This window comes from Microtetraspora malaysiensis (assembly GCF_001528665.1).
In the GTDB taxonomy this organism is placed as follows: Bacteria; Actinomycetota; Actinomycetes; order Streptosporangiales; family Streptosporangiaceae; genus Microtetraspora_A; species Microtetraspora_A malaysiensis.
Genome location: NZ_BBYJ01000017.1, coordinates 96,499 through 151,257 on the forward strand (window position 1 = coordinate 96,499; position 54,759 = coordinate 151,257).

The 54,759-nt window shown below is 69.7% G+C and carries 57 protein-coding genes and 1 pseudogene (2 of these 58 cut by a window edge); 30 read left to right on the forward strand and 28 right to left on the reverse strand.

Annotated elements, in window-relative coordinates:
* The 5 genes from AWQ71_RS43030 to AWQ71_RS21995 form a co-directional block, all read left to right on the forward strand.
* Positions 1-680 carry the 3' portion of an MFS transporter gene (locus tag AWQ71_RS43030; protein WP_067136793.1) on the forward strand. The gene continues 553 nt to the left of window position 1, outside the view, so only the last 680 of its 1,233 coding nucleotides appear in the window; its start codon lies off the left edge, out of view; the stop codon is at positions 678-680.
* 399 nt (positions 681-1,079) lie between these two features.
* Entirely contained in the window at positions 1,080-1,610 is a 531-nt protein-coding gene (locus tag AWQ71_RS21980) for an EF-hand domain-containing protein (RefSeq protein ID WP_067136115.1), read from the forward strand.
* A gap of 47 nt (positions 1,611-1,657) precedes the next feature.
* Positions 1,658-2,728 (forward strand): isocitrate/isopropylmalate family dehydrogenase, encoded by a 1,071-nt coding sequence (locus AWQ71_RS21985; RefSeq protein ID WP_067136117.1) that lies wholly within the window; start codon positions 1,658-1,660, stop codon positions 2,726-2,728.
* Positions 2,729-2,771: 43 nt separating this feature from the next.
* Entirely contained in the window at positions 2,772-3,665 is an 894-nt protein-coding gene (locus tag AWQ71_RS21990; RefSeq protein WP_067136119.1) for an SAM-dependent methyltransferase, read from the forward strand.
* A gap of 127 nt (positions 3,666-3,792) precedes the next feature.
* Positions 3,793-4,707 carry a carbohydrate binding domain-containing protein gene (locus AWQ71_RS21995; RefSeq protein ID WP_067136121.1) on the forward strand — a complete coding sequence of 305 codons (915 nt, stop codon included), beginning with the start codon at positions 3,793-3,795 and terminating at the stop codon, positions 4,705-4,707.
* A gap of 182 nt (positions 4,708-4,889) precedes the next feature.
* On the opposite strand, the gene AWQ71_RS22000 is transcribed toward AWQ71_RS21995, so the two are convergent.
* The gene (locus tag AWQ71_RS22000) at positions 4,890-5,681 is read right to left on the reverse strand and encodes a hypothetical protein (RefSeq protein ID WP_067136123.1); all 792 of its coding nucleotides are present in this window, start codon (positions 5,679-5,681) and stop codon (positions 4,890-4,892) included.
* Between the two features lie 99 nt (positions 5,682-5,780).
* A complete protein-coding gene (locus AWQ71_RS22005) occupies positions 5,781-6,344 on the reverse strand; it encodes a helix-turn-helix domain-containing protein (RefSeq protein ID WP_067136125.1) in 564 nt (187 codons plus the stop codon).
* A 64-nt stretch (positions 6,345-6,408) separates the two neighbouring features.
* Here AWQ71_RS22005 and AWQ71_RS22010 point away from each other — a divergent pair, with 64 nt between their 5' ends.
* The gene (locus AWQ71_RS22010) at positions 6,409-7,746 is read left to right on the forward strand and encodes an erythromycin esterase family protein (RefSeq protein ID WP_067136126.1); all 1,338 of its coding nucleotides are present in this window, start codon (positions 6,409-6,411) and stop codon (positions 7,744-7,746) included.
* A 160-nt stretch (positions 7,747-7,906) separates the two neighbouring features.
* On the opposite strand, the gene AWQ71_RS22015 is transcribed toward AWQ71_RS22010, so the two are convergent.
* Genes AWQ71_RS22015 through AWQ71_RS22025 form a run of 3 tightly spaced genes read right to left on the reverse strand, consistent with a single transcriptional unit; the run spans position 7,907 to position 9,859 of the window.
* Positions 7,907-9,151 (reverse strand): serine hydrolase domain-containing protein, encoded by a 1,245-nt coding sequence (locus tag AWQ71_RS22015; RefSeq protein ID WP_245658409.1) that lies wholly within the window; start codon positions 9,149-9,151, stop codon positions 7,907-7,909.
* Positions 9,144-9,440, reverse strand: a complete 297-nt coding sequence (locus tag AWQ71_RS22020; protein ID WP_067136128.1) for a winged helix-turn-helix domain-containing protein — start codon at positions 9,438-9,440, stop codon at positions 9,144-9,146. Before AWQ71_RS22020 ends, AWQ71_RS22015 begins: the two co-directional genes overlap by 8 nt.
* Positions 9,437-9,859, reverse strand: coding sequence for a hypothetical protein (locus tag AWQ71_RS22025; RefSeq protein WP_067136130.1), 423 nt, complete (start codon positions 9,857-9,859; stop codon positions 9,437-9,439). Before AWQ71_RS22025 ends, AWQ71_RS22020 begins: the two co-directional genes overlap by 4 nt.
* 205 nt (positions 9,860-10,064) lie before the next feature.
* Here AWQ71_RS22025 and AWQ71_RS22030 point away from each other — a divergent pair, with 205 nt between their 5' ends.
* Positions 10,065-10,577: a SigE family RNA polymerase sigma factor gene (locus AWQ71_RS22030; RefSeq protein WP_067136132.1), complete on the forward strand. Its 513-nt coding sequence runs from the start codon at positions 10,065-10,067 to the stop codon at positions 10,575-10,577.
* On the forward strand, positions 10,574-11,524 hold the full coding sequence (mltG, locus tag AWQ71_RS22035) for an endolytic transglycosylase MltG (protein WP_067136134.1): 951 nt from the start codon (positions 10,574-10,576) through the stop codon (positions 11,522-11,524). Before AWQ71_RS22030 ends, mltG begins: the two co-directional genes overlap by 4 nt.
* Before the next feature lie 246 nt (positions 11,525-11,770).
* Here mltG and AWQ71_RS22040 read toward each other — a convergent pair whose 3' ends face one another.
* Complete coding sequence (locus AWQ71_RS22040) at positions 11,771-12,784, reverse strand: P1 family peptidase (protein ID WP_067136136.1); 1,014 nt, start codon at positions 12,782-12,784, stop codon at positions 11,771-11,773.
* A 156-nt stretch (positions 12,785-12,940) separates the two neighbouring features.
* Complete coding sequence (locus tag AWQ71_RS22045; protein WP_067136138.1) at positions 12,941-13,567, reverse strand: TetR/AcrR family transcriptional regulator; 627 nt, start codon at positions 13,565-13,567, stop codon at positions 12,941-12,943.
* Between the two features lie 113 nt (positions 13,568-13,680).
* On the opposite strand from AWQ71_RS22045, the gene AWQ71_RS22050 reads away from it, so the two are divergent.
* The gene (locus tag AWQ71_RS22050) at positions 13,681-14,652 is read left to right on the forward strand and encodes a quinone oxidoreductase family protein (protein ID WP_067136140.1); all 972 of its coding nucleotides are present in this window, start codon (positions 13,681-13,683) and stop codon (positions 14,650-14,652) included.
* Between the two features lie 33 nt (positions 14,653-14,685).
* On the opposite strand, the gene AWQ71_RS22055 is transcribed toward AWQ71_RS22050, so the two are convergent.
* Complete coding sequence (locus AWQ71_RS22055) at positions 14,686-17,031, reverse strand: M20/M25/M40 family metallo-hydrolase (protein ID WP_067136142.1); 2,346 nt, start codon at positions 17,029-17,031, stop codon at positions 14,686-14,688.
* Between the two features lie 134 nt (positions 17,032-17,165).
* Here AWQ71_RS22055 and AWQ71_RS22060 point away from each other — a divergent pair, with 134 nt between their 5' ends.
* From AWQ71_RS22060 to AWQ71_RS22070, 3 genes are read left to right on the forward strand one after another with little or no spacing between them, the layout of a single operon-like run.
* Positions 17,166-17,783: a DedA family protein gene (locus AWQ71_RS22060; protein WP_067136144.1), complete on the forward strand. Its 618-nt coding sequence runs from the start codon at positions 17,166-17,168 to the stop codon at positions 17,781-17,783.
* Complete coding sequence (locus AWQ71_RS22065) at positions 17,767-18,870, forward strand: sensor histidine kinase (protein ID WP_067136146.1); 1,104 nt, start codon at positions 17,767-17,769, stop codon at positions 18,868-18,870. Before AWQ71_RS22060 ends, AWQ71_RS22065 begins: the two co-directional genes overlap by 17 nt.
* Complete coding sequence (locus AWQ71_RS22070; protein ID WP_067136148.1) at positions 18,861-19,505, forward strand: response regulator; 645 nt, start codon at positions 18,861-18,863, stop codon at positions 19,503-19,505. The genes AWQ71_RS22065 and AWQ71_RS22070 overlap by 10 nt, the downstream gene beginning before the upstream one ends.
* Positions 19,506-19,541: 36 nt before the next feature.
* On the opposite strand, the gene AWQ71_RS22075 is transcribed toward AWQ71_RS22070, so the two are convergent.
* Positions 19,542-22,358 (reverse strand): AfsR/SARP family transcriptional regulator, encoded by a 2,817-nt coding sequence (locus AWQ71_RS22075; protein WP_067136150.1) that lies wholly within the window; start codon positions 22,356-22,358, stop codon positions 19,542-19,544.
* A gap of 95 nt (positions 22,359-22,453) precedes the next feature.
* Between AWQ71_RS22075 and AWQ71_RS22080 the strand changes: the two genes are divergently transcribed.
* The 4 genes from AWQ71_RS22080 (at position 22,454) to AWQ71_RS40385 (ending at position 24,608) form a co-directional block, all read left to right on the forward strand.
* Entirely contained in the window at positions 22,454-22,906 is a 453-nt protein-coding gene (locus AWQ71_RS22080; RefSeq protein WP_067136152.1) for a carboxymuconolactone decarboxylase family protein, read from the forward strand.
* 32 nt (positions 22,907-22,938) lie between these two features.
* Positions 22,939-23,229, forward strand: a complete 291-nt coding sequence (locus AWQ71_RS22085) for a hypothetical protein (RefSeq protein WP_067136154.1) — start codon at positions 22,939-22,941, stop codon at positions 23,227-23,229.
* A 97-nt stretch (positions 23,230-23,326) separates the two neighbouring features.
* Positions 23,327-24,160 (forward strand): isocitrate lyase/PEP mutase family protein, encoded by an 834-nt coding sequence (locus tag AWQ71_RS22090; RefSeq protein ID WP_084259201.1) that lies wholly within the window; start codon positions 23,327-23,329, stop codon positions 24,158-24,160.
* Between the two features lie 61 nt (positions 24,161-24,221).
* Entirely contained in the window at positions 24,222-24,608 is a 387-nt protein-coding gene (locus AWQ71_RS40385) for a thiol-disulfide oxidoreductase DCC family protein (RefSeq protein ID WP_245658410.1), read from the forward strand.
* A 69-nt stretch (positions 24,609-24,677) separates the two neighbouring features.
* On the opposite strand, the pseudogene AWQ71_RS43945 reads toward AWQ71_RS40385, so the two are convergent.
* From AWQ71_RS43945 to AWQ71_RS22120, 6 genes and pseudogenes are all read right to left on the reverse strand, one after another.
* Positions 24,678-25,445, reverse strand: a pseudogene (locus tag AWQ71_RS43945) (HTTM domain-containing protein); the annotation flags it as partial.
* Entirely contained in the window at positions 25,433-25,939 is a 507-nt protein-coding gene (locus AWQ71_RS22100; protein ID WP_084259150.1) for a hypothetical protein, read from the reverse strand. The gene AWQ71_RS22100 and the pseudogene AWQ71_RS43945, both read right to left, overlap by 13 nt.
* Positions 25,940-26,048: 109 nt before the next feature.
* Complete coding sequence (locus AWQ71_RS22105) at positions 26,049-27,056, reverse strand: lysylphosphatidylglycerol synthase transmembrane domain-containing protein (RefSeq protein WP_067136799.1); 1,008 nt, start codon at positions 27,054-27,056, stop codon at positions 26,049-26,051.
* Positions 27,057-27,303: 247 nt separating this feature from the next.
* Positions 27,304-28,089, reverse strand: a complete 786-nt coding sequence (locus AWQ71_RS22110) for an SDR family NAD(P)-dependent oxidoreductase (protein WP_067136160.1) — start codon at positions 28,087-28,089, stop codon at positions 27,304-27,306.
* 101 nt (positions 28,090-28,190) lie between these two features.
* Positions 28,191-28,781, reverse strand: a complete 591-nt coding sequence (locus tag AWQ71_RS22115; RefSeq protein ID WP_067136162.1) for a dihydrofolate reductase family protein — start codon at positions 28,779-28,781, stop codon at positions 28,191-28,193.
* Positions 28,782-28,906: 125 nt separating this feature from the next.
* On the reverse strand, positions 28,907-30,331 hold the full coding sequence (locus tag AWQ71_RS22120; RefSeq protein ID WP_067136164.1) for a sigma-70 family RNA polymerase sigma factor: 1,425 nt from the start codon (positions 30,329-30,331) through the stop codon (positions 28,907-28,909).
* Between the two features lie 578 nt (positions 30,332-30,909).
* On the opposite strand from AWQ71_RS22120, the gene AWQ71_RS22125 reads away from it, so the two are divergent.
* Positions 30,910-31,482 carry a copper chaperone PCu(A)C gene (locus AWQ71_RS22125; protein WP_084259152.1) on the forward strand — a complete coding sequence of 191 codons (573 nt, stop codon included), beginning with the start codon at positions 30,910-30,912 and terminating at the stop codon, positions 31,480-31,482.
* Between the two features lie 56 nt (positions 31,483-31,538).
* Here AWQ71_RS22125 and AWQ71_RS22130 read toward each other — a convergent pair whose 3' ends face one another.
* Positions 31,539-32,411, reverse strand: coding sequence for a LysR family transcriptional regulator (locus AWQ71_RS22130; protein WP_067136168.1), 873 nt, complete (start codon positions 32,409-32,411; stop codon positions 31,539-31,541).
* A gap of 96 nt (positions 32,412-32,507) precedes the next feature.
* On the opposite strand from AWQ71_RS22130, the gene AWQ71_RS22135 reads away from it, so the two are divergent.
* Positions 32,508-33,449: a quinone oxidoreductase family protein gene (locus AWQ71_RS22135; RefSeq protein WP_067136171.1), complete on the forward strand. Its 942-nt coding sequence runs from the start codon at positions 32,508-32,510 to the stop codon at positions 33,447-33,449.
* 91 nt (positions 33,450-33,540) lie between these two features.
* On the opposite strand, the gene AWQ71_RS22140 is transcribed toward AWQ71_RS22135, so the two are convergent.
* From AWQ71_RS22140 to AWQ71_RS22160, 5 genes are all read right to left on the reverse strand, one after another.
* Positions 33,541-33,960: a DUF6463 family protein gene (locus AWQ71_RS22140; RefSeq protein ID WP_157570483.1), complete on the reverse strand. Its 420-nt coding sequence runs from the start codon at positions 33,958-33,960 to the stop codon at positions 33,541-33,543.
* 150 nt (positions 33,961-34,110) lie between these two features.
* Positions 34,111-34,818 (reverse strand): ubiquinone/menaquinone biosynthesis methyltransferase, encoded by a 708-nt coding sequence (locus AWQ71_RS22145; RefSeq protein WP_067136172.1) that lies wholly within the window; start codon positions 34,816-34,818, stop codon positions 34,111-34,113.
* Between the two features lie 292 nt (positions 34,819-35,110).
* Positions 35,111-35,566, reverse strand: coding sequence for a DUF6463 family protein (locus AWQ71_RS22150; protein WP_218001905.1), 456 nt, complete (start codon positions 35,564-35,566; stop codon positions 35,111-35,113).
* Positions 35,563-36,186: a DUF2867 domain-containing protein gene (locus AWQ71_RS22155; protein WP_067136176.1), complete on the reverse strand. Its 624-nt coding sequence runs from the start codon at positions 36,184-36,186 to the stop codon at positions 35,563-35,565. Before AWQ71_RS22155 ends, AWQ71_RS22150 begins: the two co-directional genes overlap by 4 nt.
* Positions 36,183-38,114 carry a fumarylacetoacetate hydrolase family protein gene (locus AWQ71_RS22160; RefSeq protein ID WP_067136178.1) on the reverse strand — a complete coding sequence of 644 codons (1,932 nt, stop codon included), beginning with the start codon at positions 38,112-38,114 and terminating at the stop codon, positions 36,183-36,185. Before AWQ71_RS22160 ends, AWQ71_RS22155 begins: the two co-directional genes overlap by 4 nt.
* A 93-nt stretch (positions 38,115-38,207) precedes the next feature.
* On the opposite strand from AWQ71_RS22160, the gene AWQ71_RS22165 reads away from it, so the two are divergent.
* Positions 38,208-38,774 carry a TetR family transcriptional regulator gene (locus tag AWQ71_RS22165; RefSeq protein ID WP_067136180.1) on the forward strand — a complete coding sequence of 189 codons (567 nt, stop codon included), beginning with the start codon at positions 38,208-38,210 and terminating at the stop codon, positions 38,772-38,774.
* A 548-nt stretch (positions 38,775-39,322) separates the two neighbouring features.
* On the forward strand, positions 39,323-39,649 hold the full coding sequence (locus AWQ71_RS22170; protein WP_067136182.1) for a hypothetical protein: 327 nt from the start codon (positions 39,323-39,325) through the stop codon (positions 39,647-39,649).
* A 568-nt stretch (positions 39,650-40,217) separates the two neighbouring features.
* Here the strand turns inward: AWQ71_RS22170 and AWQ71_RS22175 are convergent.
* The gene (locus AWQ71_RS22175) at positions 40,218-40,670 is read right to left on the reverse strand and encodes a MarR family winged helix-turn-helix transcriptional regulator (RefSeq protein WP_067136184.1); all 453 of its coding nucleotides are present in this window, start codon (positions 40,668-40,670) and stop codon (positions 40,218-40,220) included.
* Positions 40,671-40,762: 92 nt separating this feature from the next.
* Here AWQ71_RS22175 and AWQ71_RS22180 point away from each other — a divergent pair, with 92 nt between their 5' ends.
* Positions 40,763-41,212, forward strand: coding sequence for an SgcJ/EcaC family oxidoreductase (locus AWQ71_RS22180; protein WP_067136186.1), 450 nt, complete (start codon positions 40,763-40,765; stop codon positions 41,210-41,212).
* A gap of 54 nt (positions 41,213-41,266) precedes the next feature.
* Here the strand turns inward: AWQ71_RS22180 and AWQ71_RS22185 are convergent, their stop codons facing one another.
* Positions 41,267-42,190, reverse strand: a complete 924-nt coding sequence (locus AWQ71_RS22185; protein ID WP_067136187.1) for an RNA polymerase sigma-70 factor — start codon at positions 42,188-42,190, stop codon at positions 41,267-41,269.
* A gap of 107 nt (positions 42,191-42,297) precedes the next feature.
* Here AWQ71_RS22185 and AWQ71_RS22190 point away from each other — a divergent pair, with 107 nt between their 5' ends.
* Positions 42,298-43,041: an SDR family NAD(P)-dependent oxidoreductase gene (locus AWQ71_RS22190; RefSeq protein ID WP_067136189.1), complete on the forward strand. Its 744-nt coding sequence runs from the start codon at positions 42,298-42,300 to the stop codon at positions 43,039-43,041.
* A gap of 60 nt (positions 43,042-43,101) precedes the next feature.
* Here the strand turns inward: AWQ71_RS22190 and AWQ71_RS22195 are convergent, their stop codons facing one another.
* Together AWQ71_RS22195 and AWQ71_RS22200 are read right to left on the reverse strand one after the other, a co-directional pair.
* A complete protein-coding gene (locus tag AWQ71_RS22195; protein ID WP_067136191.1) occupies positions 43,102-43,464 on the reverse strand; it encodes a YybH family protein in 363 nt (120 codons plus the stop codon).
* Positions 43,465-43,734: 270 nt separating this feature from the next.
* Entirely contained in the window at positions 43,735-44,316 is a 582-nt protein-coding gene (locus AWQ71_RS22200) for a TetR/AcrR family transcriptional regulator (protein WP_067136193.1), read from the reverse strand.
* A gap of 146 nt (positions 44,317-44,462) precedes the next feature.
* Here AWQ71_RS22200 and AWQ71_RS22205 point away from each other — a divergent pair, with 146 nt between their 5' ends.
* Entirely contained in the window at positions 44,463-45,236 is a 774-nt protein-coding gene (locus AWQ71_RS22205; protein WP_067136195.1) for an ABC transporter ATP-binding protein, read from the forward strand.
* Positions 45,218-46,966 carry a hypothetical protein gene (locus AWQ71_RS22210; RefSeq protein WP_067136197.1) on the forward strand — a complete coding sequence of 583 codons (1,749 nt, stop codon included), beginning with the start codon at positions 45,218-45,220 and terminating at the stop codon, positions 46,964-46,966. The genes AWQ71_RS22205 and AWQ71_RS22210 overlap by 19 nt, the downstream gene beginning before the upstream one ends.
* Positions 46,967-47,077: 111 nt before the next feature.
* On the opposite strand, the gene AWQ71_RS22215 is transcribed toward AWQ71_RS22210, so the two are convergent.
* Both AWQ71_RS22215 and AWQ71_RS22220 read right to left on the reverse strand, forming a co-directional pair.
* Positions 47,078-47,698: a DJ-1/PfpI family protein gene (locus tag AWQ71_RS22215; protein WP_067136199.1), complete on the reverse strand. Its 621-nt coding sequence runs from the start codon at positions 47,696-47,698 to the stop codon at positions 47,078-47,080.
* Between the two features lie 408 nt (positions 47,699-48,106).
* Positions 48,107-48,898 (reverse strand): SDR family NAD(P)-dependent oxidoreductase, encoded by a 792-nt coding sequence (locus tag AWQ71_RS22220; RefSeq protein WP_067136201.1) that lies wholly within the window; start codon positions 48,896-48,898, stop codon positions 48,107-48,109.
* A gap of 85 nt (positions 48,899-48,983) precedes the next feature.
* On the opposite strand from AWQ71_RS22220, the gene AWQ71_RS22225 reads away from it, so the two are divergent.
* Positions 48,984-49,835: a helix-turn-helix transcriptional regulator gene (locus AWQ71_RS22225; protein WP_067136203.1), complete on the forward strand. Its 852-nt coding sequence runs from the start codon at positions 48,984-48,986 to the stop codon at positions 49,833-49,835.
* Between the two features lie 237 nt (positions 49,836-50,072).
* Here the strand turns inward: AWQ71_RS22225 and AWQ71_RS22230 are convergent, their stop codons facing one another.
* Entirely contained in the window at positions 50,073-50,693 is a 621-nt protein-coding gene (locus tag AWQ71_RS22230) for a TetR/AcrR family transcriptional regulator (protein WP_067136205.1), read from the reverse strand.
* Positions 50,694-50,801: 108 nt separating this feature from the next.
* Between AWQ71_RS22230 and AWQ71_RS22235 the strand changes: the two genes are divergently transcribed.
* From AWQ71_RS22235 to AWQ71_RS22255, 5 genes are all read left to right on the forward strand, one after another.
* Positions 50,802-51,233, forward strand: coding sequence for an organic hydroperoxide resistance protein (locus AWQ71_RS22235; protein ID WP_067136803.1), 432 nt, complete (start codon positions 50,802-50,804; stop codon positions 51,231-51,233).
* A gap of 29 nt (positions 51,234-51,262) precedes the next feature.
* The gene (locus AWQ71_RS22240; protein ID WP_067136207.1) at positions 51,263-51,844 is read left to right on the forward strand and encodes a hypothetical protein; all 582 of its coding nucleotides are present in this window, start codon (positions 51,263-51,265) and stop codon (positions 51,842-51,844) included.
* A 268-nt stretch (positions 51,845-52,112) separates the two neighbouring features.
* Positions 52,113-52,619, forward strand: coding sequence for a TetR/AcrR family transcriptional regulator (locus AWQ71_RS22245; protein ID WP_067136209.1), 507 nt, complete (start codon positions 52,113-52,115; stop codon positions 52,617-52,619).
* A complete protein-coding gene (locus AWQ71_RS22250) occupies positions 52,607-53,764 on the forward strand; it encodes an FAD-dependent oxidoreductase (RefSeq protein ID WP_067136211.1) in 1,158 nt (385 codons plus the stop codon). Before AWQ71_RS22245 ends, AWQ71_RS22250 begins: the two co-directional genes overlap by 13 nt.
* A 213-nt stretch (positions 53,765-53,977) precedes the next feature.
* Positions 53,978-54,759, forward strand: partial view of a transglycosylase domain-containing protein gene (locus tag AWQ71_RS22255; RefSeq protein WP_245658411.1) — the 5' end (the start) only. Its footprint extends 1,363 nt past the window's final position; the window shows 782 of its 2,145 coding nt (coding positions 1-782); it begins with the start codon at positions 53,978-53,980; its stop codon lies off the right edge, out of view.

The following is a 54,759-nucleotide window of genomic DNA, read 5'->3' on the forward strand; positions in this document are numbered from 1 at the left end:
CCGAGGAGACCCCCTCCGGGGGGCGCGTGAGCCTCATGGAGGGCCTGCGCTACGTGCTCGGCCACCCCATCCTGCGCCTGATCGGCCTCGTCGGCGCCATGAACATGTTCATCAACGGCATCTGGGCCATCGTCCAGCCGTTGTACCTGGTCGACGAGCTGGGCGTGAGCGCGACGGCCTACGGCCTGATGATCTCGGGCGCGGGGGCCGGCGGCCTGCTCGGCGCGCTCCTCGCGCCACGCGTGATCGCCCGCTACGGTCACGGCCCCACGATGTACGGCACAGCCGTCCTCATCATCCCGCTCAACGTGCTCGTCGCCTTCACCGGACCAGGCTGGCGGCTCGCCCTCTACCCGATCGGCATGGCGCTCATCTTCCTGGTCGCGGTCATGTACAACGTCGCTCAGGGCAGCTACCGCCAGGCGATCTGCCCAGAAGCCCTGCGCGGCAGGATGAACGCCAGCCTCCGCTTCCTCATGTGGGGTTCGCTGCCGCTCGGCGGTGTCGTCGGCGGGCTGCTGGGCGAGGCCGTCACCGTTCACCAGCTCCTGTGGATCGCCTGCCTCGGCACCGCGGCGGCCAACCTACCCTTCGTGCTGGCTCCCGCCGTACGAAAGCTCAAGATCACGGACGACGGCGGCCGTGTGGACGCCGACGCCAAGGAGGACAGCCGCGCGTAGGTCGTCGGGGGTGTCGACGTCGCGCCTGACCCGCCACAGGAAGGTGGCCCTCCCGTTGACTGCGTACGTCGCGGGACATGGACGTCTGGCTGCTCGCGTCCAGACGCTCACGGGGCCGGCCGGTGCGCACGAGACCGGGATATAAATCCATAAATATCGCGAAATTTGCCGCATTTCGCATCACTATCGGGGCAGCGCTGGGCTGCGCTGGGACGCGAATCGCCGGGATATTTCAGACTTTATGGCATCTATTCTGTTCGCCTGGCATTGGTGGCATTTTGGGATGTAAAGGGGAATCGTGCTACGAACGCGCGGGTAATTTTTTGGCATGGTATTTTCCAGTCGGAATCCCGATCGCGGGTTCCATTTCTGCTGGCGACCAAAGAAAGGCGACAAGAGATGCGGCAGGCGGCTCTCGATCGAGTAAAGCTCATCTTCACCCTGCTCGACGCCGACGGCACCGGCAGCCTCGAAGCCGAGGACTTCGAGCTCATGGCCACCCGCGTGGTGGCCGCGTCCCCCAACTCCGGCGAAGCAGCCAAGGCGGCCATGCTCGCCGCCTTCCGGCGCTACTGGACAACCCTGGCCGCCGAACTCGACGCCAACCGCGACGGCCGGATCACGTTCGAGGAGTACACCGCGTGTGTGCTCTCCCCGGAGCGTTTCGACGCGGCGCTCACCGACTTCGCCGAGGCGCTGGCCGCGCTGGGCGACCCGAACGGTGACGGCCTCATCAGGCGGGGCCTCTTCGTGGCGCTCATGGTGGCCATCGGCTTCGAGCGGGCGAACATCGACGCGCTCTTCGACGCGTTCCAGCCGTCCGACGACGACCAGATCGAGGTCTCGGTCTGGGCCGCGGGCATCAAGGACTACTACAGCCCGGACAAGGCGGGCATCCCGGGCGACCACCTGGTCGAGGTCCGGGGCTGATCGCCGGCCGCCGCCCCGACGCATCGGCTTTCAACAAAGGAGTACAGGTGGAACCAGTCATCGGACTCGCCGTCGGCGGGGGAACGGGCCCCGAACTCGCGGCCGTCTTCGAGCGCGCTCTGGGCCGGATCGCCGACGTGTATTCGGTGGAGATCGGCATCACGCGGTCGGAAAGGGTTTACCACTCGTATTCGTCGTTGAAGGCCGACGCGGGGATCGAGCAGATCCGCGAGCTCACCCGCGAGGACGCCGACCACTACGCGGAGTTCTGCCGCGCGCAGGCCGCTCTCGGCGTCCCGGCCATATTCCGTACGGCGATCAACGCCCAGTCGCTCTACCTGGTGCGCCGGCGCTTGCAGGCGGTGAAAGTCGACGCCATCACCGCCCCGAACGCGTCGCTGCTGCTGGTCCGCGACGAGGCCCAGGGCTTCTACACCGGGGAGAACACCCACGTTCCCGGCGCGCTCATCCGCACCATGTCGTTCAGCCGGGAGATCACCGAGAAGGTCATCGCCTTCGCGATACGGCGCGCCCGGCAGCAGTGGCCGGACGGCGAAATCGACGAGATCGTCATGGCCTACAAGTTCCACCTGCTCGACGGCGCTCTGGACGAGTGGGTGGCCGAGAGCGCCGCGCGGCACGGCGTCGAGATCCGCCTGTCCCAGCCGGACACGGTGAACCGCAACCTGATCGAGCGCGGTCCGCGCCCCCGCACGGTGATCATCGCGGGCAACGAATGGGCCGACATCATGCACGTGGTCCTGCTGGACCGCTTCGGCGCCGAGCGCCAGGAGAACCGCTGCACCGAGAACGTCTACCTGCACTTCGAGGTGGCCGGTCTGGTCGAGTACCAGACCGTGCACGGCTCGGCCGACGACCTGGAGGGGAAGGACACCGTCAACCCGGTGGCGACCGTACGGGCGGCGGCGATGATCGCCGAGCGGCACGCGGGCTGCGCCGGGGCGGTGCGGTTGGTGGAGGGCGGCCTCGAAACACTCCGCCGTCGCGGCATCGGCACCCCGGACCTCGGCGGACGGCACTCGACCACCGACGTGGTGGACGCGCTGCTCGACGTGCTGGAGCCGGAGGGGCAGCGGATCCTGGTGACGGAGCCGTGACATCCGTGGAGAGCACGGCGCCGCCCGCGGAAGAGGAGGACGCGTGCCGGCCGCACAGCACACCGGTGTCGAAGACGGCGTCGGCCTGACCGCCCTCATGGTCGCCGCCGCGCGGGCGATCGAGACCCACCGGCCCGACGCCCTGGCCCGCGACACCTACGCCGAGCACTTCGTCCGCGCGGCCGAGGCGTCCGCGGCCTGGCCGGTCCGCCCGGCGGAGGTGCCGGACGGCGACGCGAACCCCTTGTGGGGCAGGCTGGGGCGGTACTTCGGGCTGCGTACCCGGGTCCTCGACGACTTTCTCGTCCGCTCGGCTCACGCGGGCGTCCGGCAGGTCGTTCTGCTCGGCGCGGGCCTCGACACGCGGGCGTTCCGGCTCGACTGGTCGCCGGACCACACCGTCTACGAGATCGACCGCGACGGCGTCCTGGCGTTCAAACACGACGTGCTCGACGGCCTCGCCGCCGTCCCGACGGCCATGCGCCGTCCGATCGCGGCCGATCTGTGCGGGGACTGGGCCGCCTCGCTGGTGAGCGCGGGCTTCGACCCGGCCGCGCCGGCCGCCTGGCTGGCCGAGGGCCTGCTGCTCTATCTCCCGTCGGCCGCCGAGCGGCGGCTCATCGACACCGTGGACCACCTGAGCGCCGCCGGCAGCTCGCTGGCCTTCGAGGTCAAGCTCGGGACGGAGTCCCCGGAGGTCCGCGCCAGCCCCGTCTACGCGGCGACCCGGCGGCAGATCGGCGTCGACCTGCTCGCCCTGTTCGACGGGGAGCCGCGCCCCGACTCCGTCGCCTCGCTGAAGGCGCGGGGCTGGTCCACCGCCGTCGCCACCCCCTTCGACTTCACCCGCCACCTCGGTCGCGGTCCACTCCCCGAGCCGGACGACGCCCTGGCAAGCAACCGCTGGGTGTTCGCGTACAAACCCGGCGACCGCTGAATCGCCCTGCGCGGTGCAGGCTGAGATGGCCGCCTGCAGCAGGTTGGCCCAACTACGCGACTACGAAATGGCTCTGTCCTGATGGTGACGTCCTGGTCTTAGATCATTTTTCATGAATTCTCTTTCGATGCGTCTCATCGCCGTCGGTGCCTTCGTGGCGATGGCCGCGGCGGCGACTCCCGCGTACGCCGCTGCGCCCGCCGGCGACCTCGTGGTCAACGGCTCGCTGGACAACGGGGTCAAGGGCTGGTGGGCCTCCAAGAACACCCCGATCAACGTGACGGGCGGGCGATTGTGCGCCCAGGTCCCCGCGGGGGGTGACAACGTGTGGGCCGCGATGATCGGGCAGAGCGACATCGCCGTGGAGGCCGGGAAGACCTACCAGTTGAGCTTCGAGGCGACCGCTACGAAGACGACGAGGATCAGGTCGGTGGTCCAGGGCAGCGGCGAGAAGCCCGCCGCGATCGTGGACGGCTACCCAGAGGTCGGCGGAAGCCCGAAGAAGTTCACCTACGCGGCCACGGCCAAGGTGTCGGACTCGAAGGCCCAGGTGTTGTTCCAGGTGGGCGGTGCGGACGCGCCGTACACGCTGTGCCTGGACAATGTCTCCCTCGTGCCCCTGCACCAGAGCGTGGTGAACGGCTCGTTGGACAACGGGGTCAAGGGCTGGTGGGCCTCCAAGAACACCCCGATCAAGGTGACGGGCGGGCGGTTGTGCGCCCAGGTCCCCGCGGGGGGTGACAACGTGTGGGCCGCGATGGTCGGGCAGAGCGGCATCGCCGTGGCGGCCGGGAAGACGTACCGGCTGAGCTTCAAGGCGTCGGCGACTCGGACGGCGAAGATCAGGTCGGTGGTCCAGGGCAGCGGTGAGACGCACACTGCGATCGTGGACGGCTACCCCGAGGTCGGCACCGGGTCCAGGACCTACGCCTACCAGAACACCGCCAAGACCTCGGACCGGGAGGCCCAGGTGTTGTTCCAGTTGGGCGGTGCGGACGCGCCGTACACGCTGTGCCTGGACGACATCCTGCTCACCGACTAGAACGCCGGGCGCAGCGGTCCGGCCGTCCTGGCGCAAGCCCCGGCGGACCGCTGCGTCATCCACGTTCCCCGTTCGGCTTCCAGGGACTCGTGCCGAGTGGCCTGCCGGAAGTTGTCGCGCAGAACGGTTCCTTCGGCGCGGGTACGTCGTCCGTAGAGCATGCGGTTCGAAGTCGGGCTTTCTTATATCGCGGGTGCGGGGTCGTCGGTCCAGCCCAGCCGTTTGACCACGTATGCCGTGAATGTCGCGCCCGTGCCAGACAGCTCCTTCTGGATGGCGAGGAGTTCGCCGCTGTCCCGGTCGATGATGATCTGCTCGCGGGTGGGCGCCTTGCCGTATGTCAGTGCGATCCCGGTGCGGCCGTCGATGTCGATGACGTTGTCCTCTACACGTACGCCTGGCAGGCCGGCGAGGACCCGGTAGAGCGCCGCCCTGGTGGCCGGGGTGGTCTCGGCGTGGAGGAGGAGCCATGGGCTGGCGCCCCAGATCCACGTCTCCGGGGTGTCCTTTAGGCTGGCGCCCCAGACCGCCTCCGGGAGGTCCTTGTCGTTTTGGGGGACGTAGACGCTCAGCAGCTTGGCCTTGAGCGCCTTCGGTTCGGCGGGCAGCTCCACCGCGGGACTCACCGTCAGCTTGAGCGGGGTGAAGTACCCGCCGACCATCTCGCAGCGGTCGCACAGATCGGGCGAGCCCGCGTTCCTCCACGCCTGTTCATCGGCGGACGTGCGCGGTTTGGCGGAGATTTTTGCTTGCTGCGTCCGCGCCCCATGCTCTCGGCTCAACCAGAGCACATCCCTGCGCCGGCGCTCGACGGTATAGGCCGGGGTTCTGGTCCACTCCACCTGCGTCATGTCCCGCCGCCACCAAGCACCGGTACCCGGGGGTTGTGCGGCCAGCCGGTCCGCCGCCGCGGCGTCGAAGAGGGCGGAGAATCGCTCGGGATCGGCGACCGCTCCGTCGAGGAACGTGGTCATGCAGGGTCACTCTCGCCGGGAACGTCTGAACACCAGTGATTGCCCGCTCCCGGCCGACCCTTCCATCCGGGGATCACAGGAGTCTGAGATGCCCGTTCCTCAGGAGCGGGGGGACGCCGGGTCGCGGCCTTCCTGCCGGTCCTCGGCGGGAAACACGATCGCGCTGGCCAGGTGAGGGGTGCGGCCCGGCGCGGGCGCGTTGCCCCACCTGGCCGCGAGGACCTCGCGCAGGTCGGCCATCATCTCCGCGAGTTCGTCGTGGCTGAGCCAGAGCACGAGCTGCCGGTAGCCCACCAGATCGGCGGTCGGGTCGGCTCCGTCCCGGTCCAGGTAGGCGTTGAACTCGGCGTGCAACGCGGCCATGGCGGAGGTGAACCCCTGGCGGTGGTCGTCCAGGGACATCGACGCGGCTGTTTCGGCGTCGATCGTCGTCCGTTTCTGGCGGAGCCGGTAGTGGCGTTCGACGGCGCCGTGCACGCGCTGCTCGTCGACGACCTCCAGAACTCCCGCGTCGGCCAGGAGGCCGACGTGCCGGTACACGGAGGTTTTCGGGATGTCGGACATGCGGGCGCACAGGTCGGCGGTGGTGCGGACGCGCCCGCCGGACATGGCGTGCACGATACGCAGCCGGACCGGGTGGAGAAGCAGGTCGAGAGTGTCCACCGTCGTACGTTCCCATATCTGGTACCGTTCCCAAAATTGAGAATGCAGGCGAAAGGGCTCAGGGATGACCGCGAAAACTTCCACCACGACGGTGGCGGCTCGGCTCAGTGGCGAGGCGGTGATTCCGCTGCACACCCTCGATCCGGCCGACCCGCTGGACGACCTCGAATGGCTGGACGAAACCATCGGTGACGCGCGGGTGGTGGCGATCGGCGAGAGCGCGCACTACAACCGCGAGTTCTACGAGCTCCGGCACCGCCTGCTGCGCTACCTGGCCGAACGGCACGGGTTCAGCGCCTACGCGATGGAGACCGGATTCGTCGAAGGACGGCTGGTCGACGACTGGGTTCGGGGCGGTGACAACCAGCTCGGCGAGGTCATGGCGAACGGTATGACATCGCTGATGGGGTTATGGACGCAGATGGGCGCCCATCTGGAGTGGATGCGGCGGCACAATCGCACGGCCGCGCGCCCCGTCGGCTTCTACGGGATCGACCTGCCGGGCTCGATGGTGTCCCTGCTGCCCGGCCTGGACGCTGTGCTCGCCTACCTTGAGCAGGCCGATCCAGGGTTCCAGCCCGACCCGGCCATCCGGGAGACGGCCGCCGCCTCCCCGGCACCGTCCGCGTTCTCCGCGCCTGCGGCAATCGCCGCCTATGGCGCGCTCGCAGCCGAGACCAAAGACGCGCTTACGGCGGGCCTTGCCGACCTCGCCGCGCGCATGACGAGCCGGCGCCTGGACTACATCCGGAGGTCCACCCTCGACGCGTACGAGCGCGCGCTCCGTTCGCTGCGCGTCACGGTCACCCTCGACACCGTCGCCCGCGCGCTCGACCGCGGCGACCAGCGGGCGGCGATGTGCGACCGCGACGCCGCGATCGCGGACACCGTCGAGTGGATCCTGCGCAGAGAGGACCGCGTCGTCCTCGCCGCCCACAACGGCCACGTCCAACGCCGGCCGCTGACACTTCCCGGCATGCCGCCGATGACCCCGATGGGCATGCACCTCGCCGACCGGCTGGGCGCCGACTATCTCGTCATCGGCACGACCTCGGGCAGCGGCCAGATCCTCAACACAGGGGCCGACTTCTACACCGGCACGCTCTTCGCCGACATGGAGGCGCCCCAGCCCGGCAGCCTCGACGCGCTCATGGCCGCGAGCCACGACGGCCCGTTCGCGACCGACCTGCGACGGCTGTCGCCGGCCGACACCGACGCCGTCCGTGCCGCCTCCCGGCAGCGCGCCGGCGTCGGCACCTTCTACTCCGACCAGAGCCCGCTGGACGCCTTCGACCTCGTCGTCCACCTTCCGCACGTCACGGCGGCCGAGCCCGATCACGCCGCGCTCGGCTACGCCCCGCACGACGTACGGCAGGCGTTCTCCCAATGGAAGCCGAACTGACACCGGACCTGATCTCCCCATGGGGGTCGATGCCCTGGAAAGGCCGGGCATGGCCTCCACAGAGGTCGACGCCCGATCACGTCACAACGGTGGGCTCCCCTCCTCGATACGGGGAGCCCACCGCCCACCTATGGCCGGAGCAGGCGGCCTCGGGTGAAGGTCAGCGCTTCGCCGGGGGCGCGCCGGCGTCGATCAGCGGCATCGGGGCGTCGGAGGCCGCGATCCGGTTGGTCCCGCACATGGCGCCGACGGCGTGTACGATCCAGGCCTGCTCGCCTGCTTCGGCCCCCAAATGCCAGGTCATGTTGATGCCGGAGGAGGCCTGCTTGCCCCCGTCTTCGGTGCTGAGCGACAGTGCGCCCATGCCGACGACGCCGCCGTCGTGCCCCCACAGCCTCCCGCAGGGCGAGTCGTAGGCGATGAGGCCGAGTCCGTAGTTCATGGTCTCGGTGCTGCCCGGTCCCAGCGCGACCGGGACGGTCTTGCGCATCTCGGCCAACTGGGCCTGGCCGATCAGCCGGCCGGTGAACAGCGCGCGGTAGAAACGGTTGAGGTCCTCCATCGTTGAGACCATCGCTCCGGCCGTGCCGAGGGACGACGGGCTGAAGGTGCTGAAGTCTCTGAGCGGGAAGGAGCCGAAAAAGGACGTGTATGCCTTGGCGTGCGGACGCGGGAGATCGGATGTGCGCGGGAAGAACGTGTGTTCAAGGTCCGCCCGCTGGATGACGTGGCGGGTGATGTAGCGTTCGGCGGGCATTCCGCTGACCTTGTCGAGTAGCAGGCCGAGCACGATGTAGTTGGTGTTGGAGTAGCTTCCCGGGGACTCGCCGGGCTCGCCCGAGGCGCCGATGCCGAGACCGAGCTTGACGAGTTCCTCCTTGGTGTACTGCGCTACGCGCATCTCTTCGAGGCTGTCAGGGCTGGTGATGAGCGCGCTGTCGTAGTCACCGATGTGGCTGGTGTGGTTGAGCAGCATCCTGACCGTGATGCGCCGATCGGGCAGCAGCCCGGGCAGGTACTGCTCGACGGGGGCGTCCAGCTGGAGCCTGCCCCGCTCCACCAGCTGCAGGACGGCGGTGGCGACGAAGGTTTTGGTGATGCTGCCGACCCGGTGGTACATGCCCGGCTGCATGGGGCGCCTGGCCTCCAGGTCGGCCAGTCCCGTGGCACCGCGCCAGCTCTGCCGTCCGTCCTGGACGGCGGAGTAGGCCCCGGGGAGGCCGCCCTTGGGCACCTCGTCGAGTGTGCGCTGCAGTTCCCGCCGGTCGAGTCCCGGCGCGGCGGCGTGCGCCGCCGGAGTGAGAGCCGCCGTGGCGAGCAGCGTCCCGAGGCCCAAGGCGGCGATCTTCCTGACGGCTTGCTTCAGGAGGGTGGGGGCGGGGCGGTCGGCAGTGGGATCAAGCACCGGTGATCCTCCTCAGGACGGCTGTGTAGGTGGCGAACGCGGCCTTGCCCTCGTCGGTGAGGGACAGCGAGGTGCGGGGCCGTTTTCCGACGAAGCCCTTGGACACCTTCACGTAGCCGGCCTTCTCGAGGATGAGCACGTGCTTGGACAGCAGTGAGTCGCTGACCTCGAGCGTCTCCTTGAGGAAGCGAAAGTCGACCCGGTCGGCGGCGGCGAGCGCCGCCATGATCGACAGTCGGACGGGCGCATGGATGATCTCGTCGAGATCGTGCCGTGGGTGTGTGCTCATCGTGTCTTCATCAGCCGCCAGGCGGCGTAGAGCATCGGCAGCCCGCTGGCCACACAGAGCGCGGCGCCGGGCACCGTCCACGATGAGGGAAGGGGTGCGGGCCCGTACACGAAGGACAGCGCCGCAGGGGCGAGGAACAGGACGAGGTCGCCGCCCGCCACCCAGTACATGATCTGGGTGAGGCGCCGCCCCTTGGCGCCGATGCGCATCATGAGGCCGCACAACACCAGGGTGAAGAGCATCCAAGCGAGTGTGACCGGAGTGCGAAGCGTCGGGGCGAAGAGCATCGCCGCCCAGTAGAGCGGTGCGCCGATGCCGGTGGCGAGGCAGATCGCGCCGAAACGGCGCTCGGCGGCGCGGATGTGGCCCTCGACGCGCTGGATCTCCTGCAGGGCTTGAGCTGGTGAAGGGGTGTTCATTATTCCTCCTTACTTCAAGTACTCGTCAAGCTAGCATCTACTCAACTCTCATTCAAGTACATGCTTTGTGGTTGATAGAAGCTGTGCCGTTGTCGATCAAGCCCCTGGACCGGGGGCGCGGCGCTGATTCGGATCAGTTCGGCGATGTCGGCATAGGTCGGCGCGCTGTCCGCGTCCTTGCTTGGTGACACTCCGAGGAGGACAGGTGGATCCAGGATTTGCGGCGGACTTCCGGGAATTCGTCATCGATCGATCAGGGGCGCTGTTCCGTACCGCGTACTTGCTGACCGGTGACCGGCACGCCGCCGAGGACCTGGTGCAGTCGGCGTTGACGAAGACGGCCGCGAAGTGGCGCGGCCTGCGCGATCCCGCGTCCATCGAGGGCTACGTGCGCCGTGTCATGTACCACGAGCAGGTGAGCCGGTGGCGGCGTCGGTCCCGCGTCGCGGAAGTGCCCACCGAGTGGCTGCCCGACCAGGTCGGCGGGGAGCACGCCGAGATGGTGGACCTTCGCGTGGTGATGCGTACGGCTCTCGCCCGGTTGACCCCCCGGCAGCGGACCATGCTCGTGCTCCGCTACTTCGAGGACCTGTCCGAGACCGAGATCGCCCGGCTGCTCGGCCTCAGGGTGGGGTCGGTCCGTAGCCAGATTTACCGGTCGTTGGAGCGGCTGAAGAAGGCGGCACCTGAACTGAGCACCGTGAGGGAGTTCGGATGAACATCGAGGATCTGCTGCGCGAGACTCTTTCCGACATGGCCCATGAGGAGCAGCCACCCCCGCCTGGCCGGTTCCTCCATGTCAACGGGGGCCGATCCCGTCGCCGCGGCCTCGCGCTGGCGGCGGCAGCAGCCGTCACCGTGCTGGCGGTCGGGTCCACGTTCGCGGTCCAGGGCCTGTCCTCGCGGACGGCGGCCCCCGGGGTCCTCACCGGGCAGGGCTCCGGCGAGACGCGTGCGGAGACCCGGAGCACCGTGACGGTGAACGAAGGACTGCGGCTCTCCGGTGTCTTGAAGAATCTGTCGGCCGCCACCGGCAAGCCGCTGGAGGAATTCGAGCGGGCCGCCAAGGACGGTGCGGCGCTCGGCCTTCCCACCTACGCCAAGGGCAGGCTGGAAGGATTCGCCTACCCCGCGACCTATGAGGTCTCGCCCACGTCGAGCCCGGAGGAGATCCTCGCCGCGATGGTGACACGCTTCAGGCGCGTCGCCGAGGACGCCGACCTGGTGGAAGGCGCCAAGCGTGTCGGCCGTACGCCACTGGAGATCATGACCATCGCCAGCATCGTCCAGGCCGAGTCGGCCGGCAAACGCGACATGCCCAAGGTCGCGCGGGTCATCTACAACCGGCTGAACCACACACCCGAGATGAGGCTGCAGATGGACAGCACGGTCCTGTACGGCCTGAACAAGTTCGGCCTCGCGGCGTCGCACGAAGATCTCCAGAGCCGGTCGCTGTACAACACCTACGTGCGCCTCGGCCTGCCGCCCGGTCCCATCGGCAACCCGGGCGCCGACGCCATCGCGGCGGCCCTGAACCCGGCCGCCGGCAACTGGCTGTGGTTCGTGACGACCGACCCGAAGAAGGGCGTCACGAAGTTCGCCGACTCCGAATCCGAGTACCTCAAGCTGGTCGAGGAATACAACAAGAACCGCAGGACCGGGTGACGGAGCGGCGCGTCTCGGTCGTCTCCGTCCTCAGTTCACCGATCGGGCACGCTCCCGCTCCTCGTACCTTCATCGGGTCGCGACGACGCTCTCCGCTGGGTTACTGCTCGCGTGGCGGAGCCACCGGGCGTCCTCCGCGCGCGCCGGGACCGGCGGCTGCTCCTGGCTGGGGAGCAGCCGTCCGATCCGGCGGGGCCGCGGTCGAGCACCCATGTCGCCGAGTGCCGCCGAGGACGCCCAGGTGACTCAGACGCGGAGGACCCCGTGCGGGAGGGCGACGGCTTCGCGGCCGTTCGGCGCGCGGACGGTCCGCGCGGCCAGCAGCGCGTCGACGACCGCTTCCTCCGCCGAGTCCAGGACGGCGGCGAAGACGGCGTCGAGCTCGACCGGACTCAGCGTTCTGGGGGCGTCGGAGGGCTCGGAGGAGAAGGCCAGCCCGTAGTCGCCGCTGCCGTGGCTGTACGAGGCGCCGGCCCTGCCCAGCGCGAAGACGCCCCTGGCCGCGATCCGGGACAGTTGCAGGGCGCCGCACGGGACGTCGAGGGCGACCACGACGACGCAGGAGCCGCGCTCATCGGAAGATCCCGCTCGCCTCAGGCCCAGGCTCTCCGGAGTGATCGTGCGGCCCAGGAGCCGCAGGTCGCCGCCCATGTTCGCCTGGACCAGCACGCCCACCGTCGCCTCGCGGTCGCGCAGGGACACCCGGCGTGACGCCGTGCCGATGCCCGCCTTGAAGCCGAGCGCGCAGGCGCCCGTGCCGCCGCCGACGTTGCCCATCGCCACCGGCCCGTCGGATGCCCCGTCGAGGGCGGCATAGACGTGCTCGGCGGTCACCGGGCGCGGGTCTCCCGTCGAGAGCCAGCCGTTGTTGACCTCGCCGACCACCGGGTTGACCGAGACGATCGGCTCGCGGCTGCGGTCGATGAGCCAGCTCAGCAGGCTGTCGGCGACCCCGAACGTGGACAGGGTGGAGGTCAGCAGGATGGGAGTTTCCAGCTCGCCGAGCTCCATGACCTGCGTGGCGCCCACGAACTTCCCGTAACCGTTGCCGACGTGCAGTCCGGCGGGGACGGCACGAGCCTGGTCAGCGGTCAAAGCGGTCGGCACGATGGCGGTGACACCGGAGTAGACGCCCGTGTTCTCATCAAGGACGGTGGTCTGTCCCACGAGGATCCCCGCCACGTCGGTGATGGCGTTGAGCGGCCCCGGTTCCAGACGACCGACCGCATGCCCGAAGTCCCGCAGGCGTCGTCGCTGCATTCAAGTCAACCCTCTCGTAGTGCGGACCCTATGAATTGTGAGTCCTCCTCCACGCCCGTAGGTGGTCGCGGGGGCAGAAAATGATCGGCACGAACTGTGGCGGTCGTCCCCGACCGAACGAGGTCACTTTCCATCCGTCTTGCGGGGGACCGTCGCTCAGGGACCGGCGAGTATCCCGGCGGCCATGACGCGCAGCGAGGCGGCCAGCCGGGCCGACTCTCCGCGCTCCAGCAGCCGCAGGACCGGTTCGCTCTGCAGGCTGCCGAGCAGGATGTGGGCCAGCAGTTCCGCGTCCAGGTCCGGCCGCCGCTCGGCGATCAGTTCGCTGGCGTGGCCGTGCCAGAACTGGTAGACGGGTCTGCCGTCCGGCGGCCCCTCAGCGTGGTCGTCTTCCCGCTCCTTGCCGGAGGGGCTTTTGGAGGAGGTCGTGGCCGCGTGGCCCAGCGCGGCGAGCAGTCCCTTGTTTCGCCCGACGAGTTCGGCGACCGCGTCCAGGAAGGCCATCAGCCGTTCCTCCGGCGGGGCTCCCGGGCCCAGCGGCGGTGGCCCGTTCGTGACGGCCTCGCCCAGTGCGTACGCCCGTTCCCGCATCAGCGCGACCATCAGCCCCATCCGGCTGCCGAAGCGGTGGAACACGGTGCCCTTGCCGACCCCGGCCGCGGCGGCGACCCGCTCCATGGAGACCTGCTCGGGCCGGTACCGGGCCAGCAGTTCCTCGGTCGCCCGCAGGATCGCCTCCCGGTTCCGTGCCGCGTCGGCGCGTTCGCGCCGCCCCTCAGCCATGACGCTCCCCACCCATGAGGACCTCTTCCACATAGACAAGTGGACCGTCGGTCAAGTACGCTCACGCATAACTTGACCACCGGTCCAGTTTATTCGGAACCCAGGAGGACATCATGCGCCGAATCCGCTATCACGCGTACGGCGGCCCCGAGGTGCTCGTCATGGAGGAGACCGATCCCCCGATCCCCGGCCCCGGCCAGGTACGGCTCCGCGTCGAGGCGATCGGCGCGAACTTCGTCGACGTGAAGTTCCGCCGCGGCCCGGACGCCGGCGGCATCTACCGGCGGGACCTGCCGGCCGTGCTGACCGGCGACGTGGTGGGCACGGTCGAGGACATCGGCCCCGGTGTCGAGCCCGGCCTCGTGGGCCGTCGGGTCGCCGCGCTCGCGGAGGACGCCTTCGCCGACCAGGTCGTGGCCGACGCCGAGTGGCTCGTGCACGTACCGGAGGGGATCGACGACGCCACCGCCAGCATCCTGCCGTTGGCCGCGCCGGTGGCGCTGGGCGCCCTGCGCGCCGCGCGAACGGCGCCCGGCGAAACCGTGCTGGTCCACGCCGCGTCCGGAGGCATCGGCCACCTGGCCGTGCAGCTCGCCAAGATCTCCGGCGCGACGGTGATCGCCACCGCCGGCTCGCCGGCCAAGCTCGACTTCGTCCGCGCGATGGGCGCGGACGCCGCCGTCGACTACTCCGCCGCGGACTGGCCCGAGCGGGTACGCGAGGCCGCGCCGGGCGGCGTCGACGTCGTCCTGGACTCCGTCGGGGGAGGCGTGCTGCGCCGCAGCCTCGATCTGCTGGCCCCGTTCGGCCGGGCCGTCGTGTACGGCGCGGCGAGCGGCGAGCCCACCGACGTCCCCGTTACCAGCCTGTTCGCGCTCAGGTCCGTCACGGGATTCTCGCTGCTCGCCCTGCGTGCTGCCGCCCCGAAACAGGCGCGTGAGGACGTGGAGGAGGCCACGCGGTACGCGGTGGAGGGCAGGCTACGCGCCGCCCTCCACGCCCGCCTGCCGCTGACCGAGGCGGCCGAGGCGCATCGGATCCTGGAGGGCCGCTCCCAGCTCGGGCGCGTCCTCCTCGTACCCTGACAGAACTCGAGTCGCAGGCGGTCGGGCTCTACCTCAGCCACTCAGTGACGAAGCCCTGGTGCTGGTCAGGGTGTAGCCGCGGGTGACCGCGACGAGGTCGCCGTCCTCCCTGGTGGCCGCGACCAGACCGGCAGGCCGGGGCAGGAATCCCGGCACCGCCGAGAAGCCGTCCGTTTCGGCGATCGCGGTGACGCGGATCCGGTCCGAGTCCGGGAGCCGCACGGTGATCTGGACTCCCGAGGCGGGGATGCCGCGGAAGCGGATCTCGGCGGGCCAGGTCCCGGCTCGCGTGCCGCTGACGGGGATGCTCACCGAACCGAAGCGACCGGCCGCCGCGGTGGCCTGGGTTATCGGGCGGTCGAGACGCAGCGTCACGGAACGGGCGCCCTTTCCGGCGGTCACGTGCAGCTTGAGCGTGCGCCCGTCGTACGCGATCACGGTGGCTCGCGGGCCGTCGGCGGTGATCGCGGGGGCGGGGCCGGTCCACAGTGTGCCGCGCGCGTACCCCGGAGGAAGCGCCGCGGTGTCGTGGCCGGAGACGTACCGCCTGGTCCACTCGGCGGGGTCGGTGTCGGCGCTGACCCAGTGGGCGACGCGGGTGTCGGCGTCCATGACGTACGCCAGGTGCGTGCGCTGCGGCCGGTCCGCGCCGAACGTGTCCGTGACCAGCCCGGTGCCGACCAGGCTCAGCGCGAGGACGGCGGCGGTCAGGGGCACGGCGACGACGACGCCCCGGTTCGGCCTGCTGCCCGGGTCGGGCAGGAAGAGTTCCACGATCGGCAGCACGGTCAGCCCGAACAGTGCCAGGACCAGCGCGCTCACCCCGCCGAGCGCCAGCCCCATCCCGTCGAACGCGTTTCCGGCGAGAGAGGGCAGGAGCATGGCGGCCGTGATCGGCCCGAGCGTCGCCGCCGCCACCCGTGCCCAGGCGGACGTGGGAAGCAGGAGCGCCGCCAGCGCGCCGAGCGCGCACATCAGCGCCGGCAGGGTGAACAGGAAGGCCGCTCCGGGGGCGAACCGGGCACACAGCACGCCGAGCGCGGCCGGCCAGGTCAGCGCGCCGACCGCCAGCGCCGCCGGTCCGAGCCTGCGGCGCAGCGGCAGGTACCAGCCGAGCACCGCCAGCGCGGACAGGGCCACGACCGCCGCCTGGTACGGCCGCGGGCGGTGCAGGAGCCCGCCCATCGTGTCGTAGGCCGGCCGTACGGCCACCAGCAGCTCCCACAGTCCTTGCGCCAGGGCGGCGGACGCGAGCAACGGCACGACGGCGGAGGCCGCCGCCACCGTCAGCCGGGGCAGGCTGAGCAGCCGCCCGGCGCGGGCGAACAGCGCCAGCCCCGCGACCGCGAGGACGGACAGCGCGGCCAGCGGCCAGACGACCACGTCCGGATAGGTGATCACGGTCCCGAGGGCGCGGAAGTACGTGACGTCATGGTCGGAGGTCAGCGTCCGCAGGTCCGCGTTCCCCAGGGAGCGGGCCAGCGCCAGCATGTTCGCGCCGTGGTGCTGCAGGCTGCCGCGGTCGAGGTTCGCGATGGTGTCCTCGGCGGTGTGGTAGAGCGAGGAACGCTCGATGTAGGCGAAGTTCATGCCGGTGAATCCGGCCTTGGTCAGCGGGGCGAAGTCGGTGTTGTTGGGCAGCAGCCGGTACATCTCGACCATGGCGGAGTCGCCGCGCGGAGCGGGGACGGCGTCGACGAACGTCTCGACCAGCCGGGCGTTGTCCCGGGAGGTCTCGAACATCAGCGAGGGGCCGCTCGTGCCCCGGGCCTCCCAGTTCAGCAGCACACCGCCCGTACGTCCCAGCGGATGTTCCCGGACGAACGCCTCGGCGCCGAGTACGCCGTCCTCCTCGCCGTCCGACATCAGCAACACGATGTCGTTACGCGGGTTGGCGCCCGAGCGCAGCGCCCGTACGGCCTCGATCATCGCGGCCACCGCCGCGCCGTCGTCGGAGGCGCCCGCACCCATCGCCGCGGAGTCGTAGTGGGCGGCGATGAGCACCGTGCCGGTCGAATCGGTTCCGGGGAGCCGGCCCACGATGTTGTCGACCTGGCCGAAGGTCGCCAGCCCCGCCGCCGAGCGGGCCCCGACAGACCGCTGGACCTCTACCCGGAGACCAGCGGCGCGCAGTCGAGCGGCCAGGTAATCCCTGGCCCGGTCGCGCGCCGCGCTGCCGATGGGCCGCGGTTCGGCGGCGAACCGCTTCAGGTGGGCCAGTGCCCGTTCGGCGCTGAACTCCGCGGTGGGCGCCGAGGCCGACAGGGGCTGCATCGTGCTGTCGGTCATGGCGGACAGCATGATCACTGCGACGAGGGTGGCGAGGGCCGCCAGTCCGGCGAGTATCCGTCTCGGGACGTCGAATAGCTTTCGGATCACGGATGGCGACGGTAGGTCCGGCCGCCGGGGCCGCGGTATGAGGCCGATCTCCGCGTGTATCTGTGGTTTTCCGCACCCCAGAACGGCCGCATGCCTCATTCCGGCCATATCGTGACTCTTCGTAATTTCGTGGCATGACGGATTGGCTGATCGAACTGATGGAAAGCCTCGGGGCGCCGGGTGCGGGGCTGGCGATCGCGTTGGAGAACCTCTTCCCGCCCCTCCCGAGCGAGGTGATCCTGCCGCTGGCCGGATTCACCGCGTCCCGGGGTGAGATGGACCTGGTGAGTGTGCTGCTGTGGACCACGGCGGGTTCTGTGGGGGGCGCGCTGGCGCTGTACTGGGTGGGCGCGCTGCTCGGCCGCGAGCGCACGCTGGCCCTGGCCGCCCGGATCCCGCTGCTGAAGGTCTCCGACATCGACAAGACCGAGGCGTGGTTTCTCCGGCACGGCCGCAAGACGGTGTTCTTCGGCAGGATGATCCCCATCTTCCGCAGCCTGATCTCGATTCCCGCCGGGGTGGAACGGATGCCGCTCGGCCCCTTCACGCTGCTGACCACGGTCGGCAGCCTCATCTGGAACACGATCTTCGTGCTGGCCGGCTACGTCCTGGGGGAGAACTGGTCGCTGGTCGAAACGTACGTCAACGTGGGCACCAACGGGGTGATCGCCCTGGTGCTGCTGGCCGTGCTCGTCTTCGTGGGGGTCAGGCTGGGCGAGCGGCACAGGGGACGGCATGCGGGTCGCGGCTAGGGGCCTGAGGCTACTGGGGGCGGTGGTCCTCGGGACGGTCACCGCCCTGCTGGACCTCGTCTTCGTCCTGGTGACGCTGCCGTTCGCCGGTCGGCCGGGCGTGCGGGAGGCGGCCCGGCGGCTGGCCGTGCTCGACGCCCGCCGCCTGCGCCTGGATCCCGCGGATCTGGGGCTCACGGCGGGTCACACCGACGGGCGCGAGCTGCGCTACCTGGCGGCCAGGGCGCCGGTGGGCGTGCTCGGCGGCCTGGTGGTCTTCCTGCTCGGCTGCGGCGTCGGCACGGCCGTCGTCCTGGCGTGGTCCTGGGGCAGGGGCCGGCCGGTCGACGGCATGCTGCCCAGCCTCCCGCTGCTCGCCTACTTCTGCCTGGCAGGTCTCGTCCTGCTGTTCCTCGACCTGTCGGGCCTCGTGGGGGTGCACGCCCTGGAGCAGCGGCTGGCCGTACGGATGCTCGGCCCGGACCCCTCGGAGGCGCTGCGGCGCCGGATCGCCGAGCTGACCGAGAGTCGTGCCGGGGTGCTGGCGGCGGTCGACTCCGAGCGGCGCAGGATCGAGCGGGACCTGCACGACGGGCTGCAGCAGCGGCTGGTGGCGCTGTCCATGCTGGTCGGGCGCGCCCGCCGGGGGCGGCCGGAGCTGCTGGAGCAGGTCCATGAGCAGGCGCAGCAGGCGCTGGTCGAACTGCGCGAGGTGGCCTGGCGCGTCTACCCGTCAGCGCTCGATTCCCTGGGGCTCGCCGATGCTCTGGCCGGGGTCGCCGAGCGTTCCGGCGTTCCGGTCACGGTCGTCTGCGACCTGTCGGCACGGCCGCCGGCGGCGGTGGAGACGGCGGCGTATTTCGTGGTCAGCGAGGCGGTGACCAACGCCGCCAAACACTCTCAGGCCACCGGGATCACCGTGGAAGTCGGTAAAAACGACACAATGGTCGTCGTGCGTGTTCAGGACGACGGCGTGGGCGGGGCGGACCCGGCGAGCAGCGGGCTGTCGGGGTTGGCGCGGCGGGTGGCCGCGCTGGACGGCCGCTTCACGGTGACCAGCCCGTACGGCGGGCCGACCCTGATCGAGGCGGAGCTGCCGTGCGGGTGATCCTGGCCGAGGACTCCACCCTGCTGCGCGAGGGGCTGGTCCGGTTGCTGGCCGAGGAGGGCCACGAGGTGCTCGCCGCGGTGGGCGACGCCGAAGCGCTGCTCGCGGCGGTGGCCGCGCAGCAGCCTGACGTGGTGGTGGCCGACGTTCGCATGCCGCCCACGCACACGGATGAGGGGCTGCGCGCGGCCCTGGAGATCAGACGACGCCGGCCGGACGTCAAGGTGCTGGTGCTGTCGCAGTATGTGGAGAAGAAGTACGCCACCGAGCTGATGAGCGAGAACATCGAAGGCGTCGGCTACCTGCTCAAGGATCGGGTGGCCCAGGTGGGCGACTTCCTGGACGCGCTGGAGCGGGTCGGGGCCGGGGGTACGGCGTTCGACCCGGAGGTGGTACGGCAGCTGCTCGCCCGGACCAGCCACGCCGACCCCCTCGCCCAGTTGACCGGGCGCGAGCGGGAGGTGCTGGAGTTGATGGCGCAGGGCATGGCCAACGCCTCGATCGCGCAGGCCTTGCACGTGTCGCAGAGCGCGGTGGAGAAGCATGTCAACGCGCTGTTCGACAAGCTGGCACTGTCCCACACCACCGGTTACAGCCGCCGGGTCCTGGCCGTACTGCGCTATCTCGGCTCCTGAGCCGGGGGCATACCGGTAGAACCGCCGACAGAACGCTCAGGCCTTCACGGTGTGCGGGGCGTCCTGCCATGCGGGCTCGCCGGCCTGCTCAAGGCCGGCCTGCGCAAGGAACGTGCGGACCTCCTCCGCCTCCGGAACACCGAGCTCCCCGTAAAGGCCGAGGGCCAGCCGCCCGTGCGCACCGGCCTGCTCTGAGTGCCCGAGTGCGAGGTGGGCGCGCGCCAGCCCGTCGTGCGCACGCGCCTGCTCCGGCCGGTTGCGCGTCAGGTCGGCGAGCGCGAGCGCGGCCGTGTGCTCCTCGACCGCCCGAGCCGGGGCGTCCGCCGCCTCGGCCAGCCCGTTGAGCGCGGCCGCCTCGTCGGCGGTGTTGCCGAGCTCGCGGTAGAGAGCCGCGGCCTGCTCATGGCGGGCGCGGGCCTGGGCGAGCTCGCCTTGGTGCCGCAGGACGACGCCGAGGTGGTTGAGGGTCACCGCCTCTCCGGCCGGGTTGCCCACCTTGCGGTGGAGCGCCAGCGCCAGGTCGAGATGGCGCCGGGCCTCCTCCGGACGGCCGGCCCGGTCGAGGACGAGGGCGAGGAGGCCGAGCACGTGGGCCTCGGCCCAGGAGTCGGCGCCGATCCGGGTGAGGTCGAGCGCCAGCTTGAGGTACTGCTCCGCCTGCGTGTCCTGGCGGCGACGCAGGGCCACGTTTCCCAGGGTGAGGAGCGCCCGAGCCCGTTCGTGGTCCTCTTCGCACCCGTCGAGGGCCCGGTGAGCGTGCTCCTCCGCGCGCTCGTACTCGCCGCGCCGCCAGTAGGTCCAGGCCAGGTCGGTGAGCGCGCGCGCCTGGACCTCGCGGTCGCCGAGCTTGCGGCTGCGCTGGAGCGCCAGGGTGTGCAGCGTGAGCGCGTCGTCGTGGTGCGCCTGCTGGTCGAGGTAGGGGCGCATCGTCAGAGCCAGGAGGCCGAGGCAGATCTCGGGTCCGTGGACGGCGGTCGCGATGATGTTGGAGCGCTCGGCATCGAGCCAGGCGATCGCCTCCGCGGCGTCGCGGATGGGCGCGATCGGGGCGGCCGGCTGGGGGACGCCCTCCCGCTGGCTGACACTGTGCGGGAAGAGCCGGTCCATCGCCGCGCGGGAGCGGTGCAGGTAGTAGACGAGCAGCCGCATGACGGCGCCGTCGTCCGCGGCGATCGAGCGCGCGTGCTCGCGGAGCAGGTCGTGGAAGGTGTACCTGCCCGGTTCGAGCTGCAGGAGCATGTGGGCGTCGAGGAGGCCTTCGAGGAGCTCCTCCGCCTCGTCCTCCGAGATCCCGGCCAGTGCGGCCGCGCCGTAGGCGTCGATGTCGCGCCCGGGCGCCAGTCCGAGCAGGCGGAACATGTGCTGCTCGGCCTCGTGGAGGTGCTCGTAGGAGAGGGCGAAGGCCGCCGACACCCCGTCCAGGAGCCGGCGATGGTCCCGCAGCCGGCCCGCCAGATAGGACACGGTCCAGCGCGGGCGGTGCTGGAGACGGGCGGCGGAGATCCGGATGGCGAGCGGCAGGTACCCGCACAGGCGCAGCACCTCGCGCACGGCGTCCGGCTCGTGGTGCGCGCGTTCGCCCACGATCCGCTCGAACAGCCGGGCCGCGTCCTCCTCGCCCAGCACGTCGACCGACAGCGCGTGGGCGCCGTCCAGGTCGACGAGCCGCCGCCTGCTGGTGACCAGGAGGAGGGAGTCGGAGTGGCCCGGCAGCAGGGAGCGCACGTGCTCGGCGTCGAGAGCGTTGTCGAGTACGGCGAGTACGCGGCGATCGGCCAGCTCGGCGCGCCAGAGGGCGCTCCGCTCGACGAGCGTGACCGGGATGCGGTCCGCGGGCACCCCGAGCTGGCGGAGCAGGGCCTCCAGCGCGGCGGCGGCGTCGATCGGCTCCCGGCCCGCGGTGTGGGCGTGCAGGTCGATGAAGAGCCGGCCGTCCGGATAGCGGGCGGCCAGCCGGTGGGCCACATGGACGGCGAGCGTGGTCTTGCCGACCCCGGCCATGCCGTCGATCGTGACGACCGCCGGCCCGTGGCGCTCGCCCAGCTGCTCCAGCTCGACGGCGCGTCCGGAGAAATCCGGAATGTCGTAGGGCAGGAAGGTGGAGCGACGCGGCGGGCCGGGAACCGCCGGCGCCGCGTCAGCCAGGCGCAACGCCGGGTCGTCCGCCAGGACCGCCCGCTCCAGCTCGATGAAGGCGTGTCCGGGGTCGAGGCCCTGGTCGTCCGCGAGAGCCGTACGGTACGAACGCGCCGCTGCCAGGGCGTCGGCCTGCCGCCCCGCCCGGTGCAGGGCCAGGACGAGATGGCCGTTGAGCTTCTCGCGGAGCGGGCTGGCGGTCACCTGGGCGGCGAGCTCGTCGAGTAGATCGCCGTGCCGCCCGGCGGCGAGCTCGCCCTCCACCAGGCGCTCGTATGCCGACAGGCGCCGGTCGGTCCAGAGCTCCCGGACGCCGCTGACGTAATGCGCGTGCACGTCCTCCAGCGCCTCGCCGCTCCACAGATCCAGGGCTTCGCGCAGCTCACCCGCGGCCACCAGCTCGGTGAACTCCTGCGCGTCGACCTGTCCGGGCTCCGGCTGCGCGACGTAGCCGCCGGCCCGCGTCTCAAGGAGGTGTCCGGCTCCCGCGCCGCGCAGGACCTTGCGGATCGCGGTGATGGAGGCATGGATCTGCGATCGGGCGGTGTCCGGTTGGTCGTAGCCCCACATCGCGTCGATCAGCCGCTCGATGCTGATCACCCGGCCGGCATTGAGCAGAAGGTAGGCCAGCACAGCCCGGTGACGTGGGGCGATGCCCGTCAGCGGCGCACCGTCGGCGACCATCTGGACGGGGCCGAGAAGGGTAAAGCGCAGCATTTTCTCCCCATCACCATCGCATCGTGCGCGCATAGCGAATGTATCAATCCGGGCAGCCACTCTGATCTCACACGAACTGAGACGGAGGAAACACGATGGAAGCCCGGATGAAGAACCCCGCCACGATCATCCCCGCCGCGATGAAGCCGATCATGGAATTGATGAAGGCCGCTCAGTCGCAGGGTCTCCCCCAGGAGCTCATGGAGATGGTCCACCTGCGGGTCAGCCAGATCAACGGCTGCAGCTTCTGCGTCGACGCCGGCCTGAAGAACCTGCGCAAGCTCGGTGAGAGCGACGACCGCATCGGCCTGGTCGCCGCCTGGCGCGAGGCTCCGTACTACACCGACGCCGAGCGGGCCGCGCTGGAGCTGGCCGAGGCCTCGACCCGGCTGGCCGACCGCGCCGACGCCGTCCCCGACGACGTCTGGAACAACGCCGCCGACCACTTCGACGAGCAGCAGCTGGCCTCGATCCTGCTGATGGCCGCCGTCACCAACCTCTTCAACCGCCTGAACGCCCCGATCCGGCAGATCGCCGGCAGCTGGTAAGCCACGAACCCCCACACATAGGAGACATCGACATGTCCGTCGTCCGCTCGCACCGCTACTCCGTCGCCGACGCCGACCTGGAGGAGTTCCTGGCCCGCCGGAGCTCGCTGATCGCGACCGTCCGGGAGGGGCACCCCGGGCTCACCCACGTCGTGCTGATCCGGCTCGAGGACGGCACCTACACCGACACCTGGCACTGGGAGACCGCCGGGCAGATGGGCGCCGCGCTCGCCGCCCTGCCCACCTTCCCGGAGGCGCCGCTGACCATGGCCCTCACCAAGGACGGCACCGCCCTGAACGGCCAGGTCGTCGACGAGCGCTGAGACCCGCTGATCGTCCGTCTGCCGCCCACGGGGTGAGGCCGCGGTCATGTCCGAAACCCGCTGGACCCCGTGCGGCGCGAACTGGTGGACTCTCACCATGACGACTCACGTTGAGAAGGCCCAGCTGTTCCGTTCCCTGCACGTCGCGGGCAGTCCGCTGCTGCTCGCCAACGCCTGGGACGCCGCCAGCGCACGCATTGTCGAAGCCGCCGGGGCTACCGCGATCGCCACTACCAGCGCGGGGGTGGCCTGGAGCCTCGGCGCCTCAGATGGCGACCGGTTGGACCGCCGCCGCGCCCTCGACCTCGTCGCACGCGTCGCGGCGGCCGTGGACGTCCCCGTGACCGCCGACATCGAGGCCGGGTACGCCGAGGACGCCGACGGGGTCGCGGATACCGTACGAGCCGTGCTTGAGGCCGGGGCCGTGGGGGTCAACCTGGAGGACGCCCACCACGGCGGGCCGACGCCGCTGCGGCCGGTCGAGGAGCAGGCGGCCCGGATCGGCGCCGCTCGCCGGGCCGCGGACGAGAGTGGGGTTCCGTTGTTCGTCAACGCGCGCGTCGACACCTACCTTCTTTCGGTGGGCGACCCCGACACCCGCTTCGACGAGACGCTGGCCCGTGCCGCGGCCTACGTCGCGGCCGGCGCCGACGGCGTCTTCATCCCCGGCCTCACCGACCTCCCGACGATCGCGGCCTTCGTCGAGAAGGTGGCCGTACCGGTGAACGTGCTCGCCGGGCCGGGCGCACCCGATGTGGCGGCGCTGGCGGAGCGGGGCGTCGCACGGATCAGCCTGGGCAGCTCCGTCGCCCAGGCGGCCTACGCGGTCGCCAGGAAGGCGGCCCTTGAACTGCTCGGCAGCGGCACCTACACCACGCTGACCGACGCCCTCGACTACGGCGAGATCAACGGACTGCTGGCGAACAACTGACCGCCCGCGTGGATTGCCGGTCGCCGTAGGACTTTCCGGGGCGTACGGCATGATGGGGGCTGTGGGTAGATCCTTGATCGTCTATGACGGGGACTGCGGTTTCTGCACCACCGCGGCGAACTTCATCGAGCGGCGCATGAACGTTCCCGCCGATGCTCAGCCTTGGCAGTTCACCGACCTCGCGGCACTCGGCACCACCCGGGAACGGGCGGAGTACGAGCTGCTTTGGGTGGACACCCAGGGCCGCATATACGGCGGGGCCCAGGCGGTGGCCAAGATCCTCATCGCGGCGGGACTGCCGTGGTCACCCCTGGGGCTGCTCCTGCGCGTCCCGCCCTTCCGGTGGCTGGCCCACGGGGTGTACCGGCTCATCGCCGACAACCGGCATCGGCTCCCCGGCGGCACCCCGATGTGCGTCCTGCCCGCCGACCAGCGCCGGAGCGGCTGACCCCGCTGCGTCCGCGGCGCCGTTTCGGACGAGACGCTCTGTCGGCAGGAAGGCGAACAGCAGGCAGAGCACGTGCGGCCAGAACATGATCGTGATCGTGGCGAAGACCATCAGATGGAAGGCGGTCAGCACGCCGACGGCGGCGTACCGCCACCGGCCGCGCAGGAAGAGGACCACGGGCGAGACCAGCTCCATGAGCATGATCCCCCACTGGGCCCAGTGCAGCGTCCAGGGGTAGTCGAGCAGCAACCGGCCGACCCCGGTACCCCGGCGCATCACGGCGCGGACCAGCGTCGCGCTGTTGACCCACTCGACGCCCCCGAAACGGAGCTTCGCGAAGGCCGACAGGAAGTACGTCGCCACAACCGCGAGCTGCACGCATCGGAGCGCCCACGCGGCCGATTCGGCCGAGCCGGAGCTCCGCCACCGGGCCCCCGCCACCGTTGGCAGGACCGCCAGCGCCACCACGTACGCGATGCGGTCGTGGTCGACCTTCCCGAACGAGAAACTGATGAGCAGCTGCTCGAAGTAGAGCAGGAAGATCGCCGTTCCGAGGACGCGCTGCCACCGGCCGGACGGCGCGAGCGCCGCGGCGGCCAGGGCCAGCGGGATCAGCGTCCAGGTGACGGCGACGATCAACCAGGGAGTCGGCCGGGGCAGATGGAGCAGCTCGGCGACGATCAGCGGCTTGTACAGGGCGGTCGCCGAGGCGTGCTGGGACCCGAGCGGGCGGAGCACCAGCAGATCGAGCGGGATGAACAGGTACGCGGCGATCCGGAAGACCGCCACTCGCGCGAGGGGAACCGGCCCGAAGAACCAGCGGTTCAGCGCAGCCATTGGGCCACCACCTTCTCTTCGGTGCCGACGAACCTACGGTCACGCAGCTTCAGATAGCGCATCACGAGCCGGGCCCCCGTCCAGCGCGGCTCCGCGGGGCGCAACCGGTCGTGAGCCTCGACAAGCTTGCCCACGAGCGCGGGATCGGCCTGGAAGCGCGGGATCTGGCCCTCCACTTCGGCCCGGTTCACCCCCACGATGGGCGCGTCGAGCGGCGCCTCCCGCCATGAGCCGTCCGGCATCCGGGCCTGCAGCGTCATCACATGGATGTTCCCGTTGGGCGGGGTGCTGGTGGAGTACATCCGGAACGGTCCGAAGGGGAAGGCGTCGTCGTCCCCCCAGAAGGTCCCGACGCAGAGCAGCGCGACACAGATCCCGGCGGCTACCAGCCGCAACCCCCTGGCTCGGGCGGAAAGGGAGGCCCGCCCGGCGACGGGCGGGTCGGTGGGCTCGGCGGAGGGGGGCATGGCGGGCCGTTCGCCTCGCGTGATCATGAGTGGTGAGTTTACCCAGCCGGTTCTTGACCGCGCCGGGCCTTTCCCATTCCGGTCAAATGTGCGAAATCCCGTAAGAGTTCGCCGAAGAATCCCGGGTGGAGAATATTCAGCGACGTATTTCCGATCGCTGCGAAGTCGGTGCTCGCTTGTCATCCCGCGCGGTCAGCGACCAGAGGGTCCAGGCCAGCCAGCCGACCGGGATCTCGATCAGGTGGGCGAAGAACCAGAACAGCAGCACGGCGGCCGCGGCCACCGCGGGCGCCACGCCGAAGCCGAGCAGTGCCAACGCGGTCGCCGACTCGCTGATCCCCGAGCCTCCCGGCGTGATGACGGCGGTGGTCAACACTCGGTTGATCGCGAAGGCGGCGATCGCTTCGGGGATGGGGATCCTGCCGCCGGTCACCTGCAGGCAGCCGATGAACAGGACGCATTGCAGCGCCATGTAGCTGATCATGCCGAGCGTGAGCTGTGGCCACTTGGTGCGGGTGATCTCGATGGTGGAGCTGCGCAGGTCGAGGAGGATGTTCCGCAGGCTGGGCTCGGATTTGATCGGCAGCCGTCTGACGACCCGATCCAGTCCCCTGCCCAGCAGGTCGGCCGCGCCTTCCCGGTAGAGGGCGGCCGACATGGCGGCCACGACCCCGAGGAGCAGCGCGCCGCCGGTGCCGGCGGCCACGGCCAGCCGGCTGTCCGGCACCCGCCCTGTGCCGACCAGGCACAGGAGCCCCACGGCGGGGAGAAGGAACCGTGTGAGCATGTTCCACACGCCCGTCACCACGGTCGAGACCACGACCGGCCGCCGCCCGAAGCCCCATCTGGCCGTCATCGTGAACGTCATGGCCACGCCCACGGCTCCGCCGAAGGGCAGTACGTTGCTGACACCGCTTCCGACACAGTTGATCAGAATCGCCCGGCGCCTGCTCAACCCGGGCAGGGAGCCGCTGAGCACAACCGAGTAGGCGCACAGCCCGGCCACCCACAGCCCCGTGAGCACGGCCATCGCGCCCCAGCCGATCTGCGAGAAGCGGTCGTAGAGCTCCTCCCACGTGACTCCGGCGATGCGTGGCAGGAAGACGATGAGCGTCGCCGCCAAAGCCAAAGAGATCAGCGACATCACAACCCTGCGGAGAGACGGGCGGCTCGCCGTCACCTCCGCCGGCACGGTCTCCCAGGCCACTTCTTCCGCCCCCGTCCTTCGATTCCGCCGGGTCGGCGAACGTCGCACTCAACGAAGAATAGTCGCAAACTTGCGCATTCGAGCAATAGATTCCGACGCGCTGGGCAACCTGGGGCTGCCCAGCGTCCACGCCGAAGGGGAACCGGGCGGGACCGCGGCGGGCGATTGGCGGCGACGCCCCCGTTCAGCTGGGGAACATCCCGGTGAGGTTGACGAACGTGCCCGTGATCCCGGCCGACCGGTCCGAGGCCAGGAACGCGGCCATGGCCGCTATTTCCACCAGTCGCGGCGAACGGCGCAGCATTCTCATCTCGTCCAGGCGGTCGAGGACGGCCTGAAAGGACGCGGCATCCGCGCGCATCGTGGCGTTGACCGCGGCGATCCGTTCCGGTGACAGCGTCTCCGGGATCCCGGCCGCCCAAAGACCCAGAGCCCGCACACCATGAGGGCCGACCTCTACCGCAAGGTTGCGGATGAAGGTGTCGGTCGCCGCGTCGGCGGGGCCGGTGCCGCCCATCATGGGGCTTCCGTAGGCGGATCCGCTGTCCAGCGCGAGGATCACTCCGGATCCCCGCTCGATCATGTGGCGGGCGGCCGTTCGTGCCGTGATGAAGTTCGCGGTTATCCCGGTCGTGACGGCGCGGGTGAAGTCACTCGTCTTCATGTCGACCAGCGGAACCCCTTGGACGTCTCCGCGCGAGATGAGGTTGAACGATACGTCGATGCTTCCTGCCTCGGACACCATCGCACGGGCGTGCTCGTCGACCGACTGCTCGTCAAGGGCGTCGACCACGGCCGCCTGGGCCCACCCGCCGGAGGTGGTGATCTCCGCGGCCAGCCGGTCGAGAGGCTCGCGGGTGCGCCCGGTCAGGAAGACCTTGGCCCCCTCCAGCGCGAAGGCCAGGGCGACGGCGCCCCCGACCTTGCCACCGGCGCCGTAGATGACGATGTTCTTGTTCTCCAGCAACATCCTTGCTTCTCCTGCTGTCGAGTCCCTGTGGGTGGAAAGAGGCGATGGCGGTCCCGCCCGCCCGAGGTCGTGAGCGGGCAGGACCTCCCATCCGGGGTCGCTCAGCGGGACTTGAGCCGGTAACGCAGGTGCGTCACGCCGCGCCCTTCGACGGTCACCGGGTCCTCCAGTTCGATGACGTCGTCGAGGTTGTCGAAGAAGCGGATGCCTGCACCGAGGAACACGGGCACCAGGTCCACGTGAACCTCGTCCAGCAGGCCCGCGTTGAGGCACTGCTGGGTGATGTCGGCGCTGGCGACCGCGACGATCTTTTCGCCGGCGACGGCCTTCGCCTTCTCGACGGCGCTCTCGACGCCGTCCGTGACGAAGATGATGGACGTGTCGTCCTGCGGCCAGCCGTCCGGCACCGTGTGAGTGACGACGAAGACGGGGGCGCCCATCGGGTGTTTGCCGCCCCAGCCCTTCGCGTCGTCGAAGGTTCGGCGGCCGGAGACCAGCGCGCCGACCTTGGTGGTCGCGTCGCGCAACAGAGCCGCGCTCGCCTCGGACATCTGGAAGGTGTACTCCGGGACGGCCGTCGGGACGGCGACGTCGCCGTTGAAGTACCAGCCGAACAGCCGGTCCGCCCCACTGGAGGGGTGGGCGACGAAGCCGTCCAGCGACATCGACATATTCGCGATTACCGTGGCCATGGTGTCTCTCCGTTCTTACCTGCCGCGGGTCACGGGTGCTCGCCGCGGGCGATTGTCGAACGTTGAGACGCATCCGGTCCGGAGAACTCATCGGTCCGATGTCCCGCCGGCCGCTGTGGCGTACCTCAAAGCGTCAGCGGCAGGCCGAACGCGGGGAGCAGGTGAGGTTCGAACGTGGTGATTTCCACGATCTTCCCGTCGGCGATCCGGATCACGTCGAGGTTCTGCGCGCGGTAGACCGTGGTGCCCGGCCGCTGCACGTAGCCGGCCATGGCCGGCTGCCCGTTGGCTCGGGTCGGCAGGTGCCGCCAGCGTCCGAGGTACTGAGGCGAGCCGGAATCGAACGCCGGCGCGACGAAGGACAGGATCGCGTCACGGCCCACGAACCACAGCGGGTTCGGCGGCATCGTCAGCCGCGCGTCCTCGCTGAGCAGCTCCGCCATCACGCTGATGTCGGCCTGTTCGGCGGCCGCCATGTAGCGGTGCACGATCGCGCGTTCCTCCCGGCTGAGCGTCTCCGAGGCCGCCCAATCCGTACGGCGTTCGGGGAGACGCTTGCGCATCGTCGGCCGGGCCCGTTGCAGCGCGCTGTTCACCGCCGGGACGGAGAGCTCCAGCAGCTCCGCCGTCTCGGTGGCCGGCCAGCCGAGCACGTCCCGCAGGATCAGCACCGCACGCTGGCGGGGCGGCAGATGCTGGATCGCGGTCAGGAACACCAGCTCGATCGTCTCCTTGGACACCACCGCCGCGTCCGGCCCGATCTCATCCGAGACCACCCCGTCCAGGAGCCGGTCGGGGTACGGCTGCAGCCAGGTGACACGCGCGGGAGGCTCCCCGCTGCCATGCTCCATCCCCGGCAGCGCCTCGTAGTGCCGCGGCCGGCGCGTGTGCCGCCGCAGAAAGTCGAGGCAGGCGTTGGTGGCGATCCGATACAGCCACGCGCGCGCGGTGGAACGCCCCTCGAAGCCGTCGCGTTTGCGCCAGGCCCGCAGGAACGTCTCCTGCACGAGGTCCTCGGCGTCGTCGTAGGAGCCGACCATCCGGTAGCAGTGCACCTGCAGCTCCGGCCGGTACGGCTCGACCACGTGGGCGAACATCGAATCGTTCCCCGAACGAACGGCGGAGAGAGCCGCGGCGGCCTGCTCCTCGTCCGGCCGGACGCGCGGTCCGGATTCGGTCGCCGATTTCGTCGCTGATTTCGTCACCGATTCCGGCGTGACGATTTCAACGGCCGTCCGCGGCCTTCGCTCGACCACGGCGATCCGGTCGGCGTCACGTGCGCTCCGGGCGATGCGGCGCAACCTGCCGATCGAGGACGACAGTGTCGTCACCTCGGAGTAGAACACCTCCGGCGGTTGCGGAACCAGCAGTTGGACCCGCCGCTGGACTTCGGCGATCAGCTCCCGCACCGCCCGCTCTCCCGGTGCGGCCTGCCGCGACCGGTGCGCCTTCTGCCGGCACGCGGCCGAGCAGTACACCGACGATCGACCCGGTTTGCCGGTCCGGCCCGGCAACGACTTGCCGCAGCTACGGCACACGTCCTCAGACATTCTCCGCACCCCATTACGTCACGCCGGTCGGCGTTACGATCAACCCTCGCCCCGTCAAGCACTGGATCGCCGGTAATACGTTACGGGCTTTCGCCGAGACGTTTCAGTCCCGCCGCGCCGCCCCGCTCACGCCGGCCGGGGCCCGCCACCGCATGTCGTATCCGACATGCTCGGCCATGCCGGCATCGCGCGGTGACGTACTCCTTATGGCAAGAAAGCGCATCGAGGAGATGGGCGGAAATCCGGATCTGTTCATAGAGCGCAAAGCGGCGACCATTTTACTGATGGAAAGCCATGATTAAACGTCGGTTTCCAATATGCGTCGGTCGTCGAGCAGCCCGGGTGGCCCTGGCCAGCACTGATAGCATTTCCCTGTGGCGTCGCTCCCAATTTTCCGCGTCGCCCGGGGACGTGCGGCGGCCATCGGCTCCAGGCCCTTGATAATCAACCCCGCTGGAAATGCGCTCCCAAACTTCGTCCACCCGCTGGGCGGGCGAGGCGCATTCTGGTGACTCACTCACCGAACAGCCTGGTAAGAGCAGCCCCCGGGACTTCACCCATCCGACCACGGGAGCGCTATGAGAATGTCACGACAGGAAGCAGGAGCCGGTGTCCGCGGCGGTATCCCGCGAGCGGCGACATGGAACGTCCTGCTGGCGGCCTGCCTGCTGCTGACGCTCCTGGCCTGCACCGCCCGTGAACCCGCCGAGCGGGAACATCGTGCCCGGAGCCGTAACGCCCTGGTCGACGGGCAGGTCGGGCCCATGCGACTGATCCACGTCCACATCCTCGCCCCACCGATGAACCAGCAGAAAGCCGGCGACAACCTGGGCCTGTACCTGACCCTGGTCAACAACAGCGACCGGCCCCAGACCCTTGACGGCGTCAGCACCGTACACGCCGACGAAGTCGTCTACCGCTCAGGCCCGGCCGCCGCCCCAAAGCCCATCCATGTGACGATCCCTCCGCATGGGACCCTCTCGCTCCAGGAGGGCCGCGATCGTCCGCACCTGGAGCTGATCCGCATCCACCGGCCGCTTGGCGCGACCCCGATCGACGTCACCTTCCGCTTTCCCACCGCGGGCACTCTCACCATGCGCATCCCGGTACTGCCGTTGTCACATGGTGCCGGATCACCCACGCCCAGCTGAGCCGTCGCGCCGCGCATGCTGAAGCACTGCTCCTCGACCCGGCGCGAGGCGCTCCCTCAGCCGCTCGTGGGCGCTCGCAGGGTACGCAGTTCGCCGAGCAGGTCGCGGATCAGCGCCGACCCCGCCAGTTCCCGGGTGGTCACGTAGCCCACCCTGCGCAGCGGGGCGCCGTCACCGAGCTCAGTTGTGGCGACCTTGGGTGGTGCGCCCACCGTCGACAGCCGCGGCACGATCGCCGCGCCGAGCCCGTGGCCGACCATCGACATGACGACGCCGTCGTCCTCGACCGTGATGTCGCCAGGCGGAATCCACTCTTGCCCGGCCAGCCAGCGCCGGGTCTCGCCTGAGCAGTTCTCATGCCAGTCGATCATGGGCAGCGAGCGCGGATCCGGATGCCCGGCCGGATAGGCCAGGACGTACGGCTCGGCGTACAGCTCCCTGCTGACCAGCCCGTCAACGTACACCGGAAGCGAGACGACGCCCACGTCGGCCCGTCCGTCGGCCACCTCGCCGGCGATGCCTTTGCCCAAGTCAGGCACGATGCGCACATCGACGGTGACCTGAGGGTGGCGCCGCCCGAACCGCACCAGCACTCTCGGCAGCAGGTGGAAGGCGGCGCTGCGGAAGGCGGCCAGCCGGATGGTCCCGGTGGCCCCGCCGGAGGCGGCGGTGCGCGTGTCGGTCTTCATGACCTCCATGAGCCGCAGGACGCGCCGGGCGTGGCCGACCGCGACCTCCCCCGCCGCGGTGGCCTGGGCGCCGCCGCGTCCTCGGTGGAACAGCACGGCCCCCATCTTCCGCTCGGCGGCGCGCAGGGCGTGCGAGACCGCCGACTGGGTGAGCCCCAGCCGAGCCCCTGCCGCCGACACGCTGCCCGCGCCGTCCACGGCGACGAGCACGCGCAGTTCGGCCGCGGTCAGATCGTTCACGGCTGCGACAACATATGAAGGACCTTCATACATTCCGCGCAATGCAGAAACGCCACCCGCTCGCCGGCCTTCGGCGCCGGTCCTAGCGTGGCGTGCATGAGAGTGATGCATGCCGAACGGCTTGGCGGTCCCGAGGTGCTGACCCTGGCCGAAGTGCCCGACCCGGTGCCGGGCCCCGGCGAGACCCTGGTGGATGTCGAGGCCGCCGGGCTCAATTTCGCCGACCTCAAGCGGCTCGACGGTTCGTACCTGCCGCCCGCGCTCCCGTTCGTGCCGGGCGGCGAGGTGGTGGGCCGCACCGCGGACGGTCGCCGGGTGCTCGCCTTCGCGGGCCGCGCCTTCGCGACGAAAGCGCTGGCGAAGGAGGTGGTGGAGATCCCGGAGGAGCTGCCCGCCGGCGCCGCGCTGGCGCTGCTGGTCCAAGGCCTGACCGCGTGGCATCTCCTGCGTACGGCGGCGCGGATCGCACCCGGTGAGAGCGTCGTGGTCAACGCCGCGGCCGGTGGGGTGGGCCACCTGGCGGTGCAACTGGCGAAGGAGTTCGGAGCCGGGCGGGTGATCGGCACGGCGTCCACCGAAGAGAAGCGTGAGGTGGTGCTGGGCCTCGGTGCGGATGCGGCGGTCGACGGCGCCGCGGACGGATACGCCGAGCGGGTGATCGAGGCCAACGGCGGCTCTCAGGTGGACGTCGTCCTGGACGCCGTGGGCGGGGCGGTGTTCGACGCCGCGCCCTACGCGCTCGCCCCGTTCGGCCGCCTGATCACTTACGGGACCTCGGGCGGCGTCGATCCGAAGCCGGTCGATCCCGGCCTGCTCAGCGAGCGCAACATCGCGATCGGCGGCTACTGGCTCGGCGCCCACCTGAACCTGCCCGGGAGCGCCGCCGACGCACCGCTGGCGGAACTGATCGAGCTCGCCGCCGCCGGCCGGTTGCGTCCGCTGACCGGCGGAGAGTACGAGCTCGCGCAGGCCGGTCTGGCCCTGGCGGACCTGGCGGCCCGACGCACGGTCGGGAAGGTCATCCTGCGCAATCGTTGAGCGTGGGGCGCGGCCGTCAGGCACCTCGGTCCATGGGATGCGCCGGCCTCCGGTCGCCTGCGGCGTGCCGCGCCGGCAGGCGGCTCACCGGCTATCGGCTCTTGCGCTTGGCGGTGATGTTCGCCGCGATGAGCAGCCCGGCAGGGACGATCGCGGAAATGAAACCGCTCATTCCGATCAGTCCTACGCCCAGCGCGCCCCAGGCGAGGATCGCCCAGCCGAAATACCCGGGAACGTGTTGTCCCTGCCGTCCCACCCGCGCCAGGAGTATCCCCAGCAGCGCCAGCACCACGACGAATCCACCGGGAAGCGCCCAGAACAGTGCCAACGACTCATCGTCCGCGGCACCGTTGCGGAGGTCCCCGGCGAGCCAGCTGGACCAGGGTACGAAGGGGGCGAACATGGCGGTGTGCGCCAGGGCGATGAAGATCAGGCTCCGGCCGGCCCAGATGGTGAGCCGGCTCGGGGGCGTGGCCACCGCGGATGGGGAGACCGTGGATGTGATGTCCATGGTCGCCAGCCTCTCTCGGCGGCGGTTCGGTGTGCTCCCCCGTGAGGGGGATGCCGCTCCCTCCCTCCGGGGAATGCCGCACAGGTGCGGTGCCCTATGGTCGCTCGGGGAAGGAAAGCGGCCCCGTTTTGGTCAGGCGGGCCAACACCGTCATCTCGGCTTGGTGGCCCACAGTATGACGTTTGTGCCGAAGAACTTCTTGCGCCACCCGATGTTCTTGAAACCGAGTCCACTCAGAATGCCGGCGATATGTTGCGGTGATTTGAAGGCGAGCGTGCTGGATTCAAGATAGCTGTAGGACGACCGGTCGCGAGCCACAACCCGTCCCAGCAGCGGAACAAATACGCGAACTCCCCAATCCACGATCGGCTTCACCGGGCCGCTCGGGGGGCACGTTTCGAGGATCACAATCCGGCCGCCGGGCTTAAGAACTCGGTATTGCTCGCGGAGCACCCCGTCCAGGTCTTCGACGTTCCTGAGAAGATAGCCCTCGGTGATCCCGTCGAAAGACTCGTTCTCGAACGGCAGGCAGGCCGCGTCCGCGTGCTGCCATCGAACCGCGTCGGCCCCGGGCTTGGCCTTTGCGCGAGTCAGCATCTCTTCCGAGAAGTCGACGCCCGTCACGGCGGCGGCAGGGTACCTCCGTGCCGCCGCCAATGCGATCACGCCTGTTCCTGTGGCCAAGTCCAGGAGCTGTCCGCCCGCCGGTGGTGCGAGGCGTGCGGCCACCTCGAGGCACCATCGTTCATGGCGGCCGAGCGTCATGACGAAATTCATCCGATCGTAGTACCCGGCGATCTTTTCGAAGATCCCGTGCACTTCGGAGCCTTTGCCGCGAGGCGTGCGGTTATTTGCCACCTCTAAGACCTCCTCTATCAGGAATGCTCACCGTCGACTCGGTCCGGGCGAGGTGGCGACTCGCTCTGGAGTCGGTTCCGGCCACGTCCGGCCCGGCCATGACTGCAACAATAAAGAGCCCGATCGGCGCTGATTCGACCGGCGGTCGCAATCAGAAGAGCAGAAGGCCGGGAAATACCACGGGAATATACATGTCCCGTTCGCCGACCCGACTGCACTCGACCGGCGTTCCGGCCCGGCTTGTGGAGGTCATTTTACCGCCGTACTTTCCGCCGCCACCGGCGGGTGCGAATCACGCCGGGCCCATCTCCTGCTCTCGGGCCGCTTCCGATCGATGTTCGTGCCGCGCCGCCAAGATGATGAGTGCCCCGGAGATCGTCCCGGCGAAGAACGGGGACGGCACAAGAAGGACGCCGCCCAGCACACACCACGCCGCGAGGCCCCAGCCGATTCCGGCGGGCACCGCCACCCCGCGTCCGGCGAGGTGCCATGTCAGGCAACCCAGGAGAATCAACGGCACGGCGAAGCTTCCCGGACCAGCCCAGAAGGTGACCTCGTTCTGAAGGGAGTCCACCGTCTGAACGGCACGCCCATCCGCGAGTACGAGCGGGATGGCTGCCCACATCCCCCGATCAACCCAGTCGGTGATGTCCTCCCAGTCGAAGAGCGCCAGCAAGGACAGGTGCCCTGTTCCCAGGAAGAGCATGATCCCGCTCGCCCAGCGGAGCATCCGCTTTCTGGCGTTCACGGTGACGTCCTTTCGTCGTGCTCGGCCTCCATGTGGTCGCGGTCGCGGACGAGCCAGGCTCGCTCCCATCGCCGGGTCAGGGCCGGGTAGACGATGAGGTACCGGAAAGGCGCGATGGCGGCCATGTAGAGCCGGCCGAACAGCCCGTTGGGCTTGACGAGGACGGCCATCCGCAGCTCGTAGTCGCCGTTCGCGCCTTGAGCCCAGCCGAGATGCATCAGGGTGTGCACGGTCGTGTTCGCCAGCTCGCGAACGGACTCCGTGTCGAGCTCGTAGATCGCTTTGAGGGGCATGGCCTTGCTGTCCGGACCGCGGGGAGCGTCCCGGATGTCGCCGGGCAGGCGGTCGCGGAGCGAGGTGACCCGCGCGCCGATGCCCGCTGACGGCCGGTCCCATCCGAGGAGGGCGCCGATCTTCCACCGGAGGGCGAACAAGAACCGCGCCGGCCAGGGTTGCTGCGCGAGCCCGCCGGCGGCTCGCATCGCCGCGAGCATCGCGGGGAAGTCGTCAGGCCCGGCTCCGGGTGTGCGGAACGACCACACATCCTCGATCGCGAAGTCACTCGTGAATTCGTGGACGCGCCACGGGCGGGAGGTGTGCGCGGTCTTCGGCAGTCTCACGCGAGCGCCTTCTCGGCCATCATGGCCATCAGCGTCATCTGGTCCAGATGAGGTGTGGTGGCGGGGTCGAGTTCGCGGTAGCGCCGGTGCAGGTTGACCACGATCCGCTCGGCGTCCAGCCAGGTGGCGTACTCATCCAGGTCCACCGCCTTGATCGCCTCGGGGAAGGGCAGGCCGCGGGCGTGGGCGGCGTCCGCCTGCTCGACGACGTGGGTGAGGTAGCCGCGCACCGCGCGGATCCCGTCGGGGTCGGCGATCGGGCCGTGGCCGGGGACGATCGTGTGGGCGCCGGTGGCGATCATCGCGTCGCAGGCGGCGATCCAGTTGGCGATCGGGCCACTCCACACGATCGGGGTGCAGCCGATGAACAGCAGGTCGCCCGCGAAGAGCACACCCGCGTCCGGCACATGCACGACCGTGTCGGCGCTGGTGTGGGCGGGGCCGAGGTTCACCAGGCGCACCTCGCGGCCGCCGACGTCCAGGGTGAGCTCCCTGTCGTAGGTCAGGCCGGGCAGCCGCAGGCGGATGCCGCTGAAGTCGAAGGCGTCGAAGCGTTCGCGGAAGTAGGAGGTCGCCGGGCCGATGTCCATGACCTGGGTGGCGGTCAGCATCTCAGGAGGCATCTCATGCCGCATCTCCGCGCAGGTGGCCTCCGCAGAGATGATCTTGACGTGCTCGCCCAGCAGCTGGTTGCCGTGCGTGTGGTCGCCGTTGGAGTGGGTGATCGCGGCGTGGGTGAGCGGGTGCCGATCGGTGATCTCGCGCATGGCGTCGAGCATCTCGGCGGTCAGCGGCAGGTCGAACAGGGTGTCCACGAGGAGGGAGGCGCCCTCGCCCGTGACCAGTCCGGCGTTGCTCAAGCCGTACCCGCCGTCGGGCAGCAGCCAGGCCCACACGCCCGAGCCGATCTCGTGCAGGCCGCGCGAGTAGGGCAGCTTCGACGGGGCGCTGTTCACGCGCGGGCGCGGCGGCCGCCGGTCGGGGTTGTGCCGGGGCGTCAGCGGGTACGGCGCGGCGGACGCGCGGACGGTCTGGCGGGTGCGGCCCAGCCCCTCGACCGTCAGCTCGACGACGTCGCCGTCCCGCAACCAGCCGGGGAACGCGGACGGATCGGCGAGGGACAGGTGCTCGATGAGGCAGCAGCCGGGCACCGTGCCTGAGCCGAACACGTCGCCGGGCATCAGGTCCACGCCCCGCGAGGCGTAGGAGATGACCTCACCGAAGCTCCAGTCCATGGTTTCGGTAGAGCCTGAGCCGATGATTTCGCCGTTGACGGCGGCTTCGACCCACAGGGCGAGCCTGCCGTCGCGGCGGTGGGGCTCCAGCTCGTCCGGGGTGACCAGGAACGGGCCGAACGTGGTCGCGCCGTCCTTGCCCTTGGCCTGGCCGATCGCCAGCGGCGTCTCGCGCAGCTGCAGGTCCCGCGCCGACCAGTCGTTGTAGATGGTGTAGCCGATGATGCGTTCCTCGGCCTGTTCCGGCGTGAGGTCCCGGCCGCCCGGGCCGATGACCGCGGCGATCTCCAGTTCGAAGTCGAACCAGGCGCTGCCCGGCGAGATCGTCACATCGTCGTACGGGCCGGCGATCGTCGAGGGGCAGGCGAAGTAGAAGGCCGGGATCCGATACCAGGCGTCCTTGAGCGTGCGCGGCTGACCGGCGGCCTGCTGGCAGTTGCGCATGTGGTCCAGGAAGCACAGGCAGTCGCGGATCGAGGGCGGACGCGGGATCGGCGGGCGCAGCCTGGCCTCGGCCAGCGGGACCGTCTGTGCCGACGACGCCAACGCTGCCTCTCCCGTCGTACGCAGCTCTTCCGCGCCACGGCCGATGAGATCGAGCAAGCTGACGCCCGGCGCGACGGGATGGATCCAGTCCTCTCCGATCACTCCGACGCGGTCGCCGGTGTTCGTCGCGTAGGTCACCCAACGCATGGAGAACCTCCTCAGCTGTTCTATGTTGACTGACATAGGCTATATCGATCAGCATTTGCTCTGTCATTCGGCACACCTGGTTTGATGGTCCGCATGGCCACGCGACGTATCCAGAGGACCGAGGAGAGCCGCCGGCTGCTGGTGACGGCCGCCGCCGAGCTCTTCGCCGAGAAGGGATACCGGCAGACGAGCTTCATCGACATCGCCGACAAGGCCGGCATCAGCCGTGGCTCCATCCCGTGGCACTTCGGCAACAAACTGGGCCTGCTGGAAGCGGTGATCGACGACCAGATCCAGGTCGTGCTGACCATGTCCGCCTCGCCTGCGGAGGAACGCTCCAGCGATCCGCTGGACCAGGTCATGGGCTTCATCCGCCTACCGGTCACGCGCTTGTTCATCACCTTGCTCGCCGAGGCGGTGGAGGGTGACTCGCCGATCCGCGAGCACTACGCGCGGCTCCATGCGGCGCTCCGGGAGGCGGTGCAGGCCCGGATATCGGAGGAAGCGTTGCCTGCGGGCACCGTCCCGGAGGCCCTCGCGGTGGTGCTGGTGGGTGCACTCATCGGTGTCCACGCCCAATGGCGGGTCGCCCCCGAGGCGGTGGACCTGGACGCCGTCCACGCCACGCTCCGTGTCCTGCTGCCGGAGGGCCTCAAGTAGGCCGGACGCCGTTGCCGGCTCTCCGGCTCGCGACACCCCGGGCCGGAACCTTGGCCGGGTCGGTCACTCTCCATCTCGTACCGGCCCCAGGGAGCGCCGCGCTGGAGCGTTGCCGCAGGTCCCCGGGCGACGTCGGCGCGACAACGCGCGCGCCAAATCGGACATACTTCCACTTTGTTAGATCCCGGGTTGTCGTCTGGATATTTCGGACAATTTGCCTGACGTGTCACTACCCCCTCCGTGCCGGTGACCATTATTAATTACTCTCGGTAAATCGCCGAATATGAGATATACCGGACACTCGTTGACACTTGGGTACATCTAGTCTGGCATTTCGCCGCATCCGGGTCCGCTACGCTATCCACCGTTCGTACCGCCCCAGCGGAAACATCGCGTGCCGGACCGCGCATATGTCCGGGAGTCCCGCGATTTGCCGACCGCACCCGCGGTTCCGAAGCGATGTTTGCGGATATGGCATACGTCATTCCGCTCTCGAATTGTTCGTATCGGTCCACCGAATGGGCCTACCTCCTATGAAAGGTTTTGCTATGCGCATGACACACGTCCTCCGCTCGTCCGTGCTGGGCCTTGCGGCGATGACGCTCGCCCTCGGCCTCTCCGCCTGTGGCGGAGACGGCGGTGGGGGCGGCATCGACAAGGCCGCACTCGTCGCGAAGATCAAGGCGAGCGACCCGGAGTTGAAGGACATCCCCGAGAAGACGCTGGCGTGCCTCGCGGATGCGGTGATCAAGTACGGTGACCAGGGCAGCATCCAGGGCTTCCTCGACGGCTCCGTCGCGTCGGTGGACGACATCAAGGGCCTTGGCAAGGAGAACAAGGAGGCCGAGGCGGCCGGCGCGAAGTGCGTCGAATAGCCTGGCCCGCCGGTCGGGTGGCGGTGGAGTGCGCCGACCTGCCCGGCAAATGAGGGGCGTAGGCGGCGTTGCCTTTGTCGGTTTGTTTTCTCGCTCGCAGAGCGTGATGAGAAGTTACGGGAATCGTGGGGCCGGGCCGGCCGAACCACCGCTGAGCGCGTGAAATCCCGCCCCGATTGCGGCGGCCATCTCCGTGGCGGAAATATGAGGACTCCCGGCGGGTGCGGAAAAACTTGCGGCCGGATCGTTCTTTCTCCGGAAATCGTCCTCGCCCGGGGCGTATAGGGCGCCGCCGTTTAATCTACGGATGAAAAGCACGCTTGCCGATTGCCGTTCGGCTGCCCCGGTGTGCTCCGTCCCGTAGGAGTGGGCGCCGGCATCGCCCGCCCCCATGTCCCCGAGGTCCACGTCGGCTTCCGAGATGGAGATCTCGGAAGCCGTTCCCGGCCGGGCTGCCGGGAGTCCACAGCCCGGAACCGTGGAGACGTCCGGTCCACGTCCGCGAGCGCCCGCGTGATCAACAGGGCGGGACCGCCGGGTGGGCGCCTCCTCTTCGGTACTGCTCCTGTCAGAGGGCTCGCTTGTCGTGGAGTTCGGTGGTGGCTTCCAGATAGGCGTCGGCGGCGCGGGCGAAGTAGTCGAAGAGGACGGCCTGTTGCTCGGGCGAGTAGCCCTGGACGATGGCGCCGATCTTCTGGCGGGCCGGGGCCAGGACCTCGTCGAGGCCGGTGGGCCGGGCGACGAGCTCGACGATGATCTTGCGACGGTCGTCCGGATCGGGGACGCGGCGCACGTAACCCGCCTGCTCCAGGCGGTCGATCAGCCGGGTGGTGGGCCCGGTGGTCAGGCCGGTGCGGCGGCCGAGCTCGCCGGGGGTCATCGAGCCGCCCAGTCCCAGGATGTTCAACGCGTACAGGTCGGTCGCGCCCAGGCCGACGGCCTTGGCTCCGGCGTGCCCGTGCAGCATCAGGGCGCTGAGGTAGCGCCGGTACGCCACTCCCGCGTTCTCGGGCGTTGACATGTCTTCCCCTCTTCCCTAATCTCTTCCTCAGCGAAGAGAAATCTTCAGCGCAGTAAATGCTCGACCGAAGCTACCATGAGAGGGTGCGCGCCATGAACATCTCCACCACCGCCGACACCGCCGCCGTCACCACCGTGCTGGACCGCCTCGCCGCCGCCTGGAAGGCCGGGGACGGGGCCGCCTACGGCGCCGAGTTCACCGACGACGCCACCTACATCACCTACGTCGGCACCCTCTACATCGGCGGCACCGAGATCGGCACCGCCCACCAGGCCCTGTTCGACAGCTTCCTCAAGGGCACCCAGCTCGCCAGCGAGATCATCAGCATCCGCTTCACCGGCCCCGGCACCGCCCTGGTCATCACCCGCGGTGACGTCCACAAGGGCAAGGCCGGCAAGCTCCACAAGATCCAGACCTACACCCTGGTCCGCCAGGCGAACGGCGAATGGAAGGTCGCCGCCTTCCAGAACACCAAGCACAAGGCCCTCATGGAGGCCTTCTCCTTCAAGGCTCAGCCCGCCACCAGGCCCGCCGCCGCCTGAGCACCTCACAGGCCCACCGGACCGAAGGACCTCCTGCGGCCCCGGCTGTCGCGGTTATTTCGTGGGCCGGCGTGCCTGTCTCACTTCGCGATCGATGGCCCAGGCGTCCGCCACCGGGCCCAGGTGCCCGAGCTTGTCGGGGTTGATCACCGAGCGGATCGTCTGGACCTGCCCGTCGAGCACATCGAGTGCCAGGGTGTGGAGCACCTTGCCGTCCCGGTCGCGGAAGATCGCGCCCGCCTGGCCGTTGACCTCCTGCGGCTCGAATGTCGCGCCGATCTGGGCAACCCGGTGGAAAGCGGAGGCAAGCAGCCGAGCCACGGCAGCGGCGCCGACGATGACCCTGGCCAGCTGCGGGGCCTTGCCACCGCCGTCACCGGCCAGCGACACGTCGGCGGCGAGCAGCTCCCGCAGGCCGGCGACGTCGCCTTCGCGGAGGGCGGCGAAGAAGCGCGCCGCCAGATCATCCCGCTGCTTGCGGTCCGCCTCGAAGCGGGGCCGGCCATCCCGCATGTGGCGGCGGGCCCGTGACGCGAGCTGCCGGCACGCTGCCTCCGAGCGCCCCACCGCCGACGCGACCTCGGGAAAGCCGAAGTCGAACACCTCCCGGAGCACGAAGACGGCGCGTTCGAGCGGGCTGAGCCGCTCCAGCAGCAGTAGTGCCGCCATCGACACCGAATCGGCCAGTTCCGCGGAGCGTTCCGGGTCCTGGTAGGGGTCGGTGAGAAGCGGTTCGGGGAACCATGGCCCGACGTACGCTTCCCGGCGAACCCGGGCGGAACCCAGCACGTCGATCGAGATCCTGGTGACTGTCGTCGAGAGGAAGGCCTTGAGCGACCGGGGCTGGGTGGGGGAGGCCTCGAAGCGGAGCCAGGTCTCCTGGACGGCGTCCTCGGCCTCGGTCACGCTGCCCAGGATGCGGTAAGAGATCGAGAACAGCAGCGGCCGTAGTTCCTCGAATTCCGTCTCGCGCGTCATCCCAGCCCGTCCTTGAAGCCCTGACGCCAGGCAGGCTAGCGCAGCTCCCCGCCAGGCTCCGCTCGCGCCGGTGTCACAGCCGAACGAGGCAAATCGTCTTAGAGGGCATGACAAACTCGGAACAGACCTCGGTGCTGATCACCGGAGGCAACAAGGGACTCGGTTTTGAGGCGGCCCGGCGGCTCGGGGAACTGGGCTGGACGATCTTTCTCGGCTCGCGTGACGAAGGCCGCGGACGGGCGGCCGCCGACAAGCTGACCGACGGCGGCGCGAACGTGGTCATGGTCCCGCTGGACGTGACCTCGGACGAGTCGGTGGCCGGCGCCGTACGGCTCGTCCGGGAGCACACCGACCGGCTGGATGTGCTGATCAACAACGCCGGAGCGCCAGGAAGGAGCATCACGCCCGCGGACGCGACGGCCGACGAAATTCACTCCGTCTACGACACCAACGTGTACGGACCGATCAGGGTCACGCACGCGTTCCTTCCCCTTCTGCGGGCGGCGGACAATCCGCGGGTGGTGATGGTGTCCAGCGGTGGCGGTTCCTTCGCGGTCGTGACCGATCCGGAGCAGCCGGTCGCGAAAATGCACGAGCTCGCCTACACCTCGTCGAAAGCGGCGCTGAACATGATCACCGTTCGGTACGCCCAGGCGCTGCCGGAGATCAAATTCAACATGGTCACTCCAACAGAGGTGGCCAACCGCAAGTTCACCGCCACCGACATGAACAATCACGCCGGCCAGCTGACGGTCGCCGAGGGCGTCGACCCGATCGTCAGACTCGCGATGATCGACGCCGACGGGCCGACCGGGATCTTCATCGATCGCCTCGGCCCTGTCGGGTGGTGACCGCCGCGTACTGCTCGTAGCCGCGCCGGTCGCGGCGTTCCCGGACCGGGCGGCTCCGGCCTATCCCAGAAGGCTGGGCTGGTCGATCACCCACAGCCACGTGCTGTCATCCTGGCGGCGAGCCACCTCGACGGTGGCACCGCCGTCAGGCAGCCGCACCGAGGTGAGCGCCAGGTCGCCGTTATGCAGCGTGGGCAGCTGCTGTCCAGGGGTGAAGGTGGGCTTGTCGGCGACCAGATGCCTGTACGCCTGGCGGATCTCCTCGCTGCCCGTGGCGACCTGACCGTTCGGCAACGCCAGCACCGCGTCCGGTTCGTACAGCGCCACCAGCCCTTCAACGTCGCCCGCGTTGAGCCGTTCCCCGATGAACCGGCTGAGATCCTCCGGCTGGGCGGCACGCTCACGGACATCGTCACCGGTCATCGCTTGTCGCTCCCATCTGGCCCGGTCGAGCTGTCTTCGACAGTGGGTGATCATGACAGGCGGGTACGACAAAACCAGTGCTCCCGGGACCACGGCGGTGAACGCCTTGGAGACGCGGCCGACCCGGAAGTGCCTGCTCGCCGTCGCGCCGGGCCCTGGAAGGATCTTCTTGACGGCCGCGGCGACTCAGCGTCCGCCCGAGATTCCGTGGGTTCAGGCCGCGGTGCCGGGCCACGGTGCCGGGCCACGGTGCCGGGGTGGATGTCCGCCTCAGTGTCTCGGGCTCATCCCGGCGAAGAGGGCTTCGAGTACGCGATCAACGTAGTCATGGGATATCGGCTCCTGGGTGATCAGGAGGCTGAAGTACATCGGGCCGGACAGGACCGCCATGACCAGGTCGAGATCGAAGCCGCGCGATATCTGCCCCTGCTCCTGGGCCGCTTTGAGACGGGCGATGGTCTTGTCCGTCTGAGGGCGGATGAAGCGTTCGTTGAGAGCCGCGGCGACTGCGGGATCATGCTGGGCCTCGCCCACCAGGGCCCGGTAGAGCGGGCCCCACGGGGGGTTGCCCAGTAGGTCTACCGCCGAGTGGATCTGCCGGCGCAGGTCGGCCAGGACATCGCCGGTGTCGGGATAGTCGAGGCCGGGCTCGTTCAGAGACAGCAGCGAATCGAGGAACAGCAGGCCTTTCGAGGGCCAGCGGCGATAGATCGTGTGCTTGCCGACACCGGCGCGGGCGGCGACCGCCTCGATGCTCAGCTTGGCGTAGCCGGCCTCCTGGGCCAGGGCGAGAGCGGCCTGCATGATCGTTCTGGTGCGGGCGACGCCGCGCTCGGAGTGGCCGATGGTCATGGCGTCACCCTATCGACACGGCACGTGCCGTATTGACAAGTGTGACGGTACGCGATCAGATTGATCACGTCCGCCGTTGGCACGATCCGTGCCGTTCTGATGCTCGTGACGGATCATCCGCTCACTGAGATTCGACAGGGAAGCCCTTGAGCGCATCAACCCACGCTCCCGCACTGCGCCTCGTCGGCCTGGCCAAGACGTTCGATCACAAACTCGCGGTCGACCACGTCGATCTGGAAGTGCCGAGCGGATCGTTCTTCGGCCTGGTCGGCCCCAACGGGGCGGGCAAAACCACCTCGTTGTCGATGGCCGTGGGACTGCTGCGGCCGGACACGGGCCACGCCGAGATCTTCGGCCATGACGTGTGGTCGGCGCCGGAGCGGGCCAAGGCCCTGGTCGGTGTGCTCCCCGACGGGCTGGCCATGCCCGAGCGGCTGACCGGGCGCGAGGTGCTCACCTACCTGGGCCTGCTGCGCGGCCTGGCCAAAGACGTGGTGGCCCGGCGAGCCGAGGAACTGCTGGCCGTGCTGGAGCTGGACGGCGCGGAGAAGACGCTGGTCATCGAGTATTCGACCGGCATGCGCAAGAAGATCGGGCTGGCCACCGCGCTGCTGCACGCGCCACGGCTGCTGGTGCTGGACGAGCCGTTCGAGGCGGTCGATCCGGTGTCGGCCGCGACGATCAAGACGATCCTGCGCGGCTTCGTGGCCGGTGGCGGCTCGATCGTGCTGTCCAGTCACGTGATGGCGCTGGTGGAGCAACTGTGCGATCACGTCGCGGTGGTGGACAAGGGCCGGGTGGCCGCGACCGGCACGCTGGATGAGGTACGGGGCGGACGCTCCTTGGAGGACGCCTTCGTCGGTCTCGTCAGCGATCAGGTCAGCGGAGTCAAGGAGCTGTCGTGGCTGTCGTCGCCCTGACCATGGCCCGGATGAAGCTCGCCGTGCTGCGCCACGCCTTCCACGGCCGGCGGGCGCACACGGCGGGCACGGGTGCCGCGCTCGGCGTGCTGTCCGCGCTCGGAACCGTCTACCTGGCCTTCGTCGACCTCGACCTGCTGGCCGCCGGATACGCGGTCTGGCTGCTCGGCTGGTTGCTCGGCCCCCTCTTCATGGGCGGCGGCGACGAGACGCTGCGTCCGGAGTACTTCTCGCTGCTCGGCCTGCCACCGCGCCGCCTGGCGGCCGGGCTGCTGGCGGCGGCGTTCGTCGGCGTCGCGCCGCTGGTCAGCCTGGGCGCCCTGCTCGGCCTGCTGGTCGCCGGTCTCCGGCTCGGCGTCGCGAACGCCCTGGTGGCCGTGCCCGCGATGGTGCTGCAGCTGGCCGTGTTCGTCCTGCTGTCGAAGGTCTCCGTGGCGGTGGTCGGGCTGGCGCTGCGTACTCGGCTGGGCGCGATCGTCTCCGGCCTGCTCAACGGCGCCGTCCTGGCGGCGCTCGGGCAGATCTGGATCTTCTTCTGGGCCTTCGGCCAGACGGGCGTGCCCGCCGCGGTGTGGTACCTGCCCTCGGGGTGGGGCCTGCTCGCCGTCCGGGGCCGCTGGTGGGCGCTGGCCGCGCTGGCCGTCCTGGTGCTGCTGCTCCTGGCCGCGTGGGCGGCGCTGCTCACCCGGCGCGTGGGCGCGGCCCGGGCCTCGGCGCGCGGCAGACGCCCGATCACGGCGGGCACCGCGACCGGCGCGGTCGTCGCCAAGGAGCTGCGTACCTGGTCGCGCGACCTGGTACGCAACCACCAGCTCACCTTCGCCCTGTCGTACGGCCTGTGCTTCGCCGCCAGCCCGCTCATCATCGGCTGGGACGGCATGCTTCCCTACGCCGGCCCCATCTTCATCGTGATGGCGGCCGCCATGGCGGCCAACCTGTACGGCACAGACGGTACGGCGTTGTGGCTGACGCTCATGACCCCTGGCGCGAGCGACGTACGTGGCAGGCAACTGGCCTGGCTGTCGGTGCACGCGCCGGTGGCGATCGTGCTCACCGTGGCGCTCACCGCGCTCACCGGCGGCCCTTGGCCGCTGATTCTGGCACTGCTCCCCGCCCTGCTCGGCGGCGCGGCCGGGCTGGTGCCGCTGATCTCGGCGTACGCGCTGGTGCCCGGCACCGACCCGCACCGCCGCGCGGGCAACCCGCTGCGTACCAGCGAGGACGACGGCGGCCTGACCGGGCTCGCCTACCTGATGCTCGCCCTGGTGATCCTCACCGGCGCGCCGGCCGCCCTGGCCGCCGTCTGGTACGGCTGGGCCGGCGTGGCCACCGGCGTCCTGACCGGGGCGTTGTGCTGCTGGGGCTTCGGCCTGCTGGCCGAACGGCGGCTGCGCGCACACGGCCCCGAACTGCTCCACGTCATGCGAACCGGCCGCAAACCGCACACGACGATGAAGTCCCGCTTCGACCAGCTGTCCAAGACCCAGAAGACGATCGCCTCATGGTGCCTCGGCTTCGGCGCCATCCCGCTGGTCCCGCAGGGCATCCTGGCCTCCGTCTTCGTGGCCAACGACATGCTGCGCCACAGCTGGTTCCTGGCCACGTACATGCCGCCCGGCCTGCGCTATCCGGTCGCCGCGGCCTTCATCCTGCTCGGCCTGGCGATGTACGGCGCCGGCGTATGGATCGTCAAGCCCCGCTCGCCCGGATCAGGGCCGTCTCGTGACTGACGGATCGTGGAGCAGCCGGTGCCTTGGGCCCATCTCGTCACATTCGACGAGATACCTACCGGCGGTGCAGGTACTGGCACTCGAACGGCGAGGAGGACGGAGGCCGCCGGGTCAGAGCCCTCTGGCAAGAAGGTCCTTGGCGGCCTGCGGCGCCTTGGCAGGAGATCCTGCGTCGAACGGTGGTTGCGGGTCGTATTCGATGGCGAGCTGGATCGCCTCAGCCGTGGTCTGATCGGTGATGCGCGCCGCCAGCGCGAGCGCCATATCGATCCCGGACGAAACCCCGGCCGCTGTGACGATCTTCCCTTGGAACACTACGCGCTCGGCGGTGTAGGTGGCTCCGAAGGACTCCAGCACGTCCACCGCGCCCCAATGGGTCGTCGCCGAGAGGCCGGCGAGCAGCCCGGCGGCTCCCAACAGCAGCGATCCGGTGCACACCGAGGTCGTCCACGTAGTTCCTCCGTGCATCCGGCGGATCCAGCTGAGAAGCGCGTCGTCGTCCAATAGCCGTCGCGTGCCCGGACCTCCAGGAACGAGCAGCACATCGCATGCGTCGATGTCGTCGAACGCCGCGTCAGCGGTGAGGGCCAACGACGTGCGGACGTCCCGGACAGGCCCTGGCTTGGTGGCGGCGAACACGATCTCGGCTTCCGGCAGGAATCCCAGCACCTCATAGGGGCCGACCGCGTCCAGGGCGGTGAACCGGTCGAACAGAGGTATGACGATACGCACGGCGGTTCCTCTCGGCGGCAAGTGTGCATCGTGAAGTGCCGCCCATGCTATGGCGCGACGCGGAGAGCCCTGTACTGCCGGCAAAAGTGGCTCTTCGTACCTGAGGGTGGGCTCGGATCGAGTCGTCCGACAGATCCGATGTGCGCACGACGAGGTCGCCCGCGCTCTGCCTGACGATCAGATGTGCGTGGTCGAAGAGGATGTCGAGGCCGGTGAGGTCGCCAATCTCGTTGAGCCATGGCTCGACTACGGTCACGCGCGCGCCGCTCGAGTGGCCCGGCCTCGGTCGGGGGCTGGCCGGTGAACTGGTGGACAATTCGGGTCACGGCCACGCAACGCCGCCCGGACAGATCTCACGGGTCGTGGGTGTGTTCATCACGGTCTCCGCGCAGGTCGACGATCTGAGGGTCAGGCGCCGGCGCCGCCGTCGACCGGGACGATCGCGCCAGTCACGTACGAGGCGCGGTCGCTGAGCAGCCAGGCGGCTGCCTCGGCGATCTCCCGGGGCTCGCCCATCCGGCCCATCGGGATCCTTGCGCTCATCCCCTCGATGATGCCGGGAGTCGCCGCCTCCCATTCGTCGATCATCTGCGTGGCGGTGCCGCCGGGAGTGATGCCGTTCACACGGATCCCGTCACGGGCCCAGCTCACTGCGGCCGTCTCGGTGACGCTATCGAGCGCGCGCTTCATGGCGCCGTACGCGGGGAGTATGGGGTTCGCGCGACGGCTGCCGATGCTCGAGGTGTTGACGATGGCCCCGCCACCGGTCCGTCGCATGAGTGCGGCTTCGGCGGTCATGGCGGTCCAGTGCGAGCGGAAGTTCACGGCGAACTGCGCGTCGATGACCTCGTCGCTCGTGGTGTCGAGCGGGCCGGGCTGCTGACCCGCCGCGCCGTTGTTGAAGGCGCCGTCGAGCCGTCCGTGCAGTTCCTCGACGCGGTCGACCGCCGCGCGGATGCTCGTACGGTCGGCGAGGTCCAGGGTGACGGCGTCGGCGGTACCGCCGACGGCGCGGATCTCCTTCACGATGCGGTCGAGTGCCTCGGTGCTGCGGGCGGCGAGCACGACGGCGGCGCCCTCGGAGGCGAAGAGCCGGGCCGCGGCCGCCCCGATGCCGCGGCTGGCGCCGGTGATGAAGATGACCTTGCCGTTGAGCAGGCCGACCGGTGCGCTGTCGGTGGTGTTCGTGTTGTTCGTCATGGCAACAGCGTCCGGTCCGCTGCCGGCCGGATACAGGCACAGGCTGTACCAGGATCCGCTGCCGGGTGCCGCGCACACTGGGTGTATGGACAAACAGGAGCTTGGGGCATTCCTTCGCAGCCGCCGCGAGCGGCTGCGCCCGCAGGACGTGGGCCTTCCCGCAGGCCCGCGACGCCGCACGCCAGGTCTTCGCCGGGAGGAAGTGGCGGTCCTCGCGCACATCTCCACGGAGTACTACGTCCGGCTCGAGCAGGGCAGGGCGCCGCGGCCGTCGGGCGACGTCCTCGCCGCGATCGCAGGCGCGCTGCGGCTCGTGGACGCCGAGTCCGATCACCTCCACCTCCTGGCGGGCACGGCGCCGAACCGGACCGGACTGCACCGGCGCGACGTCCGCCCGAGCATCCTCGCGCTCCTCCAGCGGCTGCCGCAGACGGCCGCTTTCGTGATGTCCGCCGCGTTCGAGATCCTCGCCTGGAACGACCTCGCGGCCGCGCTCATGGAGGACTTCGCCCCGCTCGCCCCCGAGGACCGCAATCTCGCGCGTCGGGCCTTCCCCGGGCCGCAGTGCGCCGGTGCGGTGCTGTACGGGGTCTCCGACGCCGCCGAGTTCCGGCTGAGCGTCGTGATGCAGCTCCGCGCAACCCTCGCCCGCTACCCGGCGGATCCCGCGGTGAGGGGCCTCGTCGACGAACTCCGCGACGCCAGCCCCGACTTCGCCCGGCTCTGGGAACGACACGACGTGCAGGCCGCGCCGATGCTCACGAAGACCTTCCGCCACCCGGTCGTCGGGGAGGTCACGGTCGACTGCGACACGCTCACCCTCACGGACCATGACCAGTACCTCGTGCTCTTCAGCGCGCAGCCGGGATCCCCCAGCGCCGAGGCTCTGGCCCTGCTGAACGTCCTGGGAACAGAGGCCAGTCAGTACCTGCCGTAGCGCCACGGCCAGCCACCGCAAGCACGATCGCCGACGGGGCGACTTCCTGATCCGGTCGGCCGTGGTCTCCTCGTCGGGCACCGACACCGAGATGTTGGCGCCGAACCCGGGCACGCCTCTCCGGCCGGGTTCGCCTTCCCAGTACGGTCCGCTTCTCCCGCGTCGCCGTGCGAGCCCTGACCGGGTGACGACCCAGGTCAACGCCAATCCGACAGGATTGCTGGCTGGTCCGCCGGGTCAGAGGGATGTCGGCCAGGCCGCCGAGGCCTGAGCTGTCGTGATGATCGAGACAAACGCGGCTGCGAGCGACTCGTCAATGGGCTTCGGGTCACCGAGGTAACCGTTCACCATCGCTCCGTCTCGGAGGATCATCAACTGCCTCGACGTGGCATCGACGTCGGTTGCCCCCGCTTCGGTCGCGATGTCGGCGAATTCTTCGAGCATCCAGCGGCGGTGCGCGTCGACGGCGCGGTGGACCGGGTCGTCGGGGTCGGCGAACTCCGACGCGGCGTTGATGAACGCGCACCCCCGGAATCCCGGACGGCAGCTCGCGGCACCGATGCCCGCGGCCAGCGCTCGCAACGACCCCACCGGGTCGCCCTTGCGGCGCACGCTCTGCATCCACGCACGCTCCGCGGCCGCCTGCTCCTCCAGGTAGGCGACCACCAGCTCGCTCTTGGTGCGGAAGTGGCGGTAGAAGGTGACCTTCGTGATGCCGACCTGCTCGATGATGCGGTCCGCGCTCGTCGCGCGGATGCCGTGGGAGTAGAACAGCTCGTTCGCGGCGCTGAGGATCCGCGCCCGGGTGACGGAGCCCGACGAGGTACGAGGCGCCGGTTCCGTGCTGTCGGTGTGCATGTCGTCCTTCCGTCCCGGTCCGGCTGGTTGCGGCCGGCACGAGTGGCAGTCTAGAGTCCCCGAGGTAGACGTACTAGTAACTCTACATGGACCGATCAAGGAGAGATGATGACTGCACCCCTGTACACCGCCGTCGCGACCTCGACCGGTGACGGCCGGGCCGGAGGTCGCGCCGTGACCGACGACGGCGTGCTCGACGTGACGCTCGCCATTCCGCGGTCCATGGGAGGCGCGGGAGGGGCGACCAACCCGGAGCAGCTGTTTGCCGCGGGCTGGTCGTCGTGCTTCCACTCGGCCCTGAAGCTCGTGGCGTCGCAGCGCAAGGTGACTCTCGTCGACTCCGTCGTCGTCGCCGAGGTCTCGATCGCCCCGAGCGCGACCGGTGGCTTTGCCCTGGAAGCCGCGCTGCGTGTGCACCTCGGCGGAGGTATTGCCCCCGAGACCGCCGACAGCCTCGCCGCTGCGGCGCACGAGGTGTGCCCCTACTCGCTCGCCACCCGCGGAAACGTACCCGTCACCGTCACGACCACCGTCGCCTAGCCGCCGCGCCCCTACGAAAGGCACACACCATGACCACGTCCGCCACGACCGCCTCCGACTCGAGCCTCGCGCCGGCGTTCAGCGCGGCACTGCGCCGCCTGTACTTCATCCGCTTCGCGTTCGCCGTCGTCTGGGCAGGGCTGCTGTTCGTGACCTCGACGACAGCGGGGGCCCTGCTCACCGTCCTCCTGGTCGTCTATCCGCTGTTCGACGCGGCCGCCGTCCTGTGGCAGCTGCGATCTCCGCACCGTGCGCCCGGCCCGCGGGCGGCGGAGTGGGTCAACGTCGTCGTCAGTGCCATCGTCGCCGTCGCCCTCGGTGTGGCCTCGACGATGTCCATCACCGCCGCCCTCGGAGTCTGGGGCGCGTGGGCCGTGGGGTCCGGCATTCCTCAGCTCGTCGCCGCCGTGCGGCAGCGACGTGCCGGCGGCCAGGTACCGCAGATTCTCAGCGGCGGCATCTCGGTCCTGGCCGGGGCGTCCTTCCTGGCTCAGGCACTCCAGGGCAACGGCAGCATCGTCGGCGTGGCCGGCTACGCGACCCTCGGCGGGATCTTCTTCCTCGTCTCCGCCATCCGCCTGAGCATCGTGCTGCGGAAGAAGGCGGCATGACGGGCACGGCGGGTCGCACGTTCGACTACGACCTGATCGTCGTCGGCGGCGGGTCGGAGAGAACGTCGCCGACTAGGCGACCAGGCGCGGGGTGCGCGCGGCGATCGTCGAGTCTGAGCTGGTCGGAGGCGAGTGCTCCTACTGGGCGTGCTGGCGCTGCTCCCAGCTTTGGCGGCTCTCCGCACTTGAGGGTGGGGCCATGAGTTGACCCCACCACTCGATCATCGCCATACTCCACCAAGTGGTTGGTTGAGAATGGGGGTTGAGGATGAGCAAGCGCGAGGCCCTGATCGTCGCGGCCTATGAGGCGATCGCGGAGAAAGGGTTCGAGGGGTTGCGCTTGAGGGCGGTGGCCGCGCGAGCGGGCATCGATCACTCCACGCTGCATCACTACTTCGGCACCAAACAGGATTTGGTGGACGCGGTCGTCGACCACGCGACGGGGCAGGTGCGGACGGGCACATCCGCCGACGGCAGCCGGGAGGAACGGCTGTGCCATCACCTGGGCATGGTCGGCGCGATGATCGCTCAACGACCGGAGCTGCACATCGTGCTCAGGGAGCTGGACCTGCGATCCCTGCGCGATTCGCGAACTCGTGCCACGGTCGCCGCTCACGAGGAGGGCTGGCGGTCCGGCCTCGCCGGGTTCGCCGGGGACGAGGTCGAACTGATCATCGCGACGGTGAAGGGGGCCAGCCTGTGTCCCGAGCAGGCTCCCGCCGCACTCAAGAATCTGTGCGAGCTGCTTCGCGGAGGCCGGCCGTGCACGTTCTGATCATCGGCGGGGGGATCGGCGGACTGTGCCTGGCGCAGGGCCTCAAGCGGGCAGGGGTCAGCGCGACCGTGTACGAGCGGGACGCCGCCCCTGACGCGCGGCTGCAGGGGTACCGCCTCAACATCGAGCCCGTCGGCAGCCGGTCGCTGCACTCCTGCCTGCCGCCTGAGCTGTGGGACCGCCTGATCGCCGCCTCGGGCGATCCCGGACCGGGCATGGGCGTTTTCGACGAACGGCTTCGCGAGCTGATGCAGGAGCGCAGCAACGCCGGCCGTACCTCCCCGGTGGAGGCGGCGCACGCCGTCAGCCGGGTGGCGCTGCGTGCGGTCCTGCTCGACGGGGTCGATGTCAGGTTCGGCAAGGAGTTCGTGCGTTACGAGCAACTCCAGGGTGAGGTCGTCGCGCACTTCGCCGATGGGAGTACGGCAAGCGGCACGCTGCTCGTCGGCGCCGACGGCTCGCGATCGCGGGTGAAGCGCCAGTTGCTCCCCGGTGCCGGCCAGCGTGACCCGGCCGCCTTCGGAGTCGGCGGCAAGCTGCCGCTGACCCCCGAGACCGGCACGTGGCTGCCCGAAGTCCTGACCACGAACAAGAACATGATCCTCCCGCGGCGCGACTTCCTGTTCACGGCCGCGTTCCGGCCTCGGGCCGGCGAGGAGGGGTATCTCATGTGGGCGTTCGTCGCCCACCGGTCGACGTACGCGGGCCAGGATCCGCACGGATTCGTTCTGGAGCGGAGCCGCCGCTGGCATCCGGATCTGCGTCGGCTGGTCGCGGAGTCGGGCGGCGTGGAGCTCTTCGACTTCCGCGCGGCGGCCAAGGTCAAGCCCTGGGCGACGACGAACGTCACCCTGCTCGGCGACGCCGTTCACAACATGCCGCCGGTCGGCGGGCTCGGCGGCAACACCGCATTGCGTGACGCCGGCACCTTGCGTGACGCGCTGACCAGCGGGATGCCGCTGATCGAGGCGGTGCGCGGCTACGAGGCCGAGATGCTGTCCTACGGTTTCGCGGCCGCGGGGGAGGCCCTGATGTACCTGCGGCTGGCCACCGTCCGTAGCCGTCTCGTGCGTGGCGCCGCGCGCGGCTTCTTCCGTCTCTGCGGTGCCGTACCCCCACTTCGCCGGGCCATCTTCGACGGCTAGAAGACCCGGCTGGCGGAACGCGGAAAGGCATGCCGGGGAGCGGCGAACCGGGATTACGGCGAGGTCGGGAACCGCGACGGGCGAAAGCGTCTAAACAGGGATGAACTGGGGTGATATTGATTTGGATATCAATTTGTAATTAATACCGGTCTTGGACAGTGTGCGGACGGCTGTGCTGTCATGACCGCCATGTCCAGCTCGCACCGTACACGCGTGTCCAGTATCGCCTGGCTGGCTGTGGCCGCCACCGCCGCCGGGGTGGTGTCCGCGGCGCTCGTGCTGCCCGCAATGGGCAGCTCGGGGGTGGCGGTCGTCGCGGCGAGCGAGGCGCTGAACTTCCGGCCGGAGGAGCTGGAGGAGCCGGCACTCGCGGAGAAGACGACGGTGTATGACGCCGAGGGCACCAGGATCGCCCAGTTCTACGCGCAGGACCGCAAAGTCGTGCCGCTGGACCGCATCGCGGACGTGATGAAGACGGCCATCGTCGCGATCGAGGACGACCGATTCTACGAGCACGGTCCGATCGACATCGAGGGCACGGCTCGCGCCATGGTCAAGAACCTCGCCTCGGGTGGCATCAGCCAGGGCGGCTCGTCGATCACGCAGCAGTACGTCAAGCAGGTCCTGCTCAACTCGGCCGGCACCGAGAAGGAGAAGAGCGCGGCCCTGGAGGCCAGTTACGCGCGCAAGCTCAAGGAGCTGCGCCACGCCATGGCCGTCGAGCAGAAGTACACCAAAGACGCGATCCTGGAGAAATACCTCAACATCGCCTACTTCGGCGCCGGGGCCAACGGCGTGGAGGCGGCGGCCAGACGCTTCTTCGGCGTGTCAGCGGCCCGCCTGGATCTGGCCCAGGCCGCCACCCTCGCCGGGGCCGTTCAGGCCCCCAACGCGACCGACCCGAACCTTGGAGCCAAGGCGCGCAAGCTGCTGCTGCAGCGGCGCGACGTGGTCCTCGACCGGATGGCGGAGCTGGGCCGGATCACCCGAGCGCA

Excerpts from the sequence above, each read along its gene's own strand:
- AWQ71_RS21980 (WP_067136115.1), top strand. The coding sequence starts at position 1,080 with ATGCGGCAGGCGGCTCTCGATCGAGTAAAGCTCATCTTCACCCTGCTC.
- AWQ71_RS21995 (WP_067136121.1), top strand. The coding sequence starts at position 3,793 with ATGCGTCTCATCGCCGTCGGTGCCTTCGTGGCGATGGCCGCGGCGGCG.
- AWQ71_RS22000 (WP_067136123.1), bottom strand. The coding sequence starts at position 5,681 with ATGACCACGTTCCTCGACGGAGCGGTCGCCGATCCCGAGCGATTCTCC.
- AWQ71_RS22010 (WP_067136126.1), top strand. The coding sequence starts at position 6,409 with ATGACCGCGAAAACTTCCACCACGACGGTGGCGGCTCGGCTCAGTGGC.
- AWQ71_RS22020 (WP_067136128.1), bottom strand. The coding sequence starts at position 9,440 with ATGAGCACACACCCACGGCACGATCTCGACGAGATCATCCATGCGCCC.
- AWQ71_RS22025 (WP_067136130.1), bottom strand. The coding sequence starts at position 9,859 with ATGAACACCCCTTCACCAGCTCAAGCCCTGCAGGAGATCCAGCGCGTC.
- mltG (WP_067136134.1), top strand. The coding sequence starts at position 10,574 with ATGAACATCGAGGATCTGCTGCGCGAGACTCTTTCCGACATGGCCCAT.
- AWQ71_RS22040 (WP_067136136.1), bottom strand. The coding sequence starts at position 12,784 with ATGCAGCGACGACGCCTGCGGGACTTCGGGCATGCGGTCGGTCGTCTG.
- AWQ71_RS22045 (WP_067136138.1), bottom strand. The coding sequence starts at position 13,567 with ATGGCTGAGGGGCGGCGCGAACGCGCCGACGCGGCACGGAACCGGGAG.
- AWQ71_RS22050 (WP_067136140.1), top strand. The coding sequence starts at position 13,681 with ATGCGCCGAATCCGCTATCACGCGTACGGCGGCCCCGAGGTGCTCGTC.
- AWQ71_RS22060 (WP_067136144.1), top strand. The coding sequence starts at position 17,166 with ATGACGGATTGGCTGATCGAACTGATGGAAAGCCTCGGGGCGCCGGGT.
- AWQ71_RS22065 (WP_067136146.1), top strand. The coding sequence starts at position 17,767 with ATGCGGGTCGCGGCTAGGGGCCTGAGGCTACTGGGGGCGGTGGTCCTC.
- AWQ71_RS22075 (WP_067136150.1), bottom strand. The coding sequence starts at position 22,358 with ATGCTGCGCTTTACCCTTCTCGGCCCCGTCCAGATGGTCGCCGACGGT.
- AWQ71_RS22080 (WP_067136152.1), top strand. The coding sequence starts at position 22,454 with ATGGAAGCCCGGATGAAGAACCCCGCCACGATCATCCCCGCCGCGATG.
- AWQ71_RS22085 (WP_067136154.1), top strand. The coding sequence starts at position 22,939 with ATGTCCGTCGTCCGCTCGCACCGCTACTCCGTCGCCGACGCCGACCTG.
- AWQ71_RS22090 (WP_084259201.1), top strand. The coding sequence starts at position 23,327 with ATGACGACTCACGTTGAGAAGGCCCAGCTGTTCCGTTCCCTGCACGTC.
- AWQ71_RS22100 (WP_084259150.1), bottom strand. The coding sequence starts at position 25,939 with ATGATCACGCGAGGCGAACGGCCCGCCATGCCCCCCTCCGCCGAGCCC.
- AWQ71_RS22105 (WP_067136799.1), bottom strand. The coding sequence starts at position 27,056 with ATGTCGCTGATCTCTTTGGCTTTGGCGGCGACGCTCATCGTCTTCCTG.
- AWQ71_RS22110 (WP_067136160.1), bottom strand. The coding sequence starts at position 28,089 with ATGTTGCTGGAGAACAAGAACATCGTCATCTACGGCGCCGGTGGCAAG.
- AWQ71_RS22115 (WP_067136162.1), bottom strand. The coding sequence starts at position 28,781 with ATGGCCACGGTAATCGCGAATATGTCGATGTCGCTGGACGGCTTCGTC.
- AWQ71_RS22120 (WP_067136164.1), bottom strand. The coding sequence starts at position 30,331 with ATGTCTGAGGACGTGTGCCGTAGCTGCGGCAAGTCGTTGCCGGGCCGG.
- AWQ71_RS22125 (WP_084259152.1), top strand. The coding sequence starts at position 30,910 with ATGAGAATGTCACGACAGGAAGCAGGAGCCGGTGTCCGCGGCGGTATC.
- AWQ71_RS22135 (WP_067136171.1), top strand. The coding sequence starts at position 32,508 with ATGAGAGTGATGCATGCCGAACGGCTTGGCGGTCCCGAGGTGCTGACC.
- AWQ71_RS22140 (WP_157570483.1), bottom strand. The coding sequence starts at position 33,960 with ATGGACATCACATCCACGGTCTCCCCATCCGCGGTGGCCACGCCCCCG.
- AWQ71_RS22160 (WP_067136178.1), bottom strand. The coding sequence starts at position 38,114 with ATGCGTTGGGTGACCTACGCGACGAACACCGGCGACCGCGTCGGAGTG.
- AWQ71_RS22165 (WP_067136180.1), top strand. The coding sequence starts at position 38,208 with ATGGCCACGCGACGTATCCAGAGGACCGAGGAGAGCCGCCGGCTGCTG.
- AWQ71_RS22170 (WP_067136182.1), top strand. The coding sequence starts at position 39,323 with ATGCGCATGACACACGTCCTCCGCTCGTCCGTGCTGGGCCTTGCGGCG.
- AWQ71_RS22175 (WP_067136184.1), bottom strand. The coding sequence starts at position 40,670 with ATGTCAACGCCCGAGAACGCGGGAGTGGCGTACCGGCGCTACCTCAGC.
- AWQ71_RS22180 (WP_067136186.1), top strand. The coding sequence starts at position 40,763 with ATGAACATCTCCACCACCGCCGACACCGCCGCCGTCACCACCGTGCTG.
- AWQ71_RS22185 (WP_067136187.1), bottom strand. The coding sequence starts at position 42,190 with ATGACGCGCGAGACGGAATTCGAGGAACTACGGCCGCTGCTGTTCTCG.
- AWQ71_RS22190 (WP_067136189.1), top strand. The coding sequence starts at position 42,298 with ATGACAAACTCGGAACAGACCTCGGTGCTGATCACCGGAGGCAACAAG.
- AWQ71_RS22195 (WP_067136191.1), bottom strand. The coding sequence starts at position 43,464 with ATGACCGGTGACGATGTCCGTGAGCGTGCCGCCCAGCCGGAGGATCTC.
- AWQ71_RS22200 (WP_067136193.1), bottom strand. The coding sequence starts at position 44,316 with ATGACCATCGGCCACTCCGAGCGCGGCGTCGCCCGCACCAGAACGATC.
- AWQ71_RS22220 (WP_067136201.1), bottom strand. The coding sequence starts at position 48,898 with ATGACGAACAACACGAACACCACCGACAGCGCACCGGTCGGCCTGCTC.
- AWQ71_RS22225 (WP_067136203.1), top strand. The coding sequence starts at position 48,984 with ATGGACAAACAGGAGCTTGGGGCATTCCTTCGCAGCCGCCGCGAGCGG.
- AWQ71_RS22230 (WP_067136205.1), bottom strand. The coding sequence starts at position 50,693 with ATGCACACCGACAGCACGGAACCGGCGCCTCGTACCTCGTCGGGCTCC.
- AWQ71_RS22235 (WP_067136803.1), top strand. The coding sequence starts at position 50,802 with ATGACTGCACCCCTGTACACCGCCGTCGCGACCTCGACCGGTGACGGC.
- AWQ71_RS22240 (WP_067136207.1), top strand. The coding sequence starts at position 51,263 with ATGACCACGTCCGCCACGACCGCCTCCGACTCGAGCCTCGCGCCGGCG.
- AWQ71_RS22245 (WP_067136209.1), top strand. The coding sequence starts at position 52,113 with ATGAGCAAGCGCGAGGCCCTGATCGTCGCGGCCTATGAGGCGATCGCG.